Origin of the sequence: Shinella zoogloeoides (genome assembly GCF_022682305.1) — a bacterium.
In the GTDB taxonomy this organism is placed as follows: domain Bacteria; phylum Pseudomonadota; class Alphaproteobacteria; order Rhizobiales; family Rhizobiaceae; genus Shinella; species Shinella zoogloeoides_B.
Genome location: NZ_CP093528.1, coordinates 3,912,939 through 3,969,825, shown reverse-complemented (window position 1 = coordinate 3,969,825; position 56,887 = coordinate 3,912,939). Strand labels below are relative to the sequence as shown.

Sequence of the window (56,887 nt, the reverse complement as noted above, 5' to 3'; positions counted from 1 at the left end):
ACGGAGCGGCCGAAATAGGTATGCGAAAGCGGATTGAGCGGATTGCGGAAGGCAAGGCGCATCTGGTCCGCGGCAGCCCGCCAAGGCGCCATCATCGCATGGTTGAGTTCGTAGAGCTGATAATACATCGGACGCGTTACCCCATTCTGGATGCGGGTCGGAACCCCGCACCATCGTCACCCGGTTTCCGCAATTGCGAAAACACTAACATGTTTTCGCTGCGTGGCAACATTCCACGGAAAGCATCCTACGCCCGCGAACCTTTCGCGAGCATGAACGGGATTCAGCCCGTCCAGCCGCCATCTATGACGTAGGCCTGGCCCGTCGTGTAGGTGGCGCCGGCAAGGTGCACCGCAAGATCGGCCACCTCCTCCGGCGTGCCGATGCGGCCCATGGGCTGGCGAGCGATGAAGGCGGCGCGGGCCGCATCGTAATCGCCGCCGGCGCGCATGCGATCCTGAAGCGAGGGGCTTTCCACGGTGCCGGGGCAGATGGCGTTGCAACGGATGCCCTTGGCCACGTAGTCGGCGGCGACCGATTTGGTGAGGCCGATGACGGCGGCCTTGGTGACGGTATAGGCAAAGCGGTTCGGCACGCCCTTCACGCTGGAGGCGACCGACGCCATATTGACGATAGACCCGTCGCCGCGCTCCAGCATGCCCGGCAGCACGGCGCGAATGGTACGCACCATGGCGAGCACGTTGAGGTTCCAGGCGAAGGCGAGGTCGTCCTCCTTCATCTCCAGGATAGTGCCGCCATGGACGACGCCGGCGCAGTTGAAGAGCACGTCGATGCGGCCGATATCGGTGACGACGGCGGAAACGGCCGCGTCGTCGAGAACGTTGAGGATGCGCGTGGCGATGCCGCTCTCATCCGCAAGGCTTGCCAGCGTCGCGGGATTGACGTCGGTGGCGATTACCGTCGCGCCGGCTTTCTGGAAGGCGAGTGCCGAGGCGCGCCCGATGCCCTGCCCCGCCGCCGTCACCAGCACGGTCCTGCCCTGAAGATTGCTCATGGAGATTTCCTTCCCTTATGCGGCAACGCGCACGATGGCCTTGATAAGGCCGGATTTTTCCGTCGCCCAGCGGGCAAGGTCAAGGGGCACCCGGTCGAGCGTCGTGCGATGGGTGACCAGCGCCTCCACCGGCACGTGACCGGCGCGGATGCTTGCCATGACATGCTCGAAATCGACTCGGGTAGCGTTGCGGCTGCCGACCAGCATCATCTCGCGCTTGTGGAATTCCGGATCGGAGAAGCCGATCTCGTCCTTCACCACGCTGACCAGAACCAGCGCACCGCCATGGGCGACATGGGCAAAGGCGGCTTCCATGGACCTGCCGTAGCCCGTCGCGTCGAAGACGACATCGAAGCCGTCGCCGTTGGTGGCGCGGGCGACCTCTTCCGCCGAGGATGGGCCGGCGAGAATGCTGCTTTCGAAGCCGAAACGTTCCGCGGCCATGGCGAGGCGTTCGCCGGACGTGTCCATCAGCGTGACGTCATGGCCGGCAATGCGAGAGAAGAGCGCCGTGCCGAGGCCGATGGGGCCAGCACCGATGACGAGGGCGCGCGAATCCGCCGGGGCGAGCGAACGGCGCACGGCATGAGCGCCGATAGCCAGGAACTCGACCGTCGCGGCCGCTTCCAGCGAAAGACCTTCGGCCGGATAAAGGTTTTCGGCGGGCAGCAAAATCTCCTCGCAGAACGCGCCGTCGGTATGGACGCCGAGCACGCGGATCGCCGTGCAGCAGTTCGGCTTGCCCTTGCGGCAGGCGATGCAGGCGCCGCAGGAAATGTAGGGGTTCACGACAACGGGCGTACCGGCGGCAAGGCTGCTCGCACCCGGATCGAGCACCGTTGCCGAGACCTCGTGGCCCATGATGCGGGGATATTCGAGGAACGGGTGCTTGCCCTCGAAGATGTGATAATCGGTGCCGCAGATGCCGACATGGCTCACGGCAAGGCGCACCCACCCCTGCGGCAGCGCAGCGGGGGCCTGACGCTCGACCGCTTCGAGACGGCCGGGCTCGACACAGACGACGGCCCTCATGTCAACGGCTTCCGCGGCGACGCAACTGGTCGAAATAGACGATGACGATGATCAGCAGGCCGGTGATGATGCGTTGCCAGAACGAATTGACGTTGAGCAGGTTCGCGCCGTTATTGATGGTTGCCAGGATGAAGGCGCCGAGCAGCGGGCCGTGCACCGAGCCGACCGCGCCGAAAAGGCTGGTGCCGCCGATGACCGAGGAGGCGATGGCCTGAAGCTCCCAGCCTTCGGCCTGCGTGGCATTGCCGATGCCGATGCGGGACGCCAGCAGCACGCCGACGAGGGCGGCGCAGGTGGCCGACAGGATATAGGCGAGATAGATGGTGCGGTTGACATTGACGCCTGAAAGGCGCGCGGCCTCGCCATTCGAGCCGACGGCGAAGAGATAGCGGCCGAAGCGGGAGAGGTGCAGGAAGACGAAGGCGGGGATCGCCACCAGGATGACCATCCAGAAGAGGCTCGGCACGCCGAGGAAATCGGCCCGGGAGAAATTGGTGAAGCCCTCGTGGCTGATCGAGATGGTCGAACCGTTGGTGATCAAAAGGCCGATGCCGCGCAGCGAGGTGAGCGTCGCCAGCGTGATGATGAAGGGCGGCAGGCCCATGCGCACGATGCCGAAGCCATGGAACGCGCCGATGGCGACGCCGATCAGGAGCGTCAGCAGGATCGAGGCCCAGAGCGGCACGCCCGCCTGAAGCAGCCAGGCGATGATGACGCTGGTGAAGCCGACGATGGCCCCGACGGAAAGATCGATGCCCGCCGTGATGATCACGAAGGTCTGACCGACCGCGAGGATCGCCGTCATCGCTCCCTGGCGCAGCAGGTTGGAGATGTTGTTCGGCGTCCAGAAGGCGGCGGTCGACAGGCCGAGGGCCAGCCACAGCGCCAGAAGGAGGCCGAGCAGCGTCAGGCCGAGCAGGATATTCGTGCCCTTGCGCGGCGCCGGTGCGCTCTCCGTCGTCGTCTCCACGCTCATGTTTCTTCTCCCTTTTTCGCGCGGCGGTTCAGATGCCGATGGCCTGGGTCAGGACGTCCTCATGCGAGGCCGCCCGATGGTTGTGGCTGGCGACCAGACGGCCGCCGCGGAAGACGTGCAGCCGGTCGGAAAGCTCGTAGACTTCCGGCAGATAGGACGAGATCAGGATGATGCCGGCCCCCTGTTTCAGAAGCTCGCCGAAGAGGCGGTAGATTTCCGCCTTCGTGCCGACATCGACTCCGACCGTCGGCTCGTCGAAGATGAAGAGCCGCGCACCGTGGCTCAGCCACTTGCCGATGACGATCTTCTGCTGGTTGCCGCCGGACATGGCGGAGGCAAGCACGCGGCGCGAGGGCGTCTTGATGCGCAGGTCCCGGATCTGCCGGTCGGCATTCTCCGCCTCGTCGCCCTTGCGGATGACAAGACCCGAACTCAGCCGCCTGTAGACCGGCAGGTTGATGTTGAGGCCGATGGGCAGGTTCAGGCAGAGGCCCTGGTCGCGGCGGCTTTCCGGCGCGAGCGCGATGCCGAGATCCATCGCGGCGCGCTCGTTGGGAATGACGACCTTCTTGCCGTCCCAGCGGATTTCGCCGGCGGAAATGGGCTGACGGCCATAGAGACCGAGCGCGAATTCGCTGCGGCCGGCGCCGATGAGACCATAGAGGCCGACGATCTCGCCGGCGCGCACCGACAGCGACACGTCCTCGAAGCCCGGACCGGAAAGACCGCGTGTCTCGACAATGACATCGCCCGGCGGCACCGTCTCCTTGTGGTAGATCTGCTCGATCGAACGATTGATCATCAGGGCGATCAGCTCGTTCTCATTGGTCTCGCCGATCAGGCGCGTGCCGACATGGGTGCCGTCGCGCAGCACCGAGACCCGGTCGGCAAGCTCGAAGACCTCCTCCATGCGGTGGCTGATATAGACGATGGTGACGCCCTGGTCGCGCAACCGGCGGATGAGGCGGAAGAGCTGGGCGGATTCCTGCCGCGTCAGATAGGCGGTCGGCTCGTCGAAGATGAGGAAGCGGATGCCGCGCATGGCGGCCCTGGCGGTGGCGACAAGCTGCTGCTGGCCGATGGTGAGGCTGCCGAGCAGCGCACCGGCGGGAAGCTGGAAACCGAGATCGTCGAGCACGGCCTGCGCGGCGCGCTCCATGGCGCTCTTTCGCATCAGGCCGAAGCGGTTCATCTCGTCGCCGAGGAACATGTTGGCCGCGACTGAAAGATGCGGGCACAGGACGACCTCCTGATGCACGGCGTTGATACCGCGCGAGATGGCTTCGGTGGGGGTCGCGAGCTGGACGGGCCTGCCGCACCAGAAGACCTCGCCGGCCGTGCGGCGGATGACGCCCGTCAGGAGCTTGATCAGGGTGGATTTGCCGGCACCGTTCTCGCCGACGATGGCATGGATTTCCCCCGCCAGAAACGTGACCGTCGCCGGCTTCAGGGCTTCGACGAGACCGTATTTCTTCTGCAGGCCACGCAGTTCGAGGATCGGCGCGCCGCGCGGCACCGCATCGGATTCGGCGAGCTTCGCCTTGTCTTCATGCCGATGGCTCAGCTCTTCGAGGCTGCTCATCCTTCGTCCCTCCCGTGACTGCATGCAAAGCCTCCCGCCCGGATCATGCGGCCCGGGCGGGAGATGGTCAAACGGCCGGTCAGTTGACCTTCGGGTTCAGGAGGGCATCGATCTTCGGATCAGCCATGTTGTCCTTGGTCACGAGGTTGGCACCGGTATCGACAAAGGCCTCGACCTTCTCGCCCTTGGAGACGGCGAGCGCCGTCTTCACGCCGTCATAGCCCATGCGGTAGGGATCCTGCACGACGAGGCCGGCCAGCACGCCTTCCTTGAGGAAGCCGACGGTCTTTTCATCCGAGTCGAAACCGATGACCTTGATCTTGTCGCCGAGCTTGTTCTCCGCGATCGCCTGGCCGACGCCCTGCGCCATGATGAGGTTGGAGGCGAAGACGCCGACAAGATTCGGATTGGCGGTGATGAGGTCGGTCATCATGTTGAGGCCGGTGGTGGCCTGACCGTCCGCATATTTGTCCGCCACGACCTTCAGGCCCGGATACTTGGTCTTGACCTGATCGAGGAAGCCTTCGCGCCGCTGGTCGAGCGAGCCGACGCCCGGCAGGCTGGTGATGATGGCGACCTCGCCCTCTTCCTTGCCGGTTGCGGCCTTGATGGCGGCGGCAAGGCCATCGGCGGCGATGCGGCCGCCTTGGACGTTGTCCGTCGTCAGGAACGAGGTGAAGGCCTTGGAATCGGCCGCCGAATCGATGCCGATGATCGGAACGGACTTGGCCGCCTCATCCACCGGCTTGCCGAGCGCCTTGAACTCCGTCGGCGAGATGACGACGGCAGCGGGACCGCCCGCAACGGCGTTTTCGAGGATGCTGATCTGGCCGTTGATGTCGGATTCGGACTGCGCGCCGAGTTCCGGCACGTTGACGCCGAGATCCTTGCCTGCGGCGCGGGCGCCGGCGAGCACGATCTGCCAGTAGAAGGACGTGGTGTCCTTGACGATGATCGGAATGGTGACGCCCTCGGCGAAGGCGGCGACGGGGCTGGCGACGGCGAGGAATGCGGCACCCGCAAGGGCCGTAAAGGCGCGGCGGGTCAGAAGCGATCTTGCAATGCTCATCAAGTTTCTCCTCTCTGGTGCTTCCTGTCCTCCTTGGGGGATCGCGTTGCAGGAAGCAAACAACTCGACCTTTTATCTATAAAAAACATATTCAGGGCAGGCTACACCCGCCGCCATGGCTTGGCAAGCGGGCGATCTCGATCCGGAAGCCCACGGGCTAGCCCCGGAAAATCTCGTGGGGGCGCAGGACGCCTTTCTTCAGAATGATATTGCCGTAAAGGCGGAATTCGGTCGTTGCGACGATGCAGGCGGCCTTGCGGGCCATTTCGTAGAAGGCGAAGCGCTCGACCGCATGCACGGTGAAATCGCCGGCCAGCCGATGGACGACATCCTGAAACGCGGAGCAGACTTCCGGCACCGCCTGCGGGTCCCCGACCACCTCCATGCGCCAGGCCGCCTCGGGCACGAATGTGTCGAGCGGCATATGCGTCAGCAGGGCCTCGGTCATCGCGATCGCATCGACGCCATCCGCCCGGATGACCATGGGTCCGAGGAAGCTCGCGGGGAAATTGGCGTCGGCGACGACGATGTCGTCGCCATGGCCCATGCTCCTGATCGTGTGCAGGAGATCCGGGCCGAGCAGCGGATGAATTCCCTTCAGCATGGTCTTTCGATCCTTGTCCTATTGCCTGACCGCCTCGGTTCCCAGCGCCGGGGCGACGAGCGTATGGGGTTCGAAGGCATGGTACATGTCCTCGGGCAGTTCCTGGCGCGCGAGCGCCATGTTCCGCCTCAGGCTCTCGGGCCTTGCCGTGCCGACAAGCACCGAGGCGACGGAGGGGTTGCGCAGCGGGAATTGCAGAGCGGGCGCAGCGAGCGATACGCCCGCCTTTCCGGCTATCGCCATCATCTCTCCAACCTTGCCGGCAATCTCCGGCGTTGCCGGCATATAGTCGAAATGCGCGCCCTCCACGGGGCCGGTCGCCAGAATGCCGGAATTGAAAACGCCGCCGACCACCAGCGACGTTCCCTTCCTCTCGCAGAGCGGCAGGAGTTCGGCGACCGCCGAGCGGTCCAGCAGGGAATAGCGTCCCGCCAGCAGGATGCAGTCCAGATCGGACTCGCGCATCACGTCGAGGCAGACGGGCACCTCGTTCACGCCGAGGCCGAAAGCCTTGATCGCGCCCGACGACTTCAGCTCCGAAAGCGCCTTCAGGCCGGAATCGAAGAGCTGACGCAGATAGACGGCGTTACGCTCGGCACCGTGGGTATAGACGCCGATATCGTGCACATAGAGGATATCGATCCGGTTGAGGCCGAGGCGGGCATGGCTCAGCTCGACGCAGCGCATGATGCCGTCATAGCTGTAGTCGTAGCGAGCGTCGAACGGCAACGGATCAACGAAGCCGTAATCCGGTACCTTGTCGTCCGGCACCGGCATCATGATGCGGCCGACCTTGGTCGACAGCACATGCTCTGCGCTCGGCTTGTCACGCAGGAAATCGCCGACATAGCGCTCCGCAAGGCCGAAGCCGTACCAGGGAGCGGTGTCGAAGTAGCGCAGTCCTTCCTGCCAGGCCGCCTCCAGCGTCGCCATCGCGGTATCGCGCGGGCAGGCCCGGTAAAGCCCGCCGAGCGCCGCGGTGCCGAAACTGAATTCGGTCACGGCAAGGCCCGTCCTTCCGATGGTCCGCGTCCGCATGTATCCTCCCGGCCGGCGTCCTCTCACCGGCAATTTGTCTTTTATCGACAATAGACAGATCGCCGTCAATGGGTAATATGCGGGCAGGAGGAAACGGGGGAGCGACCAGGGGCGGCATAGGCACCGGCATCTGGCCTTTCTCCCGGTCAGCCATTAAGGGACGCGAAACTCCGGAACCGGCGGCACCCATGGCCAAACAGAATACCGTCTTCAAGGACGCCTTCAATCGCTGCGTGAAGCTGCTGGAACAGACGGCGAGCCTGCCGTCCGAACCCGAACTCGGGGCGACGCTCGGCGTCAGCCGCACCACGGTGCGCGCGATCCTGACCCGGCTGGAGGAGGTCGGCCTTCTGACCTGGGAAAAGCGCCGCAAGATCGTGCTGCGCAAGCCCGCGCCCTCGGATTACTTCCCCACGGAGGAGACGGATTCGCTGTCGGAGATCATCGAGCGCAGCTTCATGCGCCGGATTCTCGACGGCGGCGCGCAGCCGGGCATGCAGATCAACGAACTGGAGCTTGCCCGCGAGATCGGCATCGGCACGACGAGCGTGCGCGAGTTCCTCATCCGCTTCAGCCGGTTCGGCCTCATCGAGAAGCGGCCGAACAGCCATTGGGTGCTGAAGGGCTTCACCCGCGATTTCGCGCTGGAACTGACGGAGGTGCGAGAGATGTTCGAGCTGCGCTCGGCCGCCGCCTTTGCGCATCTACCGGAGGATCACCCGGCCTGGCGGGAACTGGACGCCATCGAGGCCGTGCACCATGACATCCTTGCCGATATCGAGAACCGCTATGTGGATTTCTCAGAACTCGACGAGCGCTTCCACCTGCTGGTGCACCGGGCCTCAAGGAACCGGTTCATCGTCGATTTCTACGACGTGATCGCCATCGTCTTCCACTATCACTACCAGTGGAATAAGACGAATGCCCGCCAGCGCAATGCACGTGCGCTGGAGGAACACCTCGCCTATATCGCGGCGCTGCGCTCGCGCGATCCGGCGGGGATCGAGGCCGCCTGCCGGCAACATCTGAAATCGGCGCGCGAGACGCTGTTGCAGTCGATCAACGGCCCCGACGCGGTTCAGTAACCGCCGCCCCGCTTCTCCGCCACCTCTTCGCCGAGGAAACGGCGGCGCAGGTCGCCGACCGCGGAGACGAGGCAGTTGACGTCGGTGCCGATCGCCATGAAATCCGCGCCGAGATCGCGGTAGACGCCGGCCTCCGGCAGCGAGACGGTCATGATGCCCCGGGCCTTGCCATGGGTCTTCGTCCGTTCAAAGATATGGGTGATCGCCGCCAGCACCTCCGGCGCGCCGGGATTGCCGAGATGGCCCATGTCGGCGGCAAGATCAGACGGGCCGATGAAGATGCCGTCGACGCCCTCCACGGCGGCGATCTCGTCGATGGCCGCATGGCCCGCGCGGTTCTCCACCTGCACGATCAGGCAGATTTCCTCATTGGCGGTCGTGATGTAATCCGGCGTCCGGTTGAAATCGCTCGCCCGGCCGAGACCCGCGCCCACGCCGCGGATGCCATGCGGCGGATAGCGCACGGCGCGCACGAGGGCTTCGGCCTGGGCGGCCGATTCGACCATCGGAATGAGAAAGGTCTGCGCGCCCTGATCGAGAAGCTGCTTCAATATCCAGGCTTCGCCCATCGGCGGGCGCACCATGGCGTGCGTCGGCGAATGGCGCAGAGCCCCGACCTGCGCGCTCATCAGCGGCATATCGTTCGGGCCATGCTCGCCGTCGATCAGCAGCCAGTCGTAACCGCTGGTCGACAGAATCTCCGCCGCATAGGCGCTGCCGAGCGCCGCCCAGAGGCCGAGCTGGAACCGGCCTTCGCGAAGCGCGGCCTTGAAGGCGTTTTTCGGTGCTGCCACAATTTTTCCCTCTCAGAAACGGAAACCGGCCGGGGTAAGCCCGGCCGGGAATGCAGGATCAGCCGATGCCGCCGAGGCAGACATATTTGATCTCGGTGAATTCCTCGATGCCGTAGCGAGAACCCTCGCGGCCAAGGCCGGACAGCTTCACGCCGCCGAACGGCGCTTCCGCCGTCGAGATGAGGCCGGTATTGACGCCTACCATGCCGTATTCCAGAGCCTCGGCGACGCGGAAGACGCGCGACAGCTCCTTGGCATAGAAATACGAGGCAAGGCCGAACTCGGTATCGTTCGCCTGAGCGATCACATCGTCCTCGTCCTTGAAGCGGAACAGCGGAGCGACCGGTCCAAAGGTTTCTTCGCGGGCCACGGCCATGTCCGGCGTCACATCGGCAATGACGGTCGCTTCGTAGAAGGTGCCGCCCAGCGCATGGCGCTTGCCGCCCTGCACGACGCGGCCACCCTTCTTCACCGCATCGGCGACATGTTCCTCGACCTTCTCAAGCGCCGCTGTGTCGATCAGCGGGCCGAGGATGACACCCTCGTCGAAGCCGTTGCCGGTCTTCAGCTTGCCGACAGCAGCGGCGAGCTTTTCGGAAAAGGCGTCATAAACACCCTCCTGCACATAGAGCCGGTTGGCGCAGACGCAGGTCTGGCCATTGTTGCGGAACTTGGCGATCAGCGCGCCCTCGACGGCGGCATCGAGGTCCGCATCGTCGAAGACGATGAAGGGCGCATTGCCGCCAAGCTCCAGGCCGAGCTTCTTGATGGTCGGCGCGCATTGCTTGTAAAGCTCCGCGCCGATCTCCGTCGAGCCGGTGAAGGTGAGCTTGCGCACGGTGGAATTCGCCGTCAGCTCCGCGCCGATCTCGCGGGCCGAGCCGGTGATGACCGAGAAGAGGCCGGCGGGAAGGCCGGCGCGTTCGGCAAGGATAGCGATGGCGATGGCCGAGAACGGCGTCTGCGAGGCGGGCTTCAGCACCATGGCGCAGCCGGCGGCGAAGGCCGGGCCGGCCTTGCGGGTGATCATGGCGTTCGGGAAGTTCCAGGGCGTGATGGCCGCGACGACGCCGATCGGCTGCTTCATGACAAGGATGCGCTTGTCCTTCTGGTGGCCGGGCACGATATCGCCATAGAGGCGGCGGGCTTCTTCCGCGAACCACTCGACGAAGCTCGCACCATACACAATCTCGCCCGTGGCCTCGGCCAGCGGCTTGCCCTGTTCCATCGTCAGGATGCGGCCGAGATCGTCCTTGTTCTCGATCATCAGCTCGAACCACTTGCGCAGCACGGCAGAGCGTTCCTTGGCCGTGCGGGCGGCCCAGCCCTTCTGGGCTTCGGCAGCCGCATCGATGGCTTCCTTCGTCTCCTTCGCCCCGAGCTTGGGCACATAGCCGACGAGCTCCCCGGTTGCGGGGTTCTTCACAGCAATGCCGCTGCCGTCCGCTTCGATCCAGCGGGGGCCAACGAGGGCTGCCTGGCGAAGCAGGCTCGGGTCTTTGAGGCTCATCGGATATCTCCCATTTTCGCGATGCCACCGGGCGTCATGACGCCGTGTTGCAAGCGTTATATGACCTCAGCCACCCCTTCGACAATCGATGTCCATGCGAATTTACCACTTCGCGGGCGGCGCCGATGGGGCTAAAGCGTTTGCGCATTTCCGGACGCAGGACCGCCATGCTGTTCTGCCGGAAATACGCCTGTTTCCGCCCGCTGACTTATATTCGAGGCTATGCAATGACCCATCCTACCGGCCGCATCGCGGACCACGCCATCGCTCCCGTCTTCCTCGACCGCTGGTCGCCCCGCGCCTTCACCGGCGAGGCCATGCCGCAGGCGACGCTGCTCTCGCTGTTCGAGGCCGCGCGCTGGGCGCCCTCGGCCGCCAACGGCCAGCCCTGGCGCTTCATCTACGGCCATCGCGGCACCCCTGCCTTCGATGCGATCTATGACGCTCTTGACGATGGCAACCGGCGCTGGGCGGACAAGGCCTCCGTGCTCGTGGTGATCGTCTCGCAGACCCATCGCAAGAGTGGCGATGGCGAGATGCGCCCCGCCTATACCCATGCCTTCGATACGGGTGCGGCCTGGGCCTATTTCGCCCTTCAGGCGATCCATGCCGGCTATCATGCCCATGGCATGGGCGGCATCGACCGCGCCAAGCTCATGGACGTACTCGGCATTCCGGACGGTTTTCGCGTGGAGGCGGCGGCGGCCATCGGCAAGATCGCGCCAAAGGAGATTTTGCCGGAAGATCTGATGAAGCGCGAAGTGCCGAGCACGCGCAAGCCGGTGGCGGAATTCGTGTCCGAAGGGCGCTTCACCGCCTGAACCCGCCTATGAAAGAGCCGCCTTTCGGCGGCTCTCTTTTCGTCAGATGTCGAGGTTGGCGACGCTGAGCGCGTTTTCCTGGATGAAATCGCGCCGCGGCTCCACCTCGTCGCCCATCAGGCGGGCGAAAAGGCCATCGGCATCGGTCGCATCCGTGACCTTCACCTGCAGCAGCGAGCGGACGTTCGGGTCGAGTGTCGTTTCCCAGAGCTGCTCGGCGTTCATTTCGCCAAGGCCCTTGTAGCGCTGCATCGAGAGACCCTTGCGGCCGGCGGCGAAGATCGCGTCGAGCAGGGCGCGCGGGCCGGATATCTCGATCTGGCCGTCCTTGCGGCGCAGGACCGGCGGCACCGTGTAGGTTTCCTTGAGGCGGGCCGAGAGCTGGTCGATATGGCGGGCGTCGGACGAGCCGATCAGCGCCATGTCGATATGGGCGAATTCCTTGACGCCGCGCACCATGCGCTCGAAGCGCAGGCCCCCGTCGGAGGCGACGGAACCTTCCCAGCCGCGTTCCGTCTCCTCGGCGATCAGATCGAGGCGGTGGGCGACTTCCCCGGCCATGACGGCATAGGCCTCGCGGTCGTGGCTGAGTTCGAGGTTCAGCGCACCGGCAATCGCCGCCTGCTCCACGATGGCCCGGTTGTAGCGCGAATGCAGGCCGTCGAGCAGCGTGCGCAGGCGCAGCGCGTCCTGGATGAGTTCCAGAATATCCTGGCCGACGCGTACTTCGCCGGAGGAGAGTTCCAGCGCCGCATCGTCGAGTCCGGAACCGATCAGGTAATCTTCCAGCGCCTTCTCGTTCTTCAGGTACTGGCTCGATTTGCCGCGCGCCACCTTATAGAGCGGCGGCTGGGCGATATAGAGATGGCCGCGTTCAATCAGCTCCGGCATCTGGCGGAAGAAGAAGGTGAGCAGCAGGGTGCGGATATGGGCGCCGTCGACGTCGGCGTCCGTCATGATGATGATCTTGTGGTAACGCAGCTTGTCGGCGTTGAACTCGTCCTTGCCGATCGAGGTGCCGAGCGCCGTGATCAGCGTGCCGATTTCCTGGCTCGAGAGCATCTTGTCGAAGCGCGCGCGCTCGACATTGAGGATCTTGCCGCGCAGCGGAAGGATCGCCTGGTTCTCGCGCGAACGGCCCTGCTTGGCAGAACCGCCGGCCGAATCGCCCTCGACGAGGAAGACTTCGGACTTGGCCGGATCGCGTTCGGAGCAGTCGGCCAGCTTGCCGGGCAGCGAGGAAATGTCGAGTGCACCCTTGCGCCGCGTCAGCTCGCGCGCCTTGCGGGCGGCCTCGCGGGCGGCGGCGGCCTCGACCACCTTGCCGATGAGGGTCTTGGCATCCGTCGGATGCTCTTCCATCCAGGTGCTCAGCGCCTCGTTGACGAGGCTTTCGACAACCGGGCGGACTTCCGAGGAAACCAGCTTGTCCTTGGTCTGCGAGGAGAACTTCGGATCCGGCACCTTGACCGAGAGAACGGCGGTGAGGCCTTCGCGGCAATCGTCGCCCGTCAGCGTGACCTTCTCCTTCTTCATGATGCCGGAGCTTTCGGCATAGGAGACGACCTGGCGGGTCAGCGCGCCGCGGAAGCCGGCCATATGCGTGCCGCCGTCGCGCTGGGGGATGTTGTTGGTGAAGCAGAGCACGTTTTCGTGGTAGCTGTCGTTCCACCACATGGCGACTTCGACGGTGATGCCGTCCTTCTCGCCACGGATCGCGATCGGCTTGTCGACCAGCGGCTTCTTGGCGCGGTCGAGATAGGTCACGAAGGCCTCGAGACCGCCCTCATACATCAACTCGTCCTGCCTGACGTCGGAATGGCGACGGTCGGTGAGCAGGATGCGTACGCCGGAATTGAGGAAGGCGAGTTCGCGCAGGCGGTGTTCCAGCGTCGAATAGACGAACTCGATATTCGAGAAGGTTTCCGACGAGGGCAGGAAGGTGACTTCCGTGCCCGTCTCGTTGCCGGCCTCGCCCGTCACCTTTAGGGGGCCGTCGGCCACGCCATGGGTGAAGCTCATCTCGTGGATGCTGCCGGCGCGGCGGATCTTCAGCTTCAAGGAGACGGAGAGCGCGTTCACCACGGAAACACCCACGCCGTGCAGGCCGCCGGAGACCTTGTAGGAATTCTGGTCGAATTTGCCACCGGCATGGAGCTGGGTCATGATGACCTCGGCCGCCGAGACGCCCTCTTCCTTGTGAATGTCGGTCGGGATGCCGCGGCCGTTGTCCGTCACCGTTACCGAGCCGTCCGCATTGAGCGTGACCGTCACGATATCCGCATGGCCGGCCAGCGCCTCGTCGATCGCGTTGTCGACCACCTCGTAGACCATGTGATGCAGGCCCGAGCCGTCGTCGGTATCGCCGATATACATGCCCGGGCGCTTGCGCACCGCGTCCAGCCCCTTGAGGACCTTGATCGAATCTGCGCCATACTCGGCCGGGCCGTTTTCGGTCTCGGGTGTGTCAGTCATTCAAAAGTCTTTCCAGAGTTTTCGCGACAGGCGGGGAAAGCGGGGCGAATCACGGCTTTCCGGATTCTCCGAATATAGGGATTTTGCCCTCAAGTTCCAAATCAGAGAGCCTGAAAACACGGCAGAATTCAGGGGATCAACCGGGTTTTACCCGGTTATTGCATGCTTTTTCGAGGATGCCGGCAAGACGGCGCACCGTCTCGGGGGGAAGGCTTGCGATTTCGGCCGAAAGCCGGTTGGCAAAGGCCGTGTATTCCGGCGGGAGGCCCGCCGTGTCGACCACCACGCGCGGGTCGGAAATCTGCGCGATGCGGAAGAGTTCCTCGGCCTCGTCCCAGATGACGTTGAAATAGCCGGCGACGCGCTGGAGGAAATCGAAGCTCGGCATGCCACGCTTGCCGTGTTCCAGCGCCGAGAGATAGGCGGGGCTGACGCCGAGCGCTATCGCCATCTCCTTCTGGGAAACGCCCTTGCGGTCGCGCAGGTGCCGCACGGCCTTGCCGAAGGGTGTCGTCATCGCTTCTCCCCCGGTGAGCGCGCCAGGCGGACATAGAGCGCGCCTTCGCCGCCGTGATTGCGCGCGGCCGGCTCGTAGGAGGAGATCAGCGGCCGGAACTCCGGCAACGAGAACCAGAGCGGCACCGCCCGCTTCAGCGCGCCGTCGCTGCCGAGCGAGGTGCCCTTGCCGGTGATGACGAGCACATGACGCAGGCCCCGCTCATGCGCCTTGATGAGGAAGCCGAGCAGGAAGCCGTGCGCTTCGCTCTGGATCATGCCGTGCAGGTCGATGCGGGCTTCCAGCGCAAGCCGGCCCTTGGCGATCTTGCGCTTGACCGGACGCTCCAGCGGATGGTGCCGGGTTTCCTTGCTGCGGCCGATGGTGAGCGCGATGCCTTCCGCCGCCGTGCCGGCCTTGGCCTTCTTTGCTTCCGGCACGGGCGCCTTCTGCTCCTCAATCTTTTCCGCGAAGGCCGCCTCGAATTCCGTCAGGGCATCGAGCTTGCCGGGCATGGCCCGCGTGCTGCGCGCCACCTTGCCCCAGAGAATGCGGTCCTCACTGGAAAGCGCCTTATCCTTCGGCATGGAGGTAGCGCTCCGCCGCCGCCCTGGGGATGAGGATATGGAAGGTCGCGGCATTGCGCACATGGCCGGCCAGCGCGCCCGCCGCATCGCCCGAGCCGGTGAAGATATCGCCGCGCGCCGGGCCGACGATGGCGGTGCCGGTATCGAGCGCCAGCATCAGCCGGCGGAAGGGCTTTCCGCCATCCATATGGGTGAGGCTGTCGCTCGAAATGAAGAAGGGCAGGCCGAAGGTATGGATCTGCCGGTCGACCGCCAGCGAGCGGCCCGCGACCAGCGGCACCTTGGCGGCGGCAATGGGGCCGAGCGACGTGTCGTCCACGGCGGCTTGCCTGAAGAAGATGAAGGAGCGGTTGTGCCAGAGCACCGCATCCACCTGATCCTCATGGCCGGCGAGCCAGTCGCGGATCGAGGCCATGGAGACGGTCGCGGCATCGATCTCGCCGCGGTCGATCAGCAGCTTGCCGATGGCCGAGAAAGGATGGCCGGTTTTCGCGGCATAGGTGATGCGTTTCAGCGAGCCATCGGGATAGACGAGCCGTGCCGCGCCCTGGACATGGGCGAAGAAGACGTCGACCTTCGAGCGTGCATAGGCGATTTCGAGGCCCCGGCCGGCAAGATAGCCCCGTTCGACCTCGCCCCGGTCCGGGTGCTCGACAATGGTACCATCCCTCTGCAGGCCGAAGGCATAGTCCTGCGGAAAGCCGGCGGGGCGATTGGCGTCGTCGATATCGACCAGATCGTCCGGCCGGCGGTAGAATGGGTAGCGGTATTGCGCATCCGGCTCGGCCTTCACGGCGACTTCCGGTTCATAGAAGGCGGTAACGAAACCGGCTGAGCCATCCGTCTTCTCGATGCGGAAGGGCACGCAATGGGCTTCGAAGAAGGCGCGTACGGCGGCGGGGCCTTCCGGCCGTTCCGCTTCGGCTGCATCCAGCAATGTCAAAAGCTCGCCGGCGGTGATGCCGAGCGAGCCGGTCTTGTAGGGTTTCACATCGCGGATATGGTCGCGACAGCGGCCCATGGCCGCCATCAAGGGTGTGGGATCGTCCTCGTCCCAGCCGGGAAGCGCCGAAAACCGGGCCGGAACCAGACGATACTCCATGAGGGCCTCGCTCAGCCTTCCGACTCGGTGGCGATCAGCTTCCAGTTCGGATCGCGCGAGCGGATGTCGCGAGCGAAGGTCCACAGGTCATTCACCTCGGCCACCGTCTCCGCATCGCCATCGACCAGCGCGCCGGCCTTGTCATAGGTAGCGGAGATCAACTGGCTGATGATGCGTAGCGTGATGTTGGCTTCGCTGTCCTTGACCTCGGCGCCGACGATATCCGCCTTCTCGATGCCGACGAAGCTGGAGCGCACGACCTCGCCCTTGCTCTCGCGCTCGGAAATCGCGGCGTCGAAACCTTCGTAGACTTCGCGCGACAGGAGGTTCTTCAGCGTCTTGCGGTCGCCATCGGCAAAGGCGACGACGATCATCTCGTAGGCCATGCGGGCGCCGTTGGCGAATTCCTTCGGGTTGAAGGAGGGGTCCGCCTTGGCGACGGCGCGAAGCTGTTCGTTCAGGGGCGTGCCCGGAGCGGCGGCAGCGTCGATGGAGGCGAAGGGGTTCTCATCCTCGTCCGTGCCGTCACGGCGCGGCAGCGTGACGACCTTGCCGCGATCGGCCGAATCAGTCTCTGCGGCGCCCTCGCGCTTGGAATAGGGATCGAAGGGCGGACGCTCGCTGCCGGTGCGCCGGCCAAGCACGCTGCGCAATTGCAGGAAGATGACCACCGCAGCCACGAGGAAGAAAATCGTTACAAAGTCGAATGAGCCCATTATCGATCCGCTGCGGTTTCTGTTTTTTGTTCCTTTTCCATATAGTCCGCAAAGACGGATCATTCAAATGGCGATGACGTGAATGCGACGAAGACGCGCGCAACGTCGGCCTGCAGTATCGACCCGGCCAAATCTATGCGACATTGGAAACCATGCTGAGACGCCTCATTCCGCTTTTCATTCTCCTTCTGCCGCTGGCGGAAATCGCGTGCTTCATCCTTGTCGGACGAAGGATCGGCCTTTTCCCGACGCTGTCCCTCGTCGTGTTTTCCGCCATCGCCGGCATCCTGCTGATGCGGGTGCAAGGTTTCGGCGTTCTCATGCGGCTGCGGCAGGCCAGCCAGGACGGGCGGGCGCCCGGCAAGGAGATGCTCGACGCGGCGATGATCGTCGTTGCGGGCATCCTGCTCCTCATCCCCGGCTTCCTGACCGATATCGTCGGGCTTGCCCTCTTTCTTCCGCCCGTGCGCAGCTTCCTGTGGAACCGGCTGATCCGCAACGTCGTTGTGGTGGATATAGGCGGCGCGCGGTCGGGAGGCACACCGGAAACCGGCGCGCAACGCACCATCGATCTCGACGAAAACGACTTCCATCGTGACGGTCCGCGCTAGGCCCCCAGGGTTGTAAGGCCCCGGCCGAAATGCTAGATGGCCTGACTTTCCAGAGTCCCCGAGGATATTTCCATGACCGACGCAGTCACCGACACCAACGCCGCGAGCCCCTCGCTCACCATCCTGGCGCAGTATGTGAAGGACTTCTCCTTCGAAAACCCGGGTGCACCGCGGTCGCTGCAGGCCCGTGACAAGGCCCCGGCAATCAATATCAGCGTCAACGTCAATGCGAACCCGCTCGCCGAGTCGGACTTCGACGTCCTGCTCTCGCTGAATGCGGAAGCCAAGGATGGCGACAAGGTTCTCTTCAATGCCGAGCTTGCCTATGGCGGCGTCTTCCGCATCACGGGCTTCCCGCAGGAGCATATGCTGCCGGTTCTCTTCATCGAGTGCCCGCGCCTGCTCTTCCCCTTCGCCCGCCAGATCATCGCCGACGCGACCCGCAACGGCGGCTTCCCGCCGCTGATGATTGACCCGATCGATTTCGCCCAGATGTTCGCCCAGCGCATGGCCGAAGAACAAGTCAAGGCGAAGGTCCAGGCCAACTAAACCTCAATCCTTTTCAACGAAGAACGCCCGGTCACGATGTGCCCGGGCGTTTTCTTTTGCATTCATTATACTAAGCCGGATTCAGCCGCCGTATTTCGCCCAGATAGCCTTGGCGCCCATCTTCTCCACCATGGCGGCGTGGGCCGCGCGATCCACTTCGGACAGGCGGGGGGCAAGCGGCGTCGGCCGGGCGCCGAGCGGCTCGATCACCTCATCCTCCGCCTCGACCAGCGTCTTGCGACCGCTTTCGGCGGTACCGAGGCCCAGCGCCGCCTGCCGGCCGCCGATCATCTCGATATAGACTTCGGCCAGAAGCTCGGAGTCGAGAAGCGCACCGTGCTTGGTACGGTGCGAATTGTCGATGCCGTAGCGACGGCAAAGCGCATCAAGCGAGTTGGGTCCCATCGGATGCTTGCGGCGGGCGAGCGCCAGCGTATCCGTCACCTTTTCCGGCGCGACCGACGGCAGGCCAAGCCGACCGAATTCGGCATTGATGAAGCCCATGTCGAAGTTCGCATTGTGCGCCACCCAGCGGGCGCCGTCGAAGAAATCGATGATCTCCTGGGCGACCTCGGCAAATGGCTTCTTGTCCTGCAGGAACTCGTCGGTGATGCCGTGGACGGCAAGCGCGTCCGGATGGACCTTCCGGTCGCCGGGATTGATGAAGATATGGAGCGTGCGTCCGGTCGGGAAGTGGTTCTCCAGTTCCACGCCGCCGATTTCGATGACGCGGTCGAGCTTGTTGTCGAGGCCGGTCGTTTCCGTATCGAAGATGATCTCGCGCATCAGTTCCGCTGCTCCGTCAGTTTCGCGGTTATCTCTTCCACCTGTTTCCGCGCCGCTTCAAGCCCGTTGCCGGTATCGATGAGGAAATCGGCCCGTTGGCGCTTTTCCGTATCCGGCATCTGACGCGACAGAATGAGGGCGAGCTTCTCCTCCGTCATGCCGGGGCGGGACAGGACACGCTCGCGCTGAACCGTGGGATCGCAGGTCACGACAACCACCTTGTCCACCCGCGTTTGCCCGCCGGTTTCATAAAGCAGTGGAATATCAAGCACGACGAGCGGCGATGCCTTCCGCCGTTCGGCATCGATGAAGGCCGCTTCCCGCGCCCGTACGAGCGGATGGATGATCGCCTCCAGCTCACCGAACCGCTCCGGTGAACGGGCAAGCACCGCCGAGAGCACCTTGCGGTCGATGGCGCCATCTGACAGCGCCTCGGGAAAATGTGCCGCGACCGGCGCGACGGCCTCGTTACGATAGAGATCGTGCACCGTCGCATCGGCATCGTGCACCGGCACGCCGAGATCGCGGAACATCGCGGCCGTGGTCGACTTTCCGGTTCCGATCGATCCGGTAAGGCCAAGCACGATCATCGATGCGCCTCCATATCCGCAAGGATCCGCCGGCGAAGCTCCGCATCGACGACCGGCCTTTTGCCGAACCATTTCTCGAAACCGGGTGCGGCCTGGTGCAGCAGCATGCCCAGCCCGTCGACGACGGCAAAGCCCTGATCCTGCGCCTGACGCAAAATCGGCGTGATGAGCGGTACATAGACGATATCCGTCACCAACGCGCCGGAGGCTAACGGCGAGAAGTCGAAATCCGGGGCGGCGTCGCCGTCCATACCGAGCGAGGTGGTATTGACGAAAAGCCCCGCGCCTTTCGAGACCTCGGCAAGCGCCCCCATGGCGTGGGCGTGCACCTTGGGTCCGAAACGGTCGGCCAGTTCCTGCGCGCGGGCGGCGGTGCGGTTGACCACATGGATTTCCCCAATGCCGCGGTCCCGCACCGCCTGAATGATGGCCCGGCTGGCGCCCCCCGCCCCCAGGATGACGGCCCGGTCCGTTCTATCCCAGCCCGGCGCGGCGGCATCCAGATTGGCAAGAAAGCCGTAGCCGTCGGTGTTCGTCGCATGAAGCCGGCCATCCTCCATCCAGAGGGTGTTCGATGCGCCAAGCTCCTCGCTGAGAGCGTCCGGACAGTCGGCCAGCTTGAAGGCTGTTTCCTTGTGCGGGATCGTGACATTACCGCCTACAAAGCCGGATTCTCCGCTTTTAAGCCCGGAAACAAAGCCGGCGAAATTTTCCGGCGTAATCTCCTGCCGCGTGTAGGACCCTTCAAGCCCCAGCGTTTCCAACCAATAGCCATGGATAAGCGGCGAACGGGAATGCTTGACGGGATAGCCCGTGACAAAGGCGTGGGGGACGAATGTTTCACGTGAATCATGCATCGATAGCACCCAGATCGCGAAGTTTAGCCAGCAAGGGAAGCATCGGCAGCCCGAGGATGGTGAAGTAGTCGCCGTCGATCCGCTCGAAGAGCTGCACGCCCTCTCCCTCGAGCTGATAGGCCCCGACGCTCGCCAGAACCCGCATCCCGACTCGCGCGAGGTGACGGTCGATGAAGGCTTCCGACAAAGGGCGCATCGTCATATGGGCGACAGAGATATGGCTCCACAAGGTTTCGCCGTCGCGCAGCAGCGCGACACCGCAATTGAGCGAATGGGTCCGGCCGGACATCGTCGTCAGGTGCCCCTTCGCTTCCGCCATGTCGGCCGGCTTGTGGAACACGCGGCCTTCGAGGGAAAGCGTCTGGTCCGAACCGATGACGAGCGCGCCCGGATTGCGTTCGGCCACATCGCGCGCCTTCTCAATAGCGAGCGCCACCGCAACCTCCTGCGGTGTGGGATTACGTTCGGCAAGCGCCGCCTCTGCGGCGCGCTCATCGATTTCAGCCGCCTGCGCCCGGAACGCCAGACCGGCATTTTCCATCAGCATGCGGCGGAAGGGGCTTTGCGAGGCAAGGATCAGCGACGTCATGGAATTCTCCCGTTACCCTTTCGGGTTAGCGGAGCTTGGGGCGAAGGGCAACGATGGCCGCAGCCGTTTCCTCGATGGACCGGCGGGTGACATCGATGATCGGCCAGTTGTGGCGCGCGCAGATGGCGCGGGCATATTTCAGCTCCTCGGAAATCTGCGCCCGGTCGATATAGTCGTCGCCGCGAAAATCCTGCGTCTGGCCGAGCACCCGGTTCTGCCGCACCTGGGCGATGCGGTCGGTGGTCGCGATCAGGCCGACGACCAGGGGCCTGACGGCCATCGACAGTCGATCCGGCAGCGGTACGCCAAGCACGATCGGCACATTGGCCGTCTTGATGCCGCGGTTTGCCAGATAGATGCTCGTCGGCGTCTTCGAGGTGCGGCTGATCCCAATAAGGATGACATCGGCCTCCTCCAGGTCGGCCGGCAATTGCCCGTCGTCATGATCCATCGTGAAGTTGAGCGCCTCGATGCGCGCAAAATATTCCGCGTTCATCACATGCTGCGCGCCCACCCGGCGGCGCGATGGCGCGCCGAGATAGGACTGGAAGAGATCGATCACCGGCTCCAGCACGGAAACGCAAGGCACCCCCATCTCCCGGCAGCGCTGGTCGATGATTTCGGAAAGCTCCCGGTCGACCACCGTATAGAGCACGATGCCCGGCGCGCCGTCGATGGCATCGAGCACGGGCATGAGCTGCTTGCGATTGCGGATCAGCGGATAGACATGTTCCAGCGCCTGGGAGGACTGGAACTGCGCCGCCGCCGCCCGTCCCGCCGCGATCAGGGTCTCGCCCGTCGAGTCCGAAATGAGGTGCAGATGGAAGTAGTTTTTGGTGCTTTCCACAATATCCTCCGCCCCCTGTTGATGGCCCGGGACAACGGTGAGCTAAAAGCGGGAGGGGCGAGGAGGCAAGAGGATAAGTGCCGCTTTTTCCACAATCGGCAAACAGCGGGAGAGGGATTCGGCCCGCATGTGGATAAGACTCACGCCGATGGCATAGTGTCGCGCCGCTCCACAGCCTATCCACAAGCCATGATGTCCTTGACCGGCTCGAATCTACTTGATTCCAAATGGAGAATCCGGTTCCCCCCGTTCGTGGTTCAAAATAGCCTGGTAGTCCATGCCTTTTCCACACGCACCTGCCGGAGACCTGCAATCTGTGGAGAGGATTTAATCCTTGATAGTCACCGACTCTAAGAAATAGAAACCTCTTTAAAAGAGATTATTTCATGATTGGGAGAACCCCTCGGTGGCTGCGAAAAACCGGAAGATCGTCGATGTCCTGAATGGCAAGACGGTTTTTCCCCCTCCCCTCTGGCTGATGAGACAGGCAGGACGATATCTGCCGGAATACCGTGCGACACGCGCGGCAGCGGGAAGTTTCCTCGATCTCTGTTATTCGCCGGAGCTGGCGACGGAAGTCACCTTGCAACCGATCCGCCGCTACGGCTTCGATGCGGCAATCCTCTTTTCCGATATCCTCGTCATACCCGACGCGCTTCACCGGAATGTCCGCTTCGAGGAGGGTCATGGACCGCGGCTCGACCCGATCGACGTGGACGGCATCCTCGCTCTGAAAGGGGATGGCGTTCGGGATCATCTCAGGCCGGTCATAGAAACGGTTGGCCGCATCCGGCAGTCCCTTCCCGAGGAAACGGCGCTGCTCGGCTTCTGCGGCGCGCCCTGGACGGTTGCGACCTATATGATCGCGGGACATGGAACGCCGGACCAGGCCCCCGCGCGGCTGTTCGCCTATCGGGAGCCGGAGGCCTTCACGCGTCTGCTCGACGTGCTTGCCGATCTTTCCGCTGATTATCTGGTGGCGCAGATCGATGCCGGCGCCGATGCGGTGCAGATCTTCGATTCCTGGGCAGGCGTGCTCGGTGAGAAGGAATTTGCCGATTACGCCGTGCGCCCCGTGCGGAGGATCGTTGATTCGGTGAAGGCACGTCGCCCCGCTGCCAGGATCATCGCCTTCGCCAAGGGCGCGGGCCTGCAACTGAAATCCTATCGTCAGGAGACGCGGGCCGATGCCATCGGTCTCGACTGGTCGGTCCCGCTGCCTTTTGCCGTCGAACTGCAGAAGGATGGGCCGGTGCAGGGCAATCTCGATCCGATGCGGGTTGTCGCCGGTGGCAAGGCGCTTGATGAAGGCGTCGATGCCATCCTCCAGGCGCTTGGCAACGGGCCGCTGATCTTCAATCTTGGCCACGGCATCACACCGCAGGCCGATCCCGAGCATGTCACGCGGCTGGTGGCTCGCGTGCGCGGTGAAAGCCGGTGAGCGAGAAGCAGACGGATGAGACGGCGGGACGCAGGGCGCGCATGCGCGCGGGCATCGTGCTTGCCGTCTTCGCGCTCGCGGCTTTCCTGCTGATCCTCTATCCGCCCGGTGACCTCTACCTCTGGGTGAAGGCGCTGCACATCCTCGCCGTCATCTCCTGGATGGCGGGGCTGCTCTACCTGCCGCGGCTTTTCGTCTATCACACGGACGCGCCGCCGGGTTCGGCTCAGTCGGAAACCTTCAAGGTGATGGAACGGCGGCTCTACCGTACCATCATGCGGCCGGCCATGGGGCTTACCTGGCTGCTTGGCCTCTATCTCGCCTGGTCCGTTTATGGTTTTCAGGGCGGATGGCTGCATGCCAAGCTCCTCCTTGTTATTCTGCTTTCCGGCGTACACGAGTTTTACGGCCGTGCAGTGCGGGCCTTTGCGGAGGACCGCAACGTGCGAACCGGCCGCCAATGGCGCATCTGGAACGAGGCTCCAGCGGCGCTGATGATCCTCATCGTGATCATGGTCGTCGTCAAACCATTCTGACCGGGCGCGACAAAACGGACGAAATTCGCTCTCCCCCTTGCGAGGCGGCGCGGGAACCGCTATTTTCCGCCCATCTCATCTTTCGTGGCATGTGTCTTCGTTCAGTGAGCTGCACCCATCCCCGCGCAGTTCGTCCCTGACCCGCACGCCTTTTTCCATCCCGACGATTACCAGCATGGACCATTCATGGCCGAAATGAAGCTACAAGACCTCAAGAACAAGACTCCGACCGACCTCCTCGCCTTCGCCGAATCGCTCGAGGTCGAGAACGCGAGCACGATGCGCAAACAGGAACTGATGTTTGCCATCCTGAAGATGCTGGCCTCGCAGGATGTCGAGATCATCGGCGAGGGCGTCGTGGAAGTGCTGCAGGACGGTTTCGGCTTCCTGCGCTCGGCCAATGCGAACTACCTGCCCGGCCCGGACGACATCTACATCTCGCCCTCCCAGATCCGCCGCTTCTCGCTGAAGACCGGCGATACGGTCGAAGGCCCGATCCGCGGCCCGAAGGAGGGCGAGCGTTATTTCGCCCTTCTCAAGGTCAACACGATCAATTTCGACGATCCGGAAAAGATCCGTCACAAGGTCCATTTCGACAACCTGACGCCGCTCTATCCGAACGAGCGCTTCAAGCTGGAACTGGATATTCCGACCTCGAAGGATCTTTCGCCGCGCGTCCTCGACCTGGTCGCGCCGCTCGGCAAGGGCCAGCGCGCGCTGATCGTCGCCCCGCCGCGCACGGGTAAGACGGTTCTGCTGCAGAACATCGCCCATTCGATCACGGCGAACCATCCGGAATGCTATCTCATCGTTCTTCTCATCGACGAGCGCCCGGAAGAAGTGACGGACATGCAGCGCTCGGTGAAGGGCGAAGTGGTGTCTTCCACTTTCGACGAACCGGCCACGCGCCACGTACAGGTCGCCGAGATGGTCATCGAGAAGGCAAAGCGTCTCGTCGAGCATGGCCGCGACGTCGTCATCCTGCTCGATTCGATCACGCGCCTCGGCCGTGCCTATAACACGGTCGTTCCGTCCTCCGGCAAGGTCCTCACCGGTGGTGTCGACGCCAACGCCCTGCAGCGCCCGAAGCGCTTCTTCGGCGCGGCGCGTAACATCGAGGAAGGCGGCTCGCTGACGATCATCGCCACGGCCCTCATCGATACCGGCAGCCGCATGGACGAAGTCATCTTCGAAGAGTTCAAGGGTACCGGCAACTCGGAAATCGTGCTGGACCGCAAGGTCGCCGACAAGCGCATCTTCCCCGCTATGGATATCCTCAAGTCCGGTACGCGTAAGGAAGACCTCCTCGTGCCGCGCCAGGACCTGCAGAAGATCTTCGTTCTCCGTCGCATCCTCGCGCCGATGGGCACGACCGATGCGATCGAGTTCCTGATCGACAAGCTGAAGCAGACGAAGAACAACGGCGACTTCTTCGATTCGATGAACACCTGACCGGTTTCGCCGAGCTGCACAGAATGGGTGGTCCCGTCTTTCGGCGGGACCATTTTCTTTTGAGCGAACGGATTCGATTCTAATCCGAAACAAAAACTATCGATTCGATCTCGAAACGGTAACGCAATGGACACGACGGATACTATTTTTGCTCTTTCCAGCGGCGGCTTACCCTCTGGTGTGGCGGTAATACGCCTGAGCGGGCCGGAAAGCCGGGCAGCTGTCGAGCAGCTTTGCGGTTCTGTTCCCCCGGCCCGCCGGGCCTCTCTACTTTCGATTCGAAACCGCGATGGTGAGAGGCTGGATGACGGCCTCGTACTGTTCTTCCCCGCTCCCAATTCCTTTACCGGTGAGGATTGTGCGGAGCTGCAGATCCATGGCGGTCGCGCAACGGTAAAAGCGGTTCTGGCCGCTCTGGGATCGCTGGAAGGTCTTCGCGCGGCAGAGGCTGGGGAATTCTCTCGCCGCGCCTTTACGAATGGGCGAATGGATCTTGTGGAGATCGAAGGTCTCGCGGATCTCATCGCGGCTGAGACGGAGATGCAACGCCGCCTTGCGGCCGAACAGGCATCCGGCGGCCTGTCGCGGCTTTATGAGTCGTGGTCGAAACGATTGACGCACGGTCGCGCTATGATCGAGGCAGAGCTTGATTTCGCCGACGAAGATGACGTTCCAGGATCCGTTGCCGGTTCCATATGGAATGACATGCGCACCTTGGAACAGGAAATCATTAACCATCTTGCAGGTGCGCGAACGGGGGAAATTCTGCGTGACGGCTTGCATGTCGTGATCGCTGGCCCACCGAATGCTGGAAAATCAAGCCTTCTCAATCACCTGGCGCGTCGGGACGTTGCTATTGTGACGGATATTCCGGGGACGACTCGGGATGTCCTTCATGTCGATCTGGATCTTTCCGGCTTTGCCGTCCGTCTTTATGACACAGCGGGTTTGCGCGAAACCGAGGACGTTGTCGAACGGGAAGGCATTCGTCGCACGCAGCTCTCCATGGCACTGGCCCACTTGGTTTTGCTTCTGTCGGATGACCCTGCGGCGGACTGGAAAGAGATGCTGGGTGATTATGCCGGTCCGGTTATTCGAATACGGACGAAAGCCGATCTATTGCCCGCGACTTTGCGTGACGCGGGCATAGATGCTATGATTTCGGTGAAGACGGGGGAAGGTGTACCTGAGCTTCTCGATCTGGTGGCGAGCTATCTCCCAGATATGGAGACGGGCAGCGCTCTGTCCCTGCCGACACGCCAGCGCCATGCGCAGAATCTCGAAGCTGTGCGGACGCATATCGCGTCGGCGCTGGACATGCAGTCCGGGGAACTGGACATACAAGCAGAGCACCTGCGACTGGCGGGACAAGCGCTAGGTCGGGTAACGGGGCGGGTTGATGTCGAGCATCTTCTGGACGTTATCTTCTCCGAGTTTTGCATAGGGAAATGATTCACGTGAAACAGTGCAACGTGTGCGAGTCGCTTTGAACGTTTCACGTGAAACAGGTAGGTAAGTATGGCGGATATCATGGATTATGATGTGGTTGTGGTTGGCGGCGGGCATGCCGGCGTCGAGGCTGCGGCTGCGGCTGCCCGGATCGGTGCGCGAACGGCATTGGTTACGCATAAGGCGGCAACGATAGGCGTGATGTCCTGTAATCCAGCCATTGGCGGTCTCGGCAAGGGTCACCTTGTCCGTGAGGTCGATGCGCTCGATGGGTTGATGGGACGCGTGGCCGACCGTGCCGGTATACAGTTCCGTTTGCTCAATCGGCGAAAGGGGCCGGCGGTTCGTGGCCCTCGCACCCAGGCTGACAGGCGTCTCTATCGTGAAGCCATGCAGGCTGAAATTGCGGCCATTGCGAATCTCGATATTGTCGAAGGAAACGCTTTCGATATCGATTTCCAGAGCAATGTAATTTCCGGGATTGTTCTTAAGGATGGCCGCCGGCTTGCATGCCGAGCGATTGTTATTACGACCGGTACCTTTTTGCGTGGCCTTATTCATATCGGAAACGAAAAGATTCCAGCCGGGCGCGTCGGAGAGGAACCGTCGATGGGCCTGTCAGCGACCTTCGAGCGGCTCGGGCTAAGGCTTGGACGCTTGAAGACGGGCACGCCCGCCCGGCTTGACGGTCGCACGATCGATTGGTCCGCCGTCGGCCGCCAGGCTGCGGATGAAGAGCCAGTTCCTTTCTCGTTCATGACGGACCGGATCACCACGCCGCAGATCGAATGCGGCGTGACGCGGACGACACCGGTGACTCACCGCATCATCGAGGAAAATATCGGCAAGTCCGCGATGTATTCGGGACAGATCGAAGGCGTCGGCCCGCGTTACTGCCCCTCGATCGAAGACAAGATCGTCAAATTTGGCGAGCGGGACGGCCACCAGATTTTCCTGGAGCCGGAAGGCCTGGATGACGACACAGTCTATCCGAACGGCATTTCCACGTCCCTCCCCGCTGACATACAGGACGCATTTATTCGAACCATTCCGGGCCTGGAGCGGGTTTCCATTCTGCAACCGGGCTATGCGATTGAGTACGACCATGTCGATCCTCGCGAGCTTTCCGCGACGCTGGAAGTAAAGCGGCAGCCTGGTCTCTTCCTCGCGGGCCAGATCAACGGCACGACGGGATATGAGGAGGCGGCGGCACAGGGGCTGGTAGCCGGGCTGAACGCGGCGCGCTGCGCCGGGAATGGTGAGGGGCACATCTTCAGCCGTACGGACAGCTATATTGGCGTCATGATTGATGACTTGACCTCACGAGGCGTGACGGAACCCTATCGCATGTTCACCTCGAGGGCTGAGTACCGCCTGTCCCTGCGGGCGGACAATGCGGATGTGCGCCTGACGCCACTCGGTATCGAGCTTGGCCTGGTTGCGACCAGGCGTCGGGATAGGTTCATGGCATGGTCGGATGAAATGCAGGCGGCGCGCGATCAACTCCAGGCTTTGAAGCTGTCTCCAAACGAAGCGGGGACGCATGGCATCCGGATCAATCAGGACGGCGTTCGCCGTAGCGCCTACGATCTTCTCGCTTATCCCGATATTGACTATGCCCGTTTGGCAAGGATTTGGCCGCAAGAGCTTGGTGGGTTCTCCCTTCGTGTCAGTGAAGCTGTCGAGATTGAGGCCGGCTATGCGGTTTATATGAACCGGCAGGAGGCGGACATCTCGGAGGCGCGACGGGAGGAGGAGCGCCGGATTCCCGACGATTTCGATTTCAGCCTGCTACCGGGGCTTTCTATCGAGCTGCGTCAGAAGCTGACTGTCGCTCGTCCATCCAATCTCGCGCAGGCGGCGCGCGTGGACGGCATGACGCCGGCAGCGCTCACGCTTCTCCTTGCCCATCTTAAGCGCCTTCCCACCGGCCAGACACAGCGGACCGCAAACGCATGAGTTCCTTCCCGCGCGCGTTGAGCCACCTCGATGTTTCACGTGAAACCAAAGACCGGCTCGACACCTTCGTCGCCCTCTTCCAGAAATGGGCGAAGACGATCAACCTCGTCGCGCCGTCGACCCTGGCGGAGACCTGGAACAGGCATATCGTCGATAGTGCGCAGATTTTTGCGCTTCATCCCGGCGCCCGCAATTGGGTCGATCTGGGAAGCGGTGGAGGATTTCCGGGCATCGTCACCGGAATTCTGCTGGCCGGCATTGGAGATGGTTGGGTTCATCTGGTCGAAAGCAACAACAAGAAGGCAGCCTTCCTAAGGCGAGCCATACTGGAAACGGGCGCTCGTGCTTCGGTTCATGCGATCCGTATCGAGGAGGCTCCGGCGATCATCGAGCGGTGCGATGCGATCTCGGCGCGGGCCCTGGCGGATCTTGATCTCCTGATGGAGTTCGGTCTTCCCTGGGCCGAACGTAATGCGGACCTTCGGTTTTTCCTGCACAAAGGCCGGGATTACCAGCGGGAGATCGATAAAGCGCTTGGTCGGTGGAGATTCGATCTGGTAAAACATGCCAGTATCGTCGAGCAAGATTCCGTTGTGCTCGAATTGTCGAATCTTTCGCAAAAACCTTAGTGATTGGCGGCGTCCATGATAGGCGAGAAGAACCGGGTCATCACCATTGCCAACCAGAAGGGCGGCGTCGGCAAGACGACGACGGCCATCAATCTGGCGACCGCGCTTGCCGCAATCGGCGAACGGGTGCTCATTGTCGACCTCGATCCGCAGGGCAATGCCAGCACAGGTCTCGGCATCGACCGCCGAAGCCGTGAACTGTCCTCGTACGATCTTCTGATCGGTAGCCACAGCGTTGCCGATACGGCGCTGGAAACCGCCGTGCCGAACCTCTCGATCATTCCGTCCACCATGGACCTGCTCGGTATCGAGATGGAGATCGCCCAGCAGAGCGATCGCGTCTTCCGCCTGAAGCGCGCCCTCGCCGCCGCGGACGCGTTGTCTTACTCTTACGTGCTGGTCGATTGCCCGCCGTCGTTCAATCTTCTGACCATGAACGCGCTCGCCGCCGCCCACTCTGTTCTTGTTCCCCTGCAATGCGAGTTCTTCGCTCTGGAGGGGCTTAGCCAGTTGCTGGAGACGGTCGATCAGGTGCGCCGTACGGTCAATCCACGGCTCGACATCCAGGGTATCGTGCTGACCATGTTCGATTCGCGCAATAATCTTGCGCAGCAGGTGGTCAACGACGTTCGCACCCATCTGGGTGAGAAAGTCTATCATACGCTCATTCCGCGCAATGTGCGCGTCTCGGAGGCCCCCTCCTACGGGAAGCCGGCCATCCTCTACGATCTCAAATGCGCCGGAAGCCAGGCCTATCTTCAGCTTGCTTCCGAAGTGATCCAGCGGGAAAGGCAGCGCAAGGCTGCCTGAATTCAGTATCTGTGAGTAGAGCCGATGAACGATGACAATTCCAAACGGCGCCTCGGCCGCGGCCTGGCTGCGCTGATCGGTGAAATGGACCAGCTCCCGGCTGCCGATGTCGGCAGTCAGTCGACGGTCAATCCGGACCGGCTGGTGCCGATCGAATTTGTCGGCCGTAACCCGCGCAACCCGCGCCGCTATTTCGATGAATCGGAATTGCAGGACCTTGCCTCTTCGATCCGCCAGCACGGCATCGTTCAGCCGGTTGTGGTCCGTACCATCGCGGACAACCGCTTCGAGATTATCGCGGGTGAACGCCGCTGGCGGGCGGCACAGCTCGCCGGGCTAACCGATATTCCCGTGATCATCCGGGATGTCGACGACCGGACCGCGCTGGAAATCGCCATCGTGGAGAATGTGCAGCGCTCCGACCTCAACCCGCTGGAAGAGGCGATGGGGTATGAGCTGTTGATCGCCGACCATGGCTATACGCAGAACGATCTTGGCGAGATCATCGGCAAGAGCCGCAGCCATGTGGCCAACAGTCTTCGCCTGTTGAAGCTGCCGGAACCCGTTCGCGATATGCTGGCCTCCGGCACGCTCTCCGCAGGCCATGCCCGCGCCCTTATCCCGACTTCCGATCCGACCGCTCTGGCGAAGACCATTGTAGCCAAGGGCATGTCCGTTCGCGATGCCGAGCGGATTGCGCAAAACGATATCAAGGCACAGGTCGATCCGACACCGGTACAGGGGCGCAAGGAAGAGAAGGACACCGATACGCTGGCGCTGGAGCGTACGCTGTCGGACGTACTCGGCCTCGAAGTCAGTGTGAATCACAAGGGCAACGGCGGCCATCTCCGCATTGCTTACAAGACATTGGAACAGTTGGAAGAAATCTGCCGGCTTCTTGAGCGGCGATAATTTTCTTAGCCGGATTCAGCGCCTTCCGGATTGAAGTACGGTCGCCAGCATCGTCTGCATGGCGATCGTATCCTCGAGAGCCGGACGCTGGCGGCTTTGCAGGATCGCGCCCTGAAGGCGCTGGGTTTCCCGGCGGATAGCGGGGCCGGTCCATGTCTTCAGGGCATTCTCGACAATAGGCTTGCGGCGGAAATGCAGATGACGACCGAGCGTCGCCATTGCCTGCGCGGCAGGCGCGCGCTTCTCGTCCATTTCCGCCCTCATCAGTTCCAGGAGCTGGAACTGGCGCAAGCACCCCTGCAGGACGAGGAAGACCGGTGTCTTGGAGGATACGATCTTCTGGATCGCGTGGAGAAAGCCTTCGCGGTCGCCCTTCAGGATGGCGTCGATGGCGTCGTCCGTGGAAATCGCACTGGCGTCGCCAACGATCTCCTCCACGTCCTCCTCCTCAATCAGCTCCTTGCCGCGGCAATAGAGCGCGAGCTTGCGCACCTCGTTGCGCGAAGCGAGCCGGTCGCCACCGATGGTTTCCATCAGGCGTTCCCGAGCGGCGGGTGAAATGCGCAGCCCTTCCGCGGTCAGCTCCTGATCGATCAACGCCTGGAGGGCGCGCCCGTCGTCCGCGTAGCAGGCGATGGCGACGGCTTGTGATGCCGATTCGGCCACCTTGCGCAGCGCGGCCCCCTTCTTCAGGTCGCCGGCCTCGATGATGAGCGTGGAAGGACCGGGAGGCTGGCCGGCGAGGATGTCGAGACCATCGGAAAGACCCTTCTCGCTGCCGGCATTGCGGATCCAGACGAGGCGCTCACCGCCGAAAAGGCCGATGGCGTTCATTTCGTCGATCAGGCGGCCGGGCTGGTTGCCGATATCGCTGGCGTCCAGTTTGACGACGGAGAAGGCGTCATCGAGATTGACGCCGCTCGTGGCGGCAAGAGTGGCCGCGCGCTCGGAAACCAGGCCACGGTCTGGTCCGTAGATGAGGAAAAGCCGCACGGGCAAGGGCTTCCGCTTTGCGAAAGCATCGAACTCGTGCGACTTGACTTCCGCCATAGCCGGCTCAGCGGCGCGCCAGCGCCGAAGCGACGTCGGCGCGGATCAACTCGGCAAGCTCGCGCGCTCCGCGGTTTTCCGCATCGCGGACGGCGCGCAGCTTGGCAAATTCCTGAGCCGGGAAATCGACCATCGCAACCGCCGAGCGCTTGCCGGAGGCCAGTGTTTCGCCGGAGTCGGCCCTCGTGAGATTGTAGTCCGCTGTAACGGTGACCCGGCCGGACCGGGCGATATCGTCCCTCACGTCGTTGAGTACGCCAACGGTTCGGACGGTGACGTCCATTTCCAGATGATAGACGGCGTTCTGCGGTTCGCCTGCGCCGCCGGCGAAGAGGAAGATCAGGTCGTTCCTGACTTGCTGCTCCACACGGTCGCCTGCCTCCGAAATCGAGATGGAGGCGAGCTTGCCTTCCGTTCCGCCCGGCGTGGAATAGAGCGGCCGCACCTGGCAGCCGGCGAGCATGCCGATAAGGGCAACGCCGGCAAGCGCCTTGGCGAGCCGCGAGAGACCGGTTCCGTCAGACAACAACATTCACGATCCTCTGCGGTACGACGATGATCTTCTTGGGCTTCTGGCCGCCGAGCGCCGTCTGCACGGCCTCCAGCGCCAGAACGGCCGCTTCCACGGCACTCTGGTCCGCGTCGCGGGCGATTGTCAAATCCGCCCGCTTCTTGCCGTTGATCTGCACCGGCAGGGTGACCTCGTTCTCGGCGACCAGGCTATCGGCATAGGCCGGCCAGGCGGAGGTGGCGACGAGCCCTTCCCCACCGATTTCGCGCCAGCATTCTTCCGCAAGATGCGGCGTCATCGGCGCGACGATGCGGATCAGGATGCCCACGGCCTCGCGCAACGCGGAGACGAGATCGGACGAGGCCTTGCCGGCCGCGGCGCTCGCCAGCGGCGCGGCGAGCGCGTTGACGAATTCGTAGATGCGTGCGACGGCCTTGTTGAAGGCGAGCTTGTCGTAATCGCCCTGGACCGCCTTGAGCGTCCTGTGCGCGGCCTGCGAGACGGCCAGCGCCTCGCCATCCACGCCCGGTCGGCCTTCGGCGGCCTTGAGGGCGGGCGCGGCTTCGCCGATCAGGCGCCAGACGCGCTGGACGAAACGGTGGGCGCCTTCGACGCCGGCTTCCGACCAGATGACGTCACGATCCGGCGGGGAGTCGGAGAGCACGAAGAAGCGGGCCGTATCGGCACCGTAGGAGGCGATGATATCGTCCGGATCGACGACATTCTTCTTCGACTTCGACATCTTCTCGATGGAGCCGATGGCGATTTCTTCGCCGGATTCGAGATGCGTCGCACGGCGTTTGCCGTCCACTTCCTCGATATGGATTTCAGCCGGCGTCACCCATTCCCGCTTGCCGTCGACGGCGCGGCTATAGGTTTCGTGCACGACCATGCCCTGGGTGAAGAGGCCCTTGAAAGGCTCCTTCAGGTCGAGATGGCCGGCGACCTGCATGGCACGAGTGAAGAAGCGCGAATAGAGGAGATGCAGGATCGCATGCTCGATACCGCCGATATACTGGTCGACCGGTAGCCAGGCATTGGCTGCAGCCGGATCCGTCGGGTCGTTTTCCCAAGGGGCGGTGAAGCGGGCGAAATACCAGGACGAGTCAACGAAGGTATCCATCGTGTCCGTCTCGCGGCGGGCGTCCTTGCCGCAATGCGGGCAGGCGATGTGACGCCAGGTCGGATGGCGGTCGAGCGGATTGCCCGGCTTGTCGAAGGTGACGTCGTCGGGCAGCTTGACCGGGAGGTCGGCCTTGGGAACGGGAACAACGCCGCAATCGTCGCAATGGATGACCGGGATCGGGCAGCCCCAATAGCGCTGGCGCGAGATGCCCCAGTCGCGCAGGCGGAAATTCACCTTGCGCTCGGCCACCGGCGCATTGCCGAGCGTGGCGGCGGTGAGGCGCTTTGCAACCTCCTCGAAGGCTTCCTCGGTGCCAAGGCCGTCCAGGAAGCGGGAGTTGATCATCACGCCGTCGCCGACATAGGCCTCGTCGGCAATGGCGAAGGTGGCGGCGTCGCCGTCCTTCGGCATGACGACCGGCACGACCGGCAGATCGTATTTGCGGGCGAAGTCGAGGTCGCGCTGATCACCGGAGGGGCAGCCGAAGATGGCGCCCGTGCCGTAGTCCATCAGCACGAAGTTCGCGACATAGACCGGTAGCTCCCAGGTGGGATCGAAGGGATGGCGCACGCGGATACCGGTATCCATACCCTTCTTCTCGGCGGTTTCGAGCGCGGCGAGCGAGGTGCCGGCGCGGCGGCACTCCTCGCAGAAGGCCATGATCTCGGCACTCTTCGCCGAGACTTCCTTCGCCAGCGGATGATCGGCGGAAATGGCAAGGAACGAGGCGCCGAACAGCGTGTCTGGGCGCGTCGTGTAGACGGTGACGTCCTTCTCGCTCGTCAGGCCCGTGCCTTCGGTCACCTCCCAGCGCACCAGCATGCCTTCCGAACGGCCGATCCAGTTCTTCTGCATCAGTCGGACCTTTTCCGGCCACTGGTCGAGCGTTTCCAGCGAATCGAGCAGGTCCTGGCTGAAATCCGTGATGCGGAAGAACCACTGGGTCAGCTCGCGCTGCTCGACGAGCGCGCCGGAACGCCAGCCGCGTCCGTCGATGACCTGCTCGTTGGCGAGAACGGTGTGATCGACCGGGTCCCAGTTCACCTTGGACTGCTTGCGGTAGACGAGGTTCTTTTCCAGGAAATCGAGGAAGAGATGCTGCTGGCGGTGATAGTAATCGACGTCGCAGGTGGCGAATTCACGCGACCAGTCGAGTGACAGGCCCATGGATTTCAATTGCTTGCGCATTGTCGCGATGTTTTCGTAGGTCCAGCCCTTCGGGTGGACCTTGTTCTGCATGGCGGCGTTCTCGGCGGGCATGCCGAAAGCGTCCCAGCCCATCGGGTGCAGGACGTTGTAACCGCGCGCGCGCTTGTAGCGGGCGACGACGTCGCCCATGGCGTAGTTGCGCACATGGCCCATATGAATGCGGCCCGACGGATAGGGGAACATCTCGAGGACGTAGTACTTCTCGCGCGGATCGTCGTTCTTCGTCAGGAAGACGTCGTCTTCGTTCCATTTTGCCTGCCAGCGGGGTTCGGCATCGCGCGGATTGTAACGTTCGGTGGCCATGTCTTTGATGTTCCGGAAGTCTTTTGGAGGTTTTGGCGGGCGGTCCGCCCATGCGAATATGGTGCCGAGACCTTCATCATGAAACCGCCGAAGCGTCAAGTTTTCCGGCCCGCCGCGGGTTTGCCGCGCCGCGCGCGCTTGGCAAGCGCCGCCAATTTCGCTAGGTCCGGCATTCGACAGCCGATGGAGAATGACCATGGACCTTCAGGATCGTCTCGAAGATGTGCGTAGCCGGATGCGCAAGGCCGCGGCCGAGGCCAGCCGCAAGCCGGAGGCGGTCACGCTTGTGGCGGTATCGAAGACCTTCGACGCCGAGGCGATACGGCCAGCGATCGCAGCGGGCCAGCGTGTCTTCGGCGAGAACCGCGTGCAGGAGGCGCAGGGCAAGTGGCCGGGCCTTCGCGAGGAGACGGCCGGCATCGAGCTGCACCTGATCGGCCCGCTGCAGTCCAACAAGGCGGCAGAGGCCGTGGCGCTCTTCGACGTCATCGAGACGGTGGACCGGGAGAAGATCGCGCGGGCGCTTGCCGACGAAATGCAGAAGCAGGGCCGCGCGCTGCGGCTCTATGTCCAGGTCAATACCGGCCTCGAGCCGCAGAAGGCCGGCATTGCGCCGGACGATACGGTCGCCTTCGTAGCCTTCTGCCGGGAAGAGCTGGGTCTCACCATCGAGGGGCTGATGTGCATTCCGCCGGCGGACGAGAATCCCGGCCCGCATTTCGCGCTGCTCGCCAAACTTGCCGGGCGCTGCAATCTCGACAAGCTCTCCATGGGCATGTCGGGCGATTACGATGTCGCCATCGGTTTCGGCGCGACAAGCGTGCGCGTCGGCTCGGCGATTTTTGGCACGCGCTGAATTTTGCTTCGTAGCGTGACGAAAAGCCCGGCGCGGTTTTCACGCCGGGCTTTTCGTCACGCGCTCGGGCGTTTGAAATCGCCTGTCGCGGCGTCCATGATCCAGAGTTCGCCGGTCGAGATATCGAACCAGGCGCCGTGCAGCTGGATACGGCCCTTCTCCTCCAGGATGCGCACGCAGGGGAACGTCCTGAGATTGGTGATGGAATTGCGGATGGAAACGCGCTCAAGGGCGCGCTGGCGCTCGGCCTGGGTGAGGATGCCCGCGCCCTGGAGCTGCTCGGCGACGGGCTTCAGCATGCCCATCCACTTGCCGATGAAATCGCCGGGCGAAAGTGGTTCGGCATCCGGGTCGAGAGCGGCCGAAATGCCGCCGCAGCGGCCGTGGCCCATCACGAGGATATCGGTGACCTTCAACGACTGCACGGCGAATTCGAGGGCGGCGGATGTGGCGTGGAACTGGCCGTCCGGCTCGTAGGGCGGAACGAGATTGGCGACATTACGCACCACGAAGAGTTCGCCCGGCCCGCTGTCGAAGATCGTTTCCGGCGCGGCGCGGGAATCGCAACAGGCGATCACGAGCGTTTTCGGTTTCTGGCCGGTCTCGGCCAACGCCCTGTAGCGCGCCGACTGCTCGGCATAACGGCCGGACATGAAGTTGCGATAGCCATTCAGAAGACGATCGGGAAAGCGGTTCATGGTGTCGGAATACCCCTGTTCTAGCGATCCGCCGGATGAGGCCCCACCCGACTTCTCGCATAAACCATTCCGGGGCACGGGGCGCAAGGCCGGATCGGGCCTGTATCCCCGCCTCAGGGCCGGCGTGCCTGGGCCGGGTGCAGGAGACGGCGCATGTTCACCATGGCCATCGGGGTTGCGATGCTGGAGGCGTCCTGCTCCAGTGTCAGTTCGTCGGCGCCGCGTTTGGCGGTGCGGGCGACGATCTCGAAGACGCTGGCGGTCGCCGTCGCCAGCGCCCTCTCCTCGGCAAGGTCCTCCATAAGCCGGGAGAGGAAGATTGCCGCAAGCAGGTCGCCGGTTCCGTTCGGCGGGTTCGGCATCATGCGGTGTTCGGCGAGCAGCGCATTGCGGCCGGAAAGGTAGAGATTGCCCGTGCTGCCGGCCATCATCGGCAGGGCGGAGGTGACGAGCATGCGCGGGGGGCCGAGCGAGAGCGCGGCATCGATGATCGCCGCGTTCGTCTCCAGCGTCGTTCCCGTGAGCCAGGCAAGCTCGAAGCGGTTGGGGGTGGCGATGGAGGCCAGCGGGATCAGGTTGTCGCGGATCGCCGTGGCCGTTTCCTCGGGCACGTAGAGGCCGCGATCGTCGCCACAGACGGGGTCGCACATATAGAGAAGGTCGGGATTGTCCGCCCGCAGGCTCTCGACGAGCCTTGCGACGGAACGGGCCTGCGCGGCGCTGCCGAGATAGCCGGACAGGACAGCCTTCACCTCGTCGCGCCAGGGCGCGCGGATGAGATCGGAGACGATGGCGTTGAAATCGTCGCTGGAAATGGCGACGCGCGTGGCGCGGCCGTGGCCGGGATGCCAGGGCAGGATGACCGTGGGCAGCGCCCAGACCGGGTGGCCGAGGGTTTCAAGCGCGAAGACGGCGGCGCGGTTGCCGACCGTACCGCGCACCACATGGCTCGAAATGACGATGACCGTGCCCTTGCCGCTCTCGTTCATAGCCGGCTCCCTTCGTTCGCGAAGTGATGGCAAGGGGGTCCATTCCTGTCAATATTTCGCCTTCCGGCAAGAGAAGTGGAGTGAGCGGTTGCAGCAGGTTTTTGGCTGCTTTTCGACGAAAAATCACGATTTTCACGTCGAAACGACAGTAAAACTGACCTAGTTTGGACAAAATCGATTGAATTTTCTCGCAAAAGCACAAATTCCGTCGCTTGTATTTTTTCTTCTGCTAACGTCCCGGGCATCGGATTCGAGGGAGAATTCCATGGGTGCCAGGACCAACATGAAACGAGAAAAACACATCGAGGCCGCAAAGGCCGCGGCCGCAGCCCTTGGCGCAAGGACGCTCAATCCCGACATCCTCTTCGGGCGCGCCAGCAAGGACGACATCGAGCATTATAACGGTGAAATGCTGGCCGCCGCCGCCGCCCATGCCATGGCTGAAATCGAGGCCTGGGACGGCAGTGCGCCGCGCGTCACCGTTACCACGCTCGCCGATGTGAGGCCGCAGGGTGAGCCGGTCTCCGTTCTTTCCGTCACCGACCGCAACCAGCCGTTCCTTTACGATTCGGTGATGGGCGAGGTGACGAGCACCCATCGTGATATCCATCTCGCCATCCACCCGATCCTCGTCGTGACGCCGGGCGAGGCGCCGAAGCTGTTCTCGCCGGAAGAGGAAAGCGATCCGACGCAGCGGGTCAGCCATATCGAGATCCACCTTTCCGAGCTTGGCCCGGCCGAGGCCGCCTCGCTCGCCGAGCGCATCGGCAATGTGCTGGACCAGGTGCACCTTGCCGTCGACGACTGGCCGTCCATGCTGGAAAAGCTGGACAGCGTTACAGCCGACATGGCGCGTTATGCCAAGGACAAGCCCGGCAAGGATGAGGCGCTGGCCTTCCTCGACTGGCTGCGCGGCAACAATTTCACCTTCCTCGGCATGCGGGAATACAGCTATTCCGGCAAGGGCGAGGCGGCGAGCGTGGAACGCGGGGGCGAAGGCCTCGGCATTCTCTCCGATCCCGATGTACGGGTGCTGCGTCTCGGCAAGGACGCCGTGACGACGACGCCGGAAATCCTCGAATTCCTCGAAGGCCCGGATTTCCTGATCGTCACCAAGGCCAATGTGAAGTCCGTCGTGCATCGACGGGCCTATATGGACTATGTCGGCCTGAAGCGCTTCGACGAGAAGGGCAAGGTGATCGGGGAGCTGCGCATCGTCGGCCTCTTCACCTCAACCGCCTATACCCATGCCGCAGGCCAAATCCCGCTGCTGCGCTCCAAGGTGGAGCATGTGGTCGAGCATTTCGGCTACGACCCCAAGAGCCATTCCGGCAAGATGCTGATCAACACGCTGGAATCCTATCCGCGTGACGATCTCTTCCAGATCGACACCGGCCTGCTCGCCACCTTCTGCGAGCAGATCAACGAGCTTTCCGACCGGCCGCGCATCCGTGTTCTGCCGCGTATCGATCGATTCGACCGCTTCGTCTCCGTCATCGTCTATGTTCCGCGTGAACAGTATGACTCGGATGTGCGCGAAAAGATCGGCAACTACCTGAAGTCGGCCTATGACGGCCGCGTCTCCGCCTATTATCCGGCTTTCCCGGAAGGCGGGCTTGCGCGTGTCCACTTCATTATCGGCCGTTCCGGTGGCAAGACGCCGCGCATCCCGCAGCCAAAGCTGGAACAGGCCGTGCGCGAGATCGCGACGCGCTGGACGGACCGTTTCGAGGCGCTCACCAATGCCGATGGCGTGCGTCTCGAGACCGACCGTGGCTATCAGGAGGACTTCACCCCGGCCGAGGCCCATGCGGACCTGACGCTGATCACCACCGCGACAGCCGAGAATCCGATCCGCATCGCCTTCTACCGCAAGGCCTGGAACACGGACCTGACGTCGGTCGAGCTGAAGATCTTCCATGCCGGCGAGCCGGTCTCGCTGTCGCGGCGTGTGCCGCTGCTCGAAAATCTCGGCTTCAACGTCGTCAGCGAGCAGACGCACGACCTGACGCTGGTCGGCCTCGACGGCGGCGAGCGCCGCGTCATCCTGCATGACATGGAGTTGAAGCAGCGCGACGGGCAGGAGGTCAATCTTGCCAAGCTCAGCCCGATGCTGGAGGAGGCCTTCCTTGCCGCCTGGCATGGCGAGGTGGACGACGACGCGCTGAACCGCCTGATCCTGACTGGCGGCCTTTCGGCCCGCGAGATTATGGCGCTGCGCACCTACTCGCGCTACCTGCGCCAGACAGGCATTGCCTATTCGCAGGGTTACATCGCCGATACGCTGAACAAATATCCGGCCATCGCGGCGAACCTCTTCCGCCTGTTCGACACCCGCCTCGACCCGAAGCTTTCGGACCGCCAGCGCGAGAAGAAATCCGCGGAAGCCGCAGCCGCTATCGAGGGAGCGCTGGCCAACGTGCCGAGCCTCGACGAGGACCGGATGCTGCGCCGCTACGTCAACGCCATCGAGGCGACGCTGCGCACCAACTATTTCCAGAACGATCCGGACGGCAGGCCGCGCCGCACGCTGGCGATCAAGCTCGATCCGAAGGCCCTCGACGGCCTGCCGGAGCCCCGCCCCTTCCGCGAAGTCTTCGTCTATGGCGCGGAAGTGGAAGGCGTGCATCTGCGCTTCGGCAAGGTTGCTCGCGGCGGCCTTCGCTGGTCGGACCGCGCGCAGGACTATCGCACGGAAGTGCTCGGCCTCGTGAAAGCGCAGCAGGTGAAGAACTCGGTCATCGTGCCGGTCGGCGCCAAGGGCGGCTTCTATCCGAAGCAGCTTCCCGTCGGCGGCAGCCGCGACGCGATCTTCAAGGCCGGCACGGAAGCCTACAAGACCTATATCCGCACGCTGCTCTCCGTCACCGACAATATCGTCGGCCAGGACGTAGTGCCGCCGGCCGATACGGTCCGCATCGACGGTGACGACCCCTACTTCGTCGTCGCCGCCGACAAGGGCACGGCGACCTTCTCCGACACGGCGAATGGCCTCGCCCAGGAAGCCGGATTCTGGCTCGACGACGCCTTCGCGTCCGGCGGTTCTGCCGGCTACGACCACAAGAAGATGGGCATCACCGCCCGCGGCGCCTGGGAAACCGTCAAGCGCCACTTCCGCGAGATGAATATCGACATCCAGAAGACGCCCTTCACCGTCGCCGGCGTCGGCGACATGTCGGGCGACGTCTTCGGCAACGGCATGCTGCTGTCGCGCAAGATCCGCCTCGTCGCGGCTTTCGACCACCGCGATATCTTCATCGATCCTTCGCCGGATACGGATACGTCCTTCGCCGAGCGCCGCCGCATGTTCAACCTGCCGCGCTCGAGCTGGCAGGATTATGACCGCTCGGTGCTCTCCAAGGGTGCGATGATCATTCCGCGCACGGAGAAATCCGTGACGCTGACGCCGGAAGCCATGGCCGTGATCGGCATCGACAAGGCCAAGGCGACGCCGTTCGAGATCATGACGGCGATCCTCAAGGCGCCGGTCGATCTTCTCTGGTTCGGCGGTATCGGCACCTATATCCGCGGCCAGAACGAGACGGATGCGGAAGTCGGCGACCGCGCCAACGATCCGATCCGCATCGTCGGCGAGGATGTCCGCGCCAAGGTCATCGGCGAGGGCGCGAACCTCGGCGTCACGCAGCGCGGCCGCATCGCCTTCGGCCTCAAGGGCGGCCGCAGCAATTCCGACGCCATCGACAACTCGGCCGGCGTGAATTCGTCGGACGTCGAGGTCAACATCAAGATCGCGCTCGCCTCGGCCATGCGCGACGAGCGGCTGACGCGCGCCAAGCGCAACGTGCTGCTCGCCTCGATGACGGACGAGGTGGCCCATCTCGTGCTGCGCAACAACTACCTGCAGTCGCTGGCGATCTCGCTGACGGAAAAGCAGGGCGCGGCCAACCGCGCGCCGCTGACACGCCTGATGGATCGCCTGGAGGCCGCCGGCCAGCTCAACCGCAAGGTCGAGACGCTGCCCGACGACCGTACGGTCGCCGAGCGCTACCAGGCCGGCAAGCCGCTGACGCGGCCGGAGATCGGCGTGCTGCTCTCCTATGCCAAGCTGGTGCTGTTCGATGAGCTGATCCACACGGACCTGCCGGACGAGCCCTATTTCGAGCCGACCCTTTCGGGCTACTTCCCGGCCAAGATGCAGAAGGCCTATGCGGACGATATCCGTTCGCATCGCCTGCGCCGCGAGATCATCGCGACGATCCTCTGCAACGAGGTGATCAACCGCGGTGGCCCGGCCTTCATCAACACCCTGACCGATGGCACGGGCTTCGGCCCGGCGGATGCGGTGAAGGCGGCAATCATCGCCCGTGACGGCTACGGCCTTGCAGCGCTCTATGCCGGCGTCGATGCGCTGGACAACGTTGTCGCCGGCTCGGTGCAGAATGACCTCTATGAGGAGATCGGCCGCATCTACGCTTCCGTCACCGGCTTGCTCCTGACGACGGGCGCGGTTTCCGGCCCGCTGGAACAGGCGGTGCACAAGCTCAGGCAGGCGCTGAAGCAGCTTCGCCCGAACCTCGCGACGCTGGTTTCGGAGGTTGCGGCCGACGAAGCCCGCCGCAAGGCCCATGCCTATGAGGACGAAGGCGTGCCGGCTGAACTGGCGGAAGAAATCGCCACGCTCTCCACGCTCACCTTCGTGCCGGAAGTCATGCTGATCGCGACGGCGACCGGCGATACGCTCGGAAAGACGGCGCAGACCTTCGCCGGCATCAGCTCCGCGCTGAATATCGGCCGCCTGCTCTCGGCCGCCGGCCGCATTCCGACCGGCGATCTCTATGAGGCTCTCGCCCTTCAGCGCAGCCTTACCGATATCGCCAATGCCCGCCGCGACCTTTCGAGCGCCGTGCTGATCCGCCACAAGGGCGATAAGGCCCCCCTCGCCGCCTGGCAGCAGGCGGAGAAGGAACGGCTTGCCCGCGTGACGGCGAACCTCTCGGCGCTGACGGAAACGGGCGAGGCCACGCTCGCCAAGGTCAGCGTCGCCGCCGGCATCCTGAGCGACCTTGCACAGGAAAGGGCGAAGTGAGACAGTCCGCTGCCGGCTGATGGGTCCATGTTTCCATCAGCCGACAGACGGGCGCATGGTCGTTGCCCCATAGCCAAGGAGGGGCAATGACGGTCGTCACGGAAAGCCGGGAGCCACGGACGGGCCGTCTCGGTATTGCGGGCTGGATGCTGTTCGACTGGGCAGCCCAGCCCTTTTTCACGGTCATCACCACCTTCATCTTCGGCCCCTACCTCGTCTCGCGCCTCACCGAGGACCATGCGGCCGGTCAGGCGGCCTGGAGCTACACGCTCACCATTGCCGGCATCGCCATTGCGCTGCTCGCCCCGGTCATGGGTTCCATCGCGGACGCCTCCGGTGCGCGAAAGCCCTGGATCGCCGTCTTTGCGGTGGTGAAGATCCTGTCGCTCGCCGCCCTCTGGCAGGCGGCGCCGGGCAGCAGCTTGCCCTTCGCCATGGCGATGATCGTGCTTGCGACCGTCGCGGCGGAATTCTCCATCGTCTTCAACGATTCGATGATGCCCCGGCTGGTGAAGCCCGAGGATACGGGGCGGGTCTCCAATATCGCCTGGGGCCTCGGCTATCTCGGCGGCATGATCGTGCTGATCGCCGTCGTCGCCCTCATCGCCGCCAATCCCGACACGGGCAAGACTGCCCTCGGCATCTCGCCCCTCTTCGGTCTAAATCCCGCAACGGGCGAGGATGCGCGCATCACCGGGCCGATCTCGGCGGCCTGGTATTTCGTCTTCATCCTGCCGATGTTCCTGTTCACGCCGGACCAGAGCAAGGGCCTGCCCATCACCGCGGCCGTGCGTGCCGGCTTTTCCGATCTCTCCGCGACGCTGCGTGACCTGAAAAACAGGCCCGGCATCCTCCGTTTCCTTATCGCCCGCATGATCTACCAGGACGGTGTCAATGGGCTTCTTGCGCTTGGGGGCACTTTTGCGGCCGGCATGTTCGCCTGGCAGACCTTCGAACTCGGCATCTACGGCATCATCCTCAATGTCGTCGCCATCGGCGGCTGCCTCTATGCCAGCCGGCTGGACAAGCGCCTCGGCTCGAAGATCGTCGTCGTCATGAGCCTCGTCTGCCTGACGCTCGCCACCATCGGCATCGTCTCGACCGGCCCCGGCTTCACGCTCTTCGGCCTTATCCCGTTGCCGACCGCCGATAGCGGCGGCCTCTTCGGCACGGCGGCGGAGAAGGCCTATATCCTCTACGGCCTTCTGATCGGCGTCGCCTTCGGTCCCGTGCAAGCCTCGGCGCGCTCCTATCTGGCGAGAAGCATCCATCCGGACGAGGCGGGCCGCTATTTCGGCCTCTATGCCCTTTCGGGCCGGGCGACATCGTTCCTCGCTCCGCTCTCGGTTGCGCTCATCACTACGGCCACGGGCTCCGCCCGCCTCGGCATGATGGCGCTGATCGCCTTCCTCGTCGTTGGCCTCCTGCTCCTGCTGCGCACGCCCTACCCGGCCGCCAAGGTTGAGGCCTGAAACGCAAAACGCCCCTTTCGGGGCGTTTCGTTCAGGTGGAGCCGAAGTTCAGTGGCGGAAGTGGCGCATGCCGGTGAAGACCATGGCGACACCCGCCTCGTCCGCCGCGGCGATGACTTCCGCATCGCGCATCGAGCCGCCCGGCTGGATGACGGCCGTCGCGCCGGCGGCGATTGCCGAGAGCAGACCGTCCGCGAAGGGTAGGAAGGCTTCGGAGGCGACGGCGGAGCCGCGCGTCAGCGGTTCCGCAAGGCCCATGGCCTTTGCGGCTTCCTCGGCCTTCAGGCCCGCAATGCGGGCGGAATCGACGCGGCTCATCTGCCCGGCGCCGATACCGGCGGTCTGGCCGTCCTTGGCATAGACCACGGCATTCGACTTGACATGCTTGGCGACCTTGAAGGCGAACTTCATGTCCACAAGCTCTTGCGCCGTCGGCGCGCGCTTGGTCACGACCTTCAGTTCCAGGTCCTCGACCATGCCGTTGTCGCGGCTCTGCACCAGCAGGCCGCCGGAAACGGTCTTGGCGGAAAGGCCCGGCACGCGCGGATCGGGCAGCGCGCCCGTCACCAGCAGGCGCAGGTTCGGCTTGGAGGCGATGATGGCGCGGGCCTTCTCGTCGGCATCCGGTGCGATGATGACCTCGGTGAAGAGCTTGACGATTTCTTCCGCCGTCTCCCCGTCCAGCTTCGAGTTGAGCGCGATGATGCCGCCGAAGGCCGAGACCGGATCGCAGGCGAGCGCCCGAGCATAGGCGTCCTTCAGCGTCTTGCCGGTAGCGACGCCGCAAGGATTGGCGTGCTTGATGATCGCGCAGGCCGGGCCGTTCTCCGGCAGGAACTCGGCGACCAGCTCGAAGGCGGCGTCCGTGTCGTTGATATTGTTGTAGGAGAGCTGCTTGCCCTGCAGCAGCGTCGCGGTGGCGACGCCGGGGCGGTTTTCGCCGGTGACGTAGAAGCCCGCCTTCTGGTGCGGGTTCTCGCCGTAGCGCATCTCTTCCTTCAGGACGCCGCCGAGAACCCGGTGGCGCGGCATCGCGATGTCGAGCGCCTCGGCGAACCAGTTGGAAATCGCCGCGTCATAGGCGGCCGTGCGGGCATAGGCCTTGGCGGCCATGCGCTGGCGGAAGGCGTAGGAGGTTGACCCGTCGGCCAGTTCTTCCAGCAGGGCGGAATAGTCGGCCGGGTCGGTGACGATGGTCACATAGGCATGGTTCTTGGCCGAGGCGCGGATCATGGCCGGACCGCCGATATCGATGTTCTCGACGGTCGTCGGATAGTCGCCGCCCTTGGCGCGGACGTCCTCGAAGGGGTAGAGGTTGATGACCGCAAGGTCGATCGCGCCGATGCCGTGCGCCTTCATCGCCTCGACATGCTCGGCGTCGTCGCGGATCGCCAGCAGGCCGCCGTGAACGGAAGGATGCAGCGTCTTGACGCGGCCGTCCATGATTTCCGGGAAGCCGGTCACTTCCGAAACGTCCGTCACCGTAAGGCCCGCATCGCTGAGCGCCTTGTGCGTGCCGCCGGTCGACAGGAGACGCACGCCCTTTTCGGCGAGCGCCCGGGCAAGCTCGACGATGCCGGTCTTGTCGGAGACCGACAGCAGTGCGGTGCGCATGGTAACGCGGTCGGGGGCGGGGATTTTCTTGGAAATGACGGCCATTGGGATGCTCCGTTCTGACGGCCCGGGAGGAGGGCCGGATGGTCATGCGCCCCGTTATCACAGGCATGGCGCGGAGAAAACCGCGAAAGGATGGAATGGCGCCGGAAGCTGGAGCGCTTTTATCGGAATTTCTCTAGCTTTTTGTTTTATCGTATTATCCGACACCGAAGCGATTCCGCTTCGGCTGGAAACGCTCTAGCGCCGCCGCACCAGCGACCACTGCACCTCCGGCGTCGTGCCGAGCGGCATGGTGAGGGTCAGTTGCCGGGAGGCCCTCACGCCGGAGGGATCGGCGAAGAAGACGTCGTCTTCCTCCTCCACCGGCACGTCGAGGCAGGTCAGCGCCCAGGCCTCGCCGTCGGCCGCCACGAGCCGGGCCTCGTTCTCCGACGCTGGATAGATCTGGATGGCCGGGTGGATATGGAACCGCACCACCGCCAGGCCCTCGACCGGCGCATGCGGATTGCCGGGCTTGAGAAAGCGCTCGCGCCCGCGGATCTCGCTGCCGGAAGGCGCAACGAGGATGTCGCGCTCATAGAGGAGGCCGAAGCGCTTCAGGTAGCCGTCGTGGCTTGCCGTGACGCCGTCGGCGCCGGAATCGCGCTCGGTGCGCGATACCGTCACCTTGCCGACGCCGCCGATGACGATGGGGCCGAGGAAACGGGCGGTTGAGATGCGCGAGGACGAGGTGTCGTTCAGCGTCGCGACCGAGTGGGCCGCCGTCATGCGCGACATCTGCCGCATGGCCTCGCCGGCAAAGCGCGGGCGGCCGGAATTGACGATGAAGCGGTTCTTGCCGGAGGACATCTCGATGGAGAGCGTGCCGGCCGCCGCCGTCGAGGAAAGATCGACGGATTTCGGCACGCCCGTATCCATCAGCACGACCGTCTCCTTCACCGCGAGCCGGTCGTAGTTGATCGAGGGCAGCGCCTTGAAGGGTGCACCGCCCGTCTCGTCGTAGCGCAGCACGGACATCAGCTCGTTCGCCAGCGTATAGGTCGCGCCGTTGAAGAGGGCGAGCTCCCCGCCCTGGTGGCGGAAGAAGCGTAGCGCCGGGAAGATGCGGTCGATGCAGGGAATGAGCTGCGCGGGCATGTCGTGGCCGAGATTGACATAGGTCTGGCGCAGCGGCAGCAGGTCGAGCAGGAGGTCCAGCGCGGCGCGGGGACTGCGCGAGCAATGGCCGCCATCGGGAAGGATCTGGCGGTCCAGCTCCTCGTCGAGATTGCGCGCGGCCTTGCGCATCTTGGAGGGTGAGGATGGGATGGCGATGGAGGCCATGGCAAGCGCGATGCGCACGCGCAGCCGCGGCTCGCCGTCGCGGGTCGTGTCCGCTACATGGCGCAGGTAGCGCACCTGGAAGGCAAGGCTCTTCAGGAAACGCCGGTAGAAGGGGTAGTCGGCATCTTTCAATATGACCGGCGAATGGGAAAGCCAGGCGATGATGCGCTGTGCCGTGATATCCGGCCGCCAGGCAAGGCCTCCGATGACGCGGCCATGGCTCTGCAGCCAGTCGTCGACGATGAAGCGGGTCGTGTGCGCCGCCTTTTCGGGGTCGACCAGCCGCATATGGCGCAGCCAGCCGAAGGAATGCAGGCGAACGGCGAATTCCTCGGAGGGAAGCTCCAGCGCGAAGGGCGATTCGCCCTCGCATTCCAGTACGCGGCCGGCAAGCGGAAAGCGCCCGGCGGCGATTTCTTCGCCGGCGAAGGGATCGGCGGGGTGCAGGTCCGTCGGCGCCACGACAAGTCGATCCGGCGTGCCGCCGGAAAAGCGCATCGCGCTGATTCGGCCCAAGGCAAGCCTTCGCGAGAACCGGCGCCAACCCTCACGCAGATAGAGATAGGAAAGCCGCTGCCGGTCGGAAAGCTGCATGGTTAACGAATGCCTCCAAGCCTATAGGTAGGCCGAGGAGGCAAGCGGCGTCAATTCGTCGGCGCTTATGGACTGTTGATGACGGCGGTGCGCCGTCCTTTCCTCATGCGCCATTGCGCAGCCGCACGGCATAGAAACCGTCCACGCCACCGGCATGCGTGGCCGTCGCGGGCAGCATGGCGGGTGTGGTGCGGAATTCGCCGCGGGGTGTGATCGCGGCCTCCAGCCCCGGCCAGTCCGCAGGGCTGACGGGTTCGATCCGCCAGGAGGGATTGTCGGCGAGCACGCGCGACACCATCTCCTCGCCTTCGTTCGGATCGAGCGAGCAGTTGGAGAAGACGAGTTCCCCGCCCGGTTTCACCAGCGTCATCGCATGGCGCAGCAGCCGCTCCTGAAGGCGGGCGAGCTTTTCGATGTCTTCCGGGCCTTTGGTCCAGAGCACATCCGGGTGCTTGCGGATCGTGCCGGTGGAGGAGCATGGCGCATCGAGCAGGACGGCGTCGAAGAGTTCGGCAGGCCGGTAATCCGCCATATTGGCCTCGACGGCTGTGACCGGCAGGCCGAGCCGGGCAAGATTGCCGATGAGCCGCTTCAGGCGGTTGCCGGACTGGTCGAGGGCGATCACCTCGCCGCCCGCCAGCGCGAGTTGCGCCGTCTTGCCGCCGGGCGCGGCGCAAAGGTCGGCGACCCGCTTGCCGGCAAGGTCGCTGAAAAGCTTCGCCGGAAGGCTCGCGGCGGCATCCTGCACCCACCATTCCCCGGCTTCGAAACCTTCGAGCGCCGGAATGGCGCCGGAGGCGGTGGGAAGGCGCACGGAACCGGTCGGCAGGACGAGGCCGCCGAGCCGGTCGGCCCAGCCTTGCGCATCGGATTTGACGGTGAGGTCGATGGAGGACGGCTCCAGCAGAGAAGCGGCGATCCGGGCCGCATGGTCCGCGCCGTAGATGGCGACAAGCCGCTCGTGGAACCAGGGCGGAATGACGGAGACGGCGCGGGTCGCTGTAAGATGCGAGGCCTTTTCGCGCGAAAGGCGACGCAGCACGGCATTGGTGAGGCTGGCGAAACGGCGGTTGCGCGGGTCGAGCTGGGCCTGTTCCACGGCAAGGTCCACGGCGGAATGATCGGGCACGTCCAGATAAAGGATCTGGGCGGCGGCGACCGTCAGCACGTGTTGCAGCGCCCGCGCGCCCTCCGGCAACGGCGTGCCGACCAGCGTGTCGAGGATCGCCTCGATGCGGGGGAGATGGCGCAGCGCCGTGTTGAGGATCGCGCGCACCAGCGCGCGGTCGGCATCGTTCAACTGGCGATAGGCGGGGTTGCCGTTCTCGAGGTCGAGCATGCCGTCGAGCGGTGTCCGGCGATCCACCACGGCCGCGAGGATTTTCGCCGCGGCCTGCCGGGCGCGAAGGCCCGGCTTTTCCGGCTGGTTCGCGTCGGCCTCCGGGGGCTTCGGACCCCTGCTGCCGCGGTGCCGTTTCGGATGTGCTCTTCTTCTGTCGTCGTTCAAGACCAGGGACCTTTTGGTGGTTCGGAACCACCGCGTCCCCAGCCCGTCGTGGGTACGGAGCGCGATTTGCGCACCGGATTATCAGCCCGGACGGGTTCCGTCGAGCGCGCCTGCATGCCCCGCGCCATTTCCTGCAGCGCGGCGATGCGGTTTTCCGTGTTCGGGTGGGTCGAGAACAGGTTGTCCATGCGCTCGCCCGAGAGCGGATTGATGATGAACATATGGGCGGTCGCCGGGTTGTGCTCGGCGGCCTCGTTGGGGATGCGGCCAGCGGCGACGGCGATCTTCTTCAGTGCTGAGGCGAGCCAGAGCGGGTTGCCGCAGATCTCCGCGCCCCGCTTGTCGGCGGAATATTCGCGCGTGCGGCTGATCGCCATCTGTACCAGCATGGCCGCGAAGGGCGCGACGATCATGGCGATCAGCACGCCGATGAAGCCGAGCGGGTTGTTGTTCTCGCGGTTGTGGCCGCCGCCGAAGAACATGGCGAAGTTGGCGAGCATTGAGATCGCGCCGGCGATCGTCGCCGTCAGCGTCATGGTCAGCGTGTCGCGATTCTGGATATGGGCGAGTTCATGCGCCATCACGCCCGCCACCTCCTCGTAGCTCAGCGCCTGCAGAAGGCCGGTGGAGGCGGCGACGGCCGCGTTCTGCGGGTTGCGGCCGGTCGCAAAGGCGTTCGGCTGGTCGCTGTTGATGACGAAGACGCGCGGCATGGGCAGGCCGGCGCGCGCCGCAAGGTCGCGAACGATGCCGTAATATTCCGGCGCCGAGCGCTCGTCGACCTCCTTGGCGCCGTACATGGACAGCACCATCCGGTCTGAGTTCCAGTAGGAGAAGAAGTTCATGGCGACCGCGACGAGAAGCGCGATCATCATGCCGCCCTTGCCGCCGATGAGCAGGCCCACCCCCATGAAAAGCGCCGTCATGACGGCGAGCAGCATGGCTGTGCGAACGATGTTCATGGGTCTTCAACTCCTGTCCGGCCTTCCCGCCGGTTTGCTGCGTCCCTGCTTTCAAGGGCGCGTTTCACGTGAATCAGCGCTTTCCAGGCTGCCCTGACGTCCCTATATGATGGTAAGCCGAGAGGAATTCTTCAATATCCGGGAAGGATGCCGAATTTCATGCAAAGCGACAACGATAATCATTCCGATGGCCGCAAGGTGCTTTCGCCTGCTGCCCAGCGCGCACTTCTGGAGGCGGAGGAGCGCCGCAAGGCCGCACCGCCCGTCGAGCGTGCGCCGGAGACCGGCGGACGCGGCGGCGAGGATCCGGCACGCTTCGGCGACTGGGAGATCAAGGGCCGGGCGATCGACTTCTAAGAACCCCTCGGCTTCCGGCAGATTGTATGCCTGAAACGGAAACGGCGGCCATCGGCCGCCGTTTCGCGTTTTCCGGAAGGGCCGATCAGCCGGCGGCCTTGTTCTGCCGGTTGGCGATCAAGTCGTCCACGACGGCCGGATCGGACAGCGTCGAGGTGTCGCCGAGCGAGCCGAAATCGTCCTCGGCGATCTTGCGCAGGATGCGGCGCATGATCTTGCCCGAGCGGGTCTTCGGCAGACCGGGGGCGAACTGGATCTTGTCCGGTGTCGCGATGGGGCCGATTTCCCGGCGCACGTGCTTGACGAGGTCCTGGCGCAGCGCCTCCGTGCCCTCCTCGCCGGCCATCAGCGAGACATAGCAGTAGATGCCCTGGCCCTTGAGGGCGTGCGGATAGCCGACGACGGCGGCTTCCGAGACGAGGTGGTGCGAGACGAGCGCCGATTCGATTTCGGCCGTGCCGAGGCGGTGACCGGAAATGTTGAGCACGTCGTCGACGCGGCCGGTGATCCAGTAGTAGCCGTCCTCGTCGCGGCGGCAGCCGTCACCGGTGAAGTACTTGCCCTTGTAGGTGGAGAAGTACGTCTCGACGAAGCGCTTGTGATCGCCGTAGACCGTGCGCGCCTGGCCCGGCCAGCTATCGATGATGCAGAGGTTGCCGTCGGCGACGCCTTCCAGCACCTTGCCCTCGTTATCGACGAGCTGGGGCTGGACGCCGAAGAACGGCCGCGTGGCGGAGCCGGGCTTCAGGTCCGTCGCGCCCGGCAGCGGCGTGATGAGCGCAGCGCCGGTCTCCGTCTGCCACCAGGTATCGACGATCGGCGAGCGGCCCTCGCCCACCACGTTGTAATACCATTCCCAGGCTTCCGGGTTGATCGGCTCGCCGACCGAGCCGAGCAGGCGGATCGAGGAGCGGCTGGAGCGCTTCACGAACTCGTCGCCGGCGCCCATCAGCGCGCGGATCGCCGTCGGTGCGGTGTAGAAGATGTTGACCTTGTGCTTGTCGACCACTTCCCAGAAACGGCCGGCATCGGGGAAGTTCGGAATGCCTTCGAACATCAGCGTGGTCGCGCGGTTGGCGAGCGGACCGTAGACGATGTAGGAATGGCCGGTGACCCAGCCCACATCCGCCGTGCACCAGTAGACCTCGCCGTCCTTGTAGTCGAAGACGTATTGGTGGGTCATCGAGGCATAGACGAGATAGCCGCCCGTCGTGTGCAGCACGCCCTTCGGCTTGCCGGTCGAGCCGGACGTATAGAGGATGAAAAGCGGGTCTTCCGCCTTCATCCTGGCCGGCGGACAATCGTGCGGCACGGTCAGCACTTCCTGGTGGTGCCAGATGTCGCGGCCCGGCGCCCAGCCGATCTTGCCGCCGGTGCGGCGCACGACCAGAACCTTGTTGACGATGACGTGGTTCTTGGCGGCGATGTCGATGGCCGTGTCGGTGTTTTCCTTCAGCGGGATCGGCTTGCCGCCGCGCACGCCCTCGTCGCATGTGATGACGAAGGTCGATTCGCAGTCGACGATGCGGCCGGCCAGCGCGTCCGGCGAGAAGCCGCCGAAGACGACGGAATGGACGGCGCCGATGCGAGAGCAGGCGAGCATCGCATAAGCCGCTTCCGGGATCATCGGCATGTAGATGGTAACGCGGTCGCCCTTCTTGACGCCGTGCTTCTTCATCACGTTCGCCATGCGGCAGACGTGCTCGTAAAGCTCGTTATAGGTGATCTTCTTGTCGATATAGGGGTTGTCGCCTTCCCAGATGATGGCGACGTCGTCGCCATGCGCCTTGAGATGCCGGTCGATGCAGTTGTAGGAGACGTTGGTGATGCCGTCCTCGTACCACTTGATCGGCACCTTGCCGGTAAAGGACGTGTTCTTCACCTTGGTATAGGGCTTGAACCAGTCGATCCGCATGCCGTGCTTGTCCCAGAAGCGCTCCGGGTTCTCGACGCTTTCGCGATACCATTTCTGATAGGTGTCGTTGTCCATCAGCGTGCGGTTCTTCGCGGACTTCAGCACCGGATAGGTCTTTGCGGACATGGATTCCTCCCTAAACTGCAATTCACGGGGGCCGATCTCCTCCGGTCCCCGCGGCTCCTTGCCCATACATAACAGGTCGATGCAGTCGGGCAATTAGACAAAAGGTCATTTGCTCTTGAAGAATTGCATTTCTGCGACGGTGGCGTTATAGAGGGCGCAATTCCCGGAAATATAGTGGTTACCCCACGGCCCGCGACACCGGCGCGGACGGACAGAAGGATTATATCCATGGCTCAGCAGCTCCTCATGCCCAAGGCGACCGCGGTCTGGCTGGTCGACAACACGGCGCTGTCGTTCGACCAGATCGCGACGTTCTGCAAACTGCACCCGCTCGAAGTGAAGGCCATCGCCGACGGCGAATCGGCCCAGGGCATCAAGGGCCTCGACCCGATCTCGACCGGCCAGCTCTCCCGCGAGGAGATCGCCCGCGCCGAATCCAATCCGAACCACAAGCTCAAGCTCTCCGAGCCGAAGGTCCGCGTGCCGGAATCCAAGCGCAAGGGCCCGCGCTACACGCCGGTCTCCAAGCGCCAGGACCGCCCGAACGCCATTCTCTGGCTCGTGCGCAACCATCCGGAACTGAAGGATGCGCAGATCTCGCGTCTCGTCGGCACGACCAAGTCGACGATCGAGCAGATCCGCGAGCGCACCCACTGGAACTCGGCCAACCTGACGCCGATGGACCCGGTGACGCTGGGTCTCTGCTCGCAGATCGACCTCGACCTCGAAGTCGAACGCGCTTCGAAGGGCCGTCCGCTGCCGACCGCCGCCGAACTCGGCGCAACGCTGGAACCGGCGCAGGAAACGGAAAAGCTGCCTTACAGCACCGACCGCGAGGAAGAGAAGGAAATCGACGCCGACGCCGTCTTCGCCAAGCTCAAGTCGCTGAAGTCGGCAACGCCGGAAGAGGACGAAGACGACGGCTTCTGAGCCGCGCTTCATCGCAGATCGTGAAAACCCGGCTGCTTGCAGCCGGGTTTTTTATTGCCGTCTCCATCATGCAAAACGCCCGGCGCAGGGCCGGGCGTCAGCAAGTCGAGTCCGCCGATAGGCCGGCTGAATCAGTCGCCGTCGATTTCCGCGCCGATGATGGCGATCGCGCGCTGGTAGACGCTGGCTGCGTTCCAGCCCTGCAACGCGCCGAAGTTCGGCTCGCCCGGCTGGTAGCCCGCGCCCGCGCTCCAGCCGTGGCCGCGCAGGAAGTTCGCCGTGGAGGCAAGTGCGTCGGCCTTCGAGCCGACGAGGTCGATGCGGCCGTTGCCGTCGCCATCAACGCCGTATTTCAGCACGTTGACCGGCAGGAATTGCGTCTGGCCGATCTCGCCATGCGCCGCGCCCCGTGCCGTGGGGCTGAGCGTGCCGTTCTGCACGAGCTGCAGGGCGGCATAGAGCTGGTTGGTGAAATAGTCCGAGCGGCGGCAGTCATAGGCGAGCGTCGCGACGGCCGAAAGCGTGTGCTCCTTGCCGAGGAAGCCGCCGAAGCCGGTCTCCATGCCCCAGATGGCGAGCAGCGGGCCGGCGGGCACGCCGTAGCGGGCCTCGATGCGGTCGAAGAGCGCCGCATTCTGCTTGCGCAGGCTCCTGCCGCGCTTGATGATCGCCTGGCCGCCGCGCTTCTGCATGAACTGGTCGAGCGAGAGCTTGAAGCTCTTCTGGCCGCGGTCGGCGCGGATCGTGGCCTTGGCATAGCCGACATTGGCGAAGGCCTTGTCGAGCGTCGTGCGGCTGATGCCGCGGCCGGCCGCTTCTTCCTTGAATGCTTCCACCCAGGCCGGGAAACCGCCCGCATCGTTGCCGCACTTGGCGGCTTCGGCCGCCGCCGGCACCGCTGCCGTGGCGATCATTGCGGCCAGCACCTTGGCCACGCTCTTTGTCATGCCCATGAAAAACCCCGTGATCTCTCGTGAATTCCGCTGCGGGAGCATGCCATGCTCCCCTGTTCCTGTCACCGCGCCCGCCGTAAGCCGTGCCGGCTCAAAGCGAAGTCCCGATTGTTCTTGAACGGAACAACCGGGACTTTTATTTAAAGTCGGTTAACGGACCGTTGCCACTTTTCACCGAAATGCGGCAAGGTCGTGATTTCCGGTCAGGCTGCCTGCTTCTTCGCCTTGATCAGGCCGCGAGCGACGAGCAGTTCCGCGATCTGGATGGCGTTGAGGGCCGCGCCCTTGCGAAGGTTGTCGGAAACGACCCACATGTTGAGGCCGTTCTCGACCGTCGCGTCCTCGCGGATGCGCGAGATGTAGGTGGCGTCTTCACCGGCCGATTCGTACGGGGTGATGTAGCCGCCGTTCTCGTGCTTGTCGATGACCTGGCAACCCGGTGCCTCGCGCAGGATATCGCGCGCCTCGTCGGCGGTGATTTCCTTCTCGAACTCGATGTTGACCGATTCGGAATGGCCGATGAAGACCGGGACGCGCACGGCCGTGCAGGTCACCTTGATCTTCGGGTCGAGCATCTTCTTGGTCTCGGCGAGCACCTTCCACTCTTCCTTCGTGTAGCCGTCTTCCATGAAGCTGTCGATGTGCGGGATGACGTTGAAGGCGATGCGCTTGGTGAACTTCTTCGATTCGACCGGATCGGCGACGAAGACGGCGCGGGTCTGGTTGAAGAGCTCGTCCATGCCGTCCTTGCCGGCGCCGGAGACGGACTGGTAGGTCGAGACGACGACGCGCTTGATGGTGGCGAGGTCATGCAGCGGCTTCAGCGCGACGACGAGCTGGGCGGTCGAGCAATTCGGGTTGGCGATGATGTTCTTGCGGGTGAACTGGGCGATAGCATCCGGGTTCACTTCCGGAACGATCAGTGGAACGTCGGCGTCGTAGCGCCAGGCCGAGGAGTTGTCGATGACGACGCAGCCCTGCGCGCCGATCTTCGGCGAATATTTCTGCGAGACGGTGCCGCCGGCCGACATCAGGCAGATGTCCGTGTCGGAGAAATCGTAGTTCTCGAGGTTCTGCACCTTCAGCGTCTTGTCGCCGAAGGAGACTTCCACGCCCTGCGAACGGCTGGATGCCAGCGCGACGACTTCGTCGGCCGGGAAACCGCGTTCAACGAGGATGTTCAGCATTTCGCGGCCGACATTGCCGGTCGCGCCGGCGACTGCGATCTTGAAACCCATGACTAAAGCTCTCTTTCTCTGTCTCTCCGCGGGTCAGGAGGGGAAACCCGCCGACCGTAACGCGGGTTTCGGTCCCCGGCCATACCGGGGAGAGAGCGGTGGGCCAGAGACGTCAGACGGTTTTCGTCGTCGTTTTGGCCGTTGTTTTGGAAATCGATACGCAATGGCGAACCCGTCCGGCGTTGAAGGCCGGAGCGATCATGCGGGCGATGGCAATCCCAAAGCGGTACATGGCGGTTCCTTTGCGTGGGTGCTGAATACGCTCATCTGCCGAAGAGTCAAGCCTTGCATGACGGATCGGCCGTTTGGCAGCGCCCGCCCGTCCGCGACTTAAGTCGTACACCCAAAGTCATAAGCCCAAAGCAGCGCTGATGCGGCCCGGCGTTTTCTGCCATCCTTCCATCAAGGCGCACCCTGCCCGGCGTTTTTGGGAGAAACACCGGGCCGCATACGGGTTGCCCCCTTACGCCGTTTTCGTGGAGGACAATGGAATGGCAAATGTTTCGACCGTGGGCAAAGCCAAGTCGGCGCCCATGACGGGCGAGCAGAAGAAGGTGATTTTCGCCTCGTCGCTCGGCACCGTCTTCGAGTGGTACGATTTCTATCTTTACGGTTCGCTGGCGATCTATATCGGCGCCACCTTCTTCAGCCAGTATCCGGAGACGACGCGCAACATCTTCGCGCTGCTCGCCTTCGCCGCGGGCTTCCTGGTGCGTCCGTTCGGCGCGCTGGTCTTTGGCCGCCTCGGCGACCTCGTCGGCCGCAAGTACACCTTCCTCGTCACCATCCTGATCATGGGTTTCTCGACCTTCGTCGTGGGCCTGCTGCCGGGAGCCGCCACCATCGGCATCGCCGCCCCGATCATCCTGATCGCGCTGCGCATGCTGCAGGGCCTTGCGCTCGGCGGTGAATATGGCGGTGCCGCGACCTATGTCGCCGAGCACGCGCCGGACGGCAGGCGCGGCTACTTCACCTCCTGGATTCAGACGACGGCGACGCTCGGCCTGTTCCTGTCGCTGGTGGTGATCCTCGCGGTGCAGTTCATGGTCGGCAAGGAAGCCTTCGCCGAATGGGGCTGGCGCATTCCCTTCCTCGTCTCGGTCGTCCTTCTCGGCGTATCCGTCTGGATCCGCATGAAGATGCACGAATCCCCGGCCTTCGCGAAGATGAAGGAAGAGGGCAAGG

Annotated in this window: 50 protein-coding genes (2 of these 50 only partly in view); 18 read left to right on the top strand and 32 right to left on the bottom strand. The window is 63.8% G+C overall.

The genetic code is table 11. The annotated features are described in order from the left end of the window. The 8 genes from phaZ to MOE34_RS19655 all read right to left on the bottom strand — a co-directional run. Window positions 1-128, bottom strand: partial view of a polyhydroxyalkanoate depolymerase gene (phaZ, locus tag MOE34_RS19690; RefSeq protein ID WP_242219106.1) — the 5' portion only. 1,159 nt of this gene lie to the left of the window's left edge; the window shows 128 of its 1,287 coding nt (coding positions 1-128); it begins with the start codon at window positions 126-128; its stop codon lies beyond the left edge, outside the window. 155 nt (window positions 129-283) lie between these two features. Next, window positions 284-1,015 carry an SDR family oxidoreductase gene (locus MOE34_RS19685; RefSeq protein WP_242219105.1) on the bottom strand — a complete coding sequence of 244 codons (732 nt, stop codon included), beginning with the start codon at window positions 1,013-1,015 and terminating at the stop codon, window positions 284-286. A gap of 15 nt (window positions 1,016-1,030) precedes the next feature. Next, window positions 1,031-2,047 carry a zinc-binding alcohol dehydrogenase family protein gene (locus tag MOE34_RS19680; RefSeq protein ID WP_242219103.1) on the bottom strand — a complete coding sequence of 339 codons (1,017 nt, stop codon included), beginning with the start codon at window positions 2,045-2,047 and terminating at the stop codon, window positions 1,031-1,033. Window position 2,048: 1 nt separating this feature from the next. Continuing rightward, window positions 2,049-3,023, bottom strand: coding sequence for an ABC transporter permease (locus MOE34_RS19675; protein WP_242219101.1), 975 nt, complete (start codon window positions 3,021-3,023; stop codon window positions 2,049-2,051). A gap of 28 nt (window positions 3,024-3,051) precedes the next feature. Continuing rightward, window positions 3,052-4,605 (bottom strand): sugar ABC transporter ATP-binding protein, encoded by a 1,554-nt coding sequence (locus MOE34_RS19670; RefSeq protein WP_242219099.1) that lies wholly within the window; start codon window positions 4,603-4,605, stop codon window positions 3,052-3,054. A 79-nt stretch (window positions 4,606-4,684) separates the two neighbouring features. Then, the gene (locus MOE34_RS19665) at window positions 4,685-5,674 is read right to left on the bottom strand and encodes an ABC transporter substrate-binding protein (protein ID WP_160786151.1); all 990 of its coding nucleotides are present in this window, start codon (window positions 5,672-5,674) and stop codon (window positions 4,685-4,687) included. A gap of 157 nt (window positions 5,675-5,831) precedes the next feature. Continuing rightward, a complete protein-coding gene (locus MOE34_RS19660; protein WP_242219097.1) occupies window positions 5,832-6,278 on the bottom strand; it encodes an RbsD/FucU family protein in 447 nt (148 codons plus the stop codon). An 18-nt stretch (window positions 6,279-6,296) separates the two neighbouring features. Next, a complete protein-coding gene (locus MOE34_RS19655) occupies window positions 6,297-7,316 on the bottom strand; it encodes an aldo/keto reductase (RefSeq protein WP_242219094.1) in 1,020 nt (339 codons plus the stop codon). Window positions 7,317-7,504: 188 nt separating this feature from the next. Between MOE34_RS19655 and MOE34_RS19650 the strand changes: the two genes are divergently transcribed. Then, complete coding sequence (locus MOE34_RS19650) at window positions 7,505-8,401, top strand: GntR family transcriptional regulator (protein WP_242219093.1); 897 nt, start codon at window positions 7,505-7,507, stop codon at window positions 8,399-8,401. On the opposite strand, the gene MOE34_RS19645 is transcribed toward MOE34_RS19650, so the two are convergent. After that, entirely contained in the window at window positions 8,395-9,195 is an 801-nt protein-coding gene (locus tag MOE34_RS19645; protein WP_242219091.1) for an aldolase/citrate lyase family protein, read from the bottom strand. The two genes, MOE34_RS19650 and MOE34_RS19645, sit on opposite strands and share 7 nt — an antisense overlap. Before the next feature lie 58 nt (window positions 9,196-9,253). Further along, entirely contained in the window at window positions 9,254-10,705 is a 1,452-nt protein-coding gene (gene gabD / locus MOE34_RS19640) for an NADP-dependent succinate-semialdehyde dehydrogenase (RefSeq protein WP_242219089.1), read from the bottom strand. A 227-nt stretch (window positions 10,706-10,932) separates the two neighbouring features. Here gabD and MOE34_RS19635 point away from each other — a divergent pair, with 227 nt between their 5' ends. After that, window positions 10,933-11,526 (top strand): nitroreductase family protein, encoded by a 594-nt coding sequence (locus tag MOE34_RS19635; RefSeq protein WP_242219087.1) that lies wholly within the window; start codon window positions 10,933-10,935, stop codon window positions 11,524-11,526. 42 nt (window positions 11,527-11,568) lie between these two features. Here the strand turns inward: MOE34_RS19635 and gyrB are convergent, their stop codons facing one another. From gyrB to MOE34_RS19610, 5 genes are all read right to left on the bottom strand, one after another. After that, on the bottom strand, window positions 11,569-14,001 hold the full coding sequence (gene gyrB / locus MOE34_RS19630) for a DNA topoisomerase (ATP-hydrolyzing) subunit B (RefSeq protein WP_242219084.1): 2,433 nt from the start codon (window positions 13,999-14,001) through the stop codon (window positions 11,569-11,571). A 136-nt stretch (window positions 14,002-14,137) separates the two neighbouring features. Next, a complete protein-coding gene (locus MOE34_RS19625; RefSeq protein WP_242219083.1) occupies window positions 14,138-14,518 on the bottom strand; it encodes a helix-turn-helix domain-containing protein in 381 nt (126 codons plus the stop codon). Continuing rightward, window positions 14,515-15,084 carry a Smr/MutS family protein gene (locus tag MOE34_RS19620; RefSeq protein ID WP_242219082.1) on the bottom strand — a complete coding sequence of 190 codons (570 nt, stop codon included), beginning with the start codon at window positions 15,082-15,084 and terminating at the stop codon, window positions 14,515-14,517. The genes MOE34_RS19625 and MOE34_RS19620 overlap by 4 nt, the downstream gene beginning before the upstream one ends. After that, window positions 15,071-16,186 carry a murein transglycosylase A gene (mltA, locus tag MOE34_RS19615; protein ID WP_242219081.1) on the bottom strand — a complete coding sequence of 372 codons (1,116 nt, stop codon included), beginning with the start codon at window positions 16,184-16,186 and terminating at the stop codon, window positions 15,071-15,073. The genes MOE34_RS19620 and mltA overlap by 14 nt, the downstream gene beginning before the upstream one ends. A gap of 11 nt (window positions 16,187-16,197) precedes the next feature. After that, the gene (locus tag MOE34_RS19610; protein ID WP_242219079.1) at window positions 16,198-16,902 is read right to left on the bottom strand and encodes a Tim44/TimA family putative adaptor protein; all 705 of its coding nucleotides are present in this window, start codon (window positions 16,900-16,902) and stop codon (window positions 16,198-16,200) included. A 152-nt stretch (window positions 16,903-17,054) separates the two neighbouring features. Here MOE34_RS19610 and MOE34_RS19605 point away from each other — a divergent pair, with 152 nt between their 5' ends. Both MOE34_RS19605 and secB read left to right on the top strand, forming a co-directional pair. After that, on the top strand, window positions 17,055-17,513 hold the full coding sequence (locus MOE34_RS19605) for an FxsA family protein (RefSeq protein WP_242219078.1): 459 nt from the start codon (window positions 17,055-17,057) through the stop codon (window positions 17,511-17,513). 72 nt (window positions 17,514-17,585) lie between these two features. Further along, entirely contained in the window at window positions 17,586-18,062 is a 477-nt protein-coding gene (gene secB / locus MOE34_RS19600) for a protein-export chaperone SecB (RefSeq protein WP_160786164.1), read from the top strand. An 81-nt stretch (window positions 18,063-18,143) separates the two neighbouring features. Here secB and dnaQ read toward each other — a convergent pair whose 3' ends face one another. From dnaQ to MOE34_RS19575, 5 genes are read right to left on the bottom strand one after another with little or no spacing between them, the layout of a single operon-like run. After that, on the bottom strand, window positions 18,144-18,848 hold the full coding sequence (gene dnaQ / locus MOE34_RS19595; protein ID WP_242219076.1) for a DNA polymerase III subunit epsilon: 705 nt from the start codon (window positions 18,846-18,848) through the stop codon (window positions 18,144-18,146). Next, window positions 18,848-19,438 (bottom strand): dephospho-CoA kinase, encoded by a 591-nt coding sequence (gene coaE, locus MOE34_RS19590; RefSeq protein WP_242219074.1) that lies wholly within the window; start codon window positions 19,436-19,438, stop codon window positions 18,848-18,850. The genes dnaQ and coaE overlap by 1 nt, the downstream gene beginning before the upstream one ends. Next, window positions 19,435-20,295, bottom strand: a complete 861-nt coding sequence (locus MOE34_RS19585; protein ID WP_242219072.1) for a shikimate dehydrogenase — start codon at window positions 20,293-20,295, stop codon at window positions 19,435-19,437. Before MOE34_RS19585 ends, coaE begins: the two co-directional genes overlap by 4 nt. After that, window positions 20,288-20,884: a Maf-like protein gene (locus tag MOE34_RS19580; RefSeq protein WP_242219070.1), complete on the bottom strand. Its 597-nt coding sequence runs from the start codon at window positions 20,882-20,884 to the stop codon at window positions 20,288-20,290. The genes MOE34_RS19585 and MOE34_RS19580 overlap by 8 nt, the downstream gene beginning before the upstream one ends. A 25-nt stretch (window positions 20,885-20,909) precedes the next feature. Beyond that, window positions 20,910-21,731, bottom strand: a complete 822-nt coding sequence (locus MOE34_RS19575; RefSeq protein WP_242219067.1) for a pyruvate, water dikinase regulatory protein — start codon at window positions 21,729-21,731, stop codon at window positions 20,910-20,912. 406 nt (window positions 21,732-22,137) lie between these two features. Between MOE34_RS19575 and hemE the strand changes: the two genes are divergently transcribed. The 8 genes from hemE (at window position 22,138) to MOE34_RS19535 (ending at window position 30,919) form a co-directional block, all read left to right on the top strand. Beyond that, the gene (gene hemE / locus MOE34_RS19570; protein ID WP_242219065.1) at window positions 22,138-23,172 is read left to right on the top strand and encodes a uroporphyrinogen decarboxylase; all 1,035 of its coding nucleotides are present in this window, start codon (window positions 22,138-22,140) and stop codon (window positions 23,170-23,172) included. A 41-nt stretch (window positions 23,173-23,213) separates the two neighbouring features. Then, entirely contained in the window at window positions 23,214-23,708 is a 495-nt protein-coding gene (gene hemJ, locus MOE34_RS19565; protein WP_242224149.1) for a protoporphyrinogen oxidase HemJ, read from the top strand. Between the two features lie 186 nt (window positions 23,709-23,894). After that, window positions 23,895-25,160 carry a transcription termination factor Rho gene (gene rho, locus MOE34_RS19560; protein WP_206366670.1) on the top strand — a complete coding sequence of 422 codons (1,266 nt, stop codon included), beginning with the start codon at window positions 23,895-23,897 and terminating at the stop codon, window positions 25,158-25,160. A 126-nt stretch (window positions 25,161-25,286) separates the two neighbouring features. Continuing rightward, window positions 25,287-26,612 carry a tRNA uridine-5-carboxymethylaminomethyl(34) synthesis GTPase MnmE gene (gene mnmE / locus MOE34_RS19555; RefSeq protein WP_242219062.1) on the top strand — a complete coding sequence of 442 codons (1,326 nt, stop codon included), beginning with the start codon at window positions 25,287-25,289 and terminating at the stop codon, window positions 26,610-26,612. 66 nt (window positions 26,613-26,678) lie between these two features. After that, complete coding sequence (gene mnmG / locus MOE34_RS19550; RefSeq protein ID WP_242219060.1) at window positions 26,679-28,568, top strand: tRNA uridine-5-carboxymethylaminomethyl(34) synthesis enzyme MnmG; 1,890 nt, start codon at window positions 26,679-26,681, stop codon at window positions 28,566-28,568. Beyond that, a complete protein-coding gene (gene rsmG, locus MOE34_RS19545) occupies window positions 28,565-29,197 on the top strand; it encodes a 16S rRNA (guanine(527)-N(7))-methyltransferase RsmG (RefSeq protein WP_242219058.1) in 633 nt (210 codons plus the stop codon). Before mnmG ends, rsmG begins: the two co-directional genes overlap by 4 nt. 15 nt (window positions 29,198-29,212) lie before the next feature. After that, window positions 29,213-30,007 carry a ParA family protein gene (locus MOE34_RS19540; protein ID WP_242219056.1) on the top strand — a complete coding sequence of 265 codons (795 nt, stop codon included), beginning with the start codon at window positions 29,213-29,215 and terminating at the stop codon, window positions 30,005-30,007. A gap of 24 nt (window positions 30,008-30,031) precedes the next feature. Then, complete coding sequence (locus MOE34_RS19535; protein ID WP_242219054.1) at window positions 30,032-30,919, top strand: ParB/RepB/Spo0J family partition protein; 888 nt, start codon at window positions 30,032-30,034, stop codon at window positions 30,917-30,919. A 15-nt stretch (window positions 30,920-30,934) separates the two neighbouring features. Here MOE34_RS19535 and holA read toward each other — a convergent pair whose 3' ends face one another. From holA to leuS, 3 genes are read right to left on the bottom strand one after another with little or no spacing between them, the layout of a single operon-like run. Further along, a complete protein-coding gene (holA, locus tag MOE34_RS19530; RefSeq protein WP_242219053.1) occupies window positions 30,935-31,969 on the bottom strand; it encodes a DNA polymerase III subunit delta in 1,035 nt (344 codons plus the stop codon). 7 nt (window positions 31,970-31,976) lie between these two features. Then, window positions 31,977-32,501: an LPS assembly lipoprotein LptE gene (gene lptE, locus MOE34_RS19525; RefSeq protein ID WP_431522394.1), complete on the bottom strand. Its 525-nt coding sequence runs from the start codon at window positions 32,499-32,501 to the stop codon at window positions 31,977-31,979. After that, on the bottom strand, window positions 32,488-35,118 hold the full coding sequence (gene leuS, locus MOE34_RS19520) for a leucine--tRNA ligase (protein ID WP_242219052.1): 2,631 nt from the start codon (window positions 35,116-35,118) through the stop codon (window positions 32,488-32,490). The genes lptE and leuS overlap by 14 nt, the downstream gene beginning before the upstream one ends. Before the next feature lie 196 nt (window positions 35,119-35,314). On the opposite strand from leuS, the gene MOE34_RS19515 reads away from it, so the two are divergent. After that, window positions 35,315-35,974, top strand: a complete 660-nt coding sequence (locus MOE34_RS19515) for a YggS family pyridoxal phosphate-dependent enzyme (RefSeq protein WP_242219051.1) — start codon at window positions 35,315-35,317, stop codon at window positions 35,972-35,974. 56 nt (window positions 35,975-36,030) lie between these two features. Here the strand turns inward: MOE34_RS19515 and MOE34_RS19510 are convergent, their stop codons facing one another. Together MOE34_RS19510 and pdxY are read right to left on the bottom strand one after the other, a co-directional pair. Further along, a complete protein-coding gene (locus tag MOE34_RS19510) occupies window positions 36,031-36,672 on the bottom strand; it encodes a carbonic anhydrase (RefSeq protein ID WP_242219050.1) in 642 nt (213 codons plus the stop codon). A gap of 113 nt (window positions 36,673-36,785) precedes the next feature. Further along, a complete protein-coding gene (pdxY, locus tag MOE34_RS19505; RefSeq protein WP_242219049.1) occupies window positions 36,786-37,661 on the bottom strand; it encodes a pyridoxal kinase PdxY in 876 nt (291 codons plus the stop codon). A 265-nt stretch (window positions 37,662-37,926) separates the two neighbouring features. On the opposite strand from pdxY, the gene MOE34_RS19500 reads away from it, so the two are divergent. Together MOE34_RS19500 and MOE34_RS19495 are read left to right on the top strand one after the other, a co-directional pair. Then, window positions 37,927-42,708 carry an NAD-glutamate dehydrogenase gene (locus MOE34_RS19500; RefSeq protein ID WP_242219047.1) on the top strand — a complete coding sequence of 1,594 codons (4,782 nt, stop codon included), beginning with the start codon at window positions 37,927-37,929 and terminating at the stop codon, window positions 42,706-42,708. Between the two features lie 86 nt (window positions 42,709-42,794). Then, entirely contained in the window at window positions 42,795-44,180 is a 1,386-nt protein-coding gene (locus MOE34_RS19495; RefSeq protein ID WP_242219044.1) for an MFS transporter, read from the top strand. 48 nt (window positions 44,181-44,228) lie between these two features. On the opposite strand, the gene purH is transcribed toward MOE34_RS19495, so the two are convergent. The 4 genes from purH to htpX form a co-directional block, all read right to left on the bottom strand. Then, window positions 44,229-45,839: a bifunctional phosphoribosylaminoimidazolecarboxamide formyltransferase/IMP cyclohydrolase gene (gene purH, locus MOE34_RS19490; protein ID WP_242219042.1), complete on the bottom strand. Its 1,611-nt coding sequence runs from the start codon at window positions 45,837-45,839 to the stop codon at window positions 44,229-44,231. 195 nt (window positions 45,840-46,034) lie between these two features. Then, window positions 46,035-47,714: a heparinase II/III family protein gene (locus MOE34_RS19485; protein WP_242219040.1), complete on the bottom strand. Its 1,680-nt coding sequence runs from the start codon at window positions 47,712-47,714 to the stop codon at window positions 46,035-46,037. A gap of 103 nt (window positions 47,715-47,817) precedes the next feature. Beyond that, window positions 47,818-49,227 (bottom strand): RsmB/NOP family class I SAM-dependent RNA methyltransferase, encoded by a 1,410-nt coding sequence (locus MOE34_RS19480; RefSeq protein WP_242224145.1) that lies wholly within the window; start codon window positions 49,225-49,227, stop codon window positions 47,818-47,820. Then, a complete protein-coding gene (gene htpX / locus MOE34_RS19475) occupies window positions 49,218-50,183 on the bottom strand; it encodes a zinc metalloprotease HtpX (protein WP_242219038.1) in 966 nt (321 codons plus the stop codon). The genes MOE34_RS19480 and htpX overlap by 10 nt, the downstream gene beginning before the upstream one ends. 159 nt (window positions 50,184-50,342) lie before the next feature. On the opposite strand from htpX, the gene MOE34_RS19470 reads away from it, so the two are divergent. Then, window positions 50,343-50,540: a DUF1674 domain-containing protein gene (locus MOE34_RS19470; protein ID WP_242219036.1), complete on the top strand. Its 198-nt coding sequence runs from the start codon at window positions 50,343-50,345 to the stop codon at window positions 50,538-50,540. 85 nt (window positions 50,541-50,625) lie between these two features. Here MOE34_RS19470 and acs read toward each other — a convergent pair whose 3' ends face one another. Then, window positions 50,626-52,581: an acetate--CoA ligase gene (acs, locus tag MOE34_RS19465; RefSeq protein ID WP_242219034.1), complete on the bottom strand. Its 1,956-nt coding sequence runs from the start codon at window positions 52,579-52,581 to the stop codon at window positions 50,626-50,628. 228 nt (window positions 52,582-52,809) lie between these two features. Here acs and MOE34_RS19460 point away from each other — a divergent pair, with 228 nt between their 5' ends. Beyond that, window positions 52,810-53,511, top strand: coding sequence for a DUF1013 domain-containing protein (locus MOE34_RS19460; RefSeq protein ID WP_242219032.1), 702 nt, complete (start codon window positions 52,810-52,812; stop codon window positions 53,509-53,511). 131 nt (window positions 53,512-53,642) lie between these two features. Here the strand turns inward: MOE34_RS19460 and MOE34_RS19455 are convergent, their stop codons facing one another. Next, window positions 53,643-54,464, bottom strand: a complete 822-nt coding sequence (locus tag MOE34_RS19455) for a lytic murein transglycosylase (RefSeq protein WP_242219030.1) — start codon at window positions 54,462-54,464, stop codon at window positions 53,643-53,645. Between the two features lie 203 nt (window positions 54,465-54,667). Then, on the bottom strand, window positions 54,668-55,702 hold the full coding sequence (locus MOE34_RS19450) for an aspartate-semialdehyde dehydrogenase (RefSeq protein ID WP_242219028.1): 1,035 nt from the start codon (window positions 55,700-55,702) through the stop codon (window positions 54,668-54,670). A 491-nt stretch (window positions 55,703-56,193) separates the two neighbouring features. Between MOE34_RS19450 and MOE34_RS19445 the strand changes: the two genes are divergently transcribed. Next, window positions 56,194-56,887, top strand: partial view of an MFS transporter gene (locus tag MOE34_RS19445; RefSeq protein WP_242219027.1) — the beginning only. Its footprint extends 1,196 nt past the window's final position; 694 of the gene's 1,890 nt are visible here — the first part of the coding sequence; the start codon lies at window positions 56,194-56,196; its stop codon lies off the right edge, out of view.

Excerpts from the sequence above, each read along its gene's own strand:
- MOE34_RS19685 (WP_242219105.1), bottom strand. The coding sequence starts at position 1,015 with ATGAGCAATCTTCAGGGCAGGACCGTGCTGGTGACGGCGGCGGGGCAG.
- mnmG (WP_242219060.1), top strand. The coding sequence starts at position 26,679 with ATGGCGGATATCATGGATTATGATGTGGTTGTGGTTGGCGGCGGGCAT.
- mltA (WP_242219081.1), bottom strand. The coding sequence starts at position 16,186 with ATGGAGTATCGTCTGGTTCCGGCCCGGTTTTCGGCGCTTCCCGGCTGG.
- MOE34_RS19670 (WP_242219099.1), bottom strand. The coding sequence starts at position 4,605 with ATGAGCAGCCTCGAAGAGCTGAGCCATCGGCATGAAGACAAGGCGAAG.
- MOE34_RS19680 (WP_242219103.1), bottom strand. The coding sequence starts at position 2,047 with ATGAGGGCCGTCGTCTGTGTCGAGCCCGGCCGTCTCGAAGCGGTCGAG.
- MOE34_RS19540 (WP_242219056.1), top strand. The coding sequence starts at position 29,213 with ATGATAGGCGAGAAGAACCGGGTCATCACCATTGCCAACCAGAAGGGC.
- coaE (WP_242219074.1), bottom strand. The coding sequence starts at position 19,438 with ATGATCGTGCTTGGCCTTACCGGATCGATCGGAACCGGAAAGTCGACC.
- hemJ (WP_242224149.1), top strand. The coding sequence starts at position 23,214 with ATGCGCGCGGGCATCGTGCTTGCCGTCTTCGCGCTCGCGGCTTTCCTG.
- secB (WP_160786164.1), top strand. The coding sequence starts at position 17,586 with ATGACCGACGCAGTCACCGACACCAACGCCGCGAGCCCCTCGCTCACC.
- MOE34_RS19675 (WP_242219101.1), bottom strand. The coding sequence starts at position 3,023 with ATGAGCGTGGAGACGACGACGGAGAGCGCACCGGCGCCGCGCAAGGGC.
- pdxY (WP_242219049.1), bottom strand. The coding sequence starts at position 37,661 with ATGAACGAGAGCGGCAAGGGCACGGTCATCGTCATTTCGAGCCATGTG.
- MOE34_RS19655 (WP_242219094.1), bottom strand. The coding sequence starts at position 7,316 with ATGCGGACGCGGACCATCGGAAGGACGGGCCTTGCCGTGACCGAATTC.
- MOE34_RS19450 (WP_242219028.1), bottom strand. The coding sequence starts at position 55,702 with ATGGGTTTCAAGATCGCAGTCGCCGGCGCGACCGGCAATGTCGGCCGC.
- MOE34_RS19605 (WP_242219078.1), top strand. The coding sequence starts at position 17,055 with ATGCTGAGACGCCTCATTCCGCTTTTCATTCTCCTTCTGCCGCTGGCG.
- holA (WP_242219053.1), bottom strand. The coding sequence starts at position 31,969 with ATGGCGGAAGTCAAGTCGCACGAGTTCGATGCTTTCGCAAAGCGGAAG.
- htpX (WP_242219038.1), bottom strand. The coding sequence starts at position 50,183 with ATGAACATCGTTCGCACAGCCATGCTGCTCGCCGTCATGACGGCGCTT.
- MOE34_RS19585 (WP_242219072.1), bottom strand. The coding sequence starts at position 20,295 with ATGCATGATTCACGTGAAACATTCGTCCCCCACGCCTTTGTCACGGGC.
- MOE34_RS19485 (WP_242219040.1), bottom strand. The coding sequence starts at position 47,714 with ATGCAGCTTTCCGACCGGCAGCGGCTTTCCTATCTCTATCTGCGTGAG.
- rho (WP_206366670.1), top strand. The coding sequence starts at position 23,895 with ATGGCCGAAATGAAGCTACAAGACCTCAAGAACAAGACTCCGACCGAC.
- MOE34_RS19665 (WP_160786151.1), bottom strand. The coding sequence starts at position 5,674 with ATGAGCATTGCAAGATCGCTTCTGACCCGCCGCGCCTTTACGGCCCTT.
- MOE34_RS19470 (WP_242219036.1), top strand. The coding sequence starts at position 50,343 with ATGCAAAGCGACAACGATAATCATTCCGATGGCCGCAAGGTGCTTTCG.
- MOE34_RS19510 (WP_242219050.1), bottom strand. The coding sequence starts at position 36,672 with ATGAACCGCTTTCCCGATCGTCTTCTGAATGGCTATCGCAACTTCATG.
- leuS (WP_242219052.1), bottom strand. The coding sequence starts at position 35,118 with ATGGCCACCGAACGTTACAATCCGCGCGATGCCGAACCCCGCTGGCAG.
- mnmE (WP_242219062.1), top strand. The coding sequence starts at position 25,287 with ATGGACACGACGGATACTATTTTTGCTCTTTCCAGCGGCGGCTTACCC.
- MOE34_RS19495 (WP_242219044.1), top strand. The coding sequence starts at position 42,795 with ATGACGGTCGTCACGGAAAGCCGGGAGCCACGGACGGGCCGTCTCGGT.
- MOE34_RS19635 (WP_242219087.1), top strand. The coding sequence starts at position 10,933 with ATGACCCATCCTACCGGCCGCATCGCGGACCACGCCATCGCTCCCGTC.
- gyrB (WP_242219084.1), bottom strand. The coding sequence starts at position 14,001 with ATGACTGACACACCCGAGACCGAAAACGGCCCGGCCGAGTATGGCGCA.
- acs (WP_242219034.1), bottom strand. The coding sequence starts at position 52,581 with ATGTCCGCAAAGACCTATCCGGTGCTGAAGTCCGCGAAGAACCGCACG.
- dnaQ (WP_242219076.1), bottom strand. The coding sequence starts at position 18,848 with ATGCGCGAGATCATCTTCGATACGGAAACGACCGGCCTCGACAACAAG.
- gabD (WP_242219089.1), bottom strand. The coding sequence starts at position 10,705 with ATGAGCCTCAAAGACCCGAGCCTGCTTCGCCAGGCAGCCCTCGTTGGC.
- MOE34_RS19580 (WP_242219070.1), bottom strand. The coding sequence starts at position 20,884 with ATGACGTCGCTGATCCTTGCCTCGCAAAGCCCCTTCCGCCGCATGCTG.
- MOE34_RS19535 (WP_242219054.1), top strand. The coding sequence starts at position 30,032 with ATGAACGATGACAATTCCAAACGGCGCCTCGGCCGCGGCCTGGCTGCG.
- MOE34_RS19610 (WP_242219079.1), bottom strand. The coding sequence starts at position 16,902 with ATGGGCTCATTCGACTTTGTAACGATTTTCTTCCTCGTGGCTGCGGTG.
- lptE (WP_431522394.1), bottom strand. The coding sequence starts at position 32,501 with ATGTTGTTGTCTGACGGAACCGGTCTCTCGCGGCTCGCCAAGGCGCTT.
- MOE34_RS19625 (WP_242219083.1), bottom strand. The coding sequence starts at position 14,518 with ATGACGACACCCTTCGGCAAGGCCGTGCGGCACCTGCGCGACCGCAAG.
- MOE34_RS19515 (WP_242219051.1), top strand. The coding sequence starts at position 35,315 with ATGGACCTTCAGGATCGTCTCGAAGATGTGCGTAGCCGGATGCGCAAG.
- MOE34_RS19500 (WP_242219047.1), top strand. The coding sequence starts at position 37,927 with ATGGGTGCCAGGACCAACATGAAACGAGAAAAACACATCGAGGCCGCA.
- MOE34_RS19460 (WP_242219032.1), top strand. The coding sequence starts at position 52,810 with ATGGCTCAGCAGCTCCTCATGCCCAAGGCGACCGCGGTCTGGCTGGTC.
- MOE34_RS19660 (WP_242219097.1), bottom strand. The coding sequence starts at position 6,278 with ATGCTGAAGGGAATTCATCCGCTGCTCGGCCCGGATCTCCTGCACACG.
- rsmG (WP_242219058.1), top strand. The coding sequence starts at position 28,565 with ATGAGTTCCTTCCCGCGCGCGTTGAGCCACCTCGATGTTTCACGTGAA.
- purH (WP_242219042.1), bottom strand. The coding sequence starts at position 45,839 with ATGGCCGTCATTTCCAAGAAAATCCCCGCCCCCGACCGCGTTACCATG.
- MOE34_RS19455 (WP_242219030.1), bottom strand. The coding sequence starts at position 54,464 with ATGGGCATGACAAAGAGCGTGGCCAAGGTGCTGGCCGCAATGATCGCC.
- MOE34_RS19650 (WP_242219093.1), top strand. The coding sequence starts at position 7,505 with ATGGCCAAACAGAATACCGTCTTCAAGGACGCCTTCAATCGCTGCGTG.
- MOE34_RS19620 (WP_242219082.1), bottom strand. The coding sequence starts at position 15,084 with ATGCCGAAGGATAAGGCGCTTTCCAGTGAGGACCGCATTCTCTGGGGC.